The sequence below is a fragment of the Streptomyces sp. NPDC048462 genome (assembly GCF_043200175.1).
In the GTDB taxonomy this organism is placed as follows: domain Bacteria; phylum Actinomycetota; class Actinomycetes; order Streptomycetales; family Streptomycetaceae; genus Streptomyces.
The window spans coordinates 1-40,725 of record NZ_JBICXG010000045.1 but is presented as its reverse complement, the minus strand read 5'-3'; the positions used below and the strand labels follow the sequence as shown (position 1 = coordinate 40,725).

The 40,725-nt window shown below is 71.3% G+C and carries 34 protein-coding genes; 21 read left to right on the top strand and 13 right to left on the bottom strand.

Annotation, left to right across the window (positions count from 1 at the left end):
• Positions 1 to 215: 215 nt before the first annotated feature.
• The 3 genes from ACGFU6_RS37830 to ACGFU6_RS37820 all read left to right on the top strand — a co-directional run bounded on the left by ACGFU6_RS37830 (position 216) and on the right by ACGFU6_RS37820 (position 3,482).
• Positions 216 to 1,058, top strand: coding sequence for a GNAT family N-acetyltransferase (locus ACGFU6_RS37830; protein WP_393617096.1), 843 nt, complete (start codon positions 216 to 218; stop codon positions 1,056 to 1,058).
• Between the two features lie 74 nt (positions 1,059 to 1,132).
• Positions 1,133 to 1,708 carry a GNAT family N-acetyltransferase gene (locus ACGFU6_RS37825; protein ID WP_393617094.1) on the top strand — a complete coding sequence of 192 codons (576 nt, stop codon included), beginning with the start codon at positions 1,133 to 1,135 and terminating at the stop codon, positions 1,706 to 1,708.
• A gap of 73 nt (positions 1,709 to 1,781) precedes the next feature.
• Complete coding sequence (locus ACGFU6_RS37820; protein WP_393617093.1) at positions 1,782 to 3,482, top strand: proline--tRNA ligase; 1,701 nt, start codon at positions 1,782 to 1,784, stop codon at positions 3,480 to 3,482.
• A 99-nt stretch (positions 3,483 to 3,581) separates the two neighbouring features.
• Here the strand turns inward: ACGFU6_RS37820 and ACGFU6_RS37815 are convergent, their stop codons facing one another.
• The 4 genes from ACGFU6_RS37815 to ACGFU6_RS37800 form a co-directional block, all read right to left on the bottom strand.
• On the bottom strand, positions 3,582 to 4,415 hold the full coding sequence (locus ACGFU6_RS37815; protein ID WP_393617092.1) for an NAD(P)H-binding protein: 834 nt from the start codon (positions 4,413 to 4,415) through the stop codon (positions 3,582 to 3,584).
• Between the two features lie 138 nt (positions 4,416 to 4,553).
• Positions 4,554 to 5,480, bottom strand: coding sequence for an aminoglycoside phosphotransferase family protein (locus tag ACGFU6_RS37810; protein ID WP_393617091.1), 927 nt, complete (start codon positions 5,478 to 5,480; stop codon positions 4,554 to 4,556).
• Between the two features lie 29 nt (positions 5,481 to 5,509).
• Complete coding sequence (locus tag ACGFU6_RS37805) at positions 5,510 to 6,049, bottom strand: ferritin-like domain-containing protein (protein ID WP_393617090.1); 540 nt, start codon at positions 6,047 to 6,049, stop codon at positions 5,510 to 5,512.
• Positions 6,046 to 6,585 (bottom strand): hypothetical protein, encoded by a 540-nt coding sequence (locus ACGFU6_RS37800; protein ID WP_393617089.1) that lies wholly within the window; start codon positions 6,583 to 6,585, stop codon positions 6,046 to 6,048. Before ACGFU6_RS37800 ends, ACGFU6_RS37805 begins: the two co-directional genes overlap by 4 nt.
• A gap of 178 nt (positions 6,586 to 6,763) precedes the next feature.
• Here ACGFU6_RS37800 and rimP point away from each other — a divergent pair, with 178 nt between their 5' ends.
• The 10 genes from rimP (at position 6,764) to ACGFU6_RS37750 (ending at position 20,068) form a co-directional block, all read left to right on the top strand.
• Positions 6,764 to 7,261 carry a ribosome maturation factor RimP gene (gene rimP / locus ACGFU6_RS37795; protein WP_123523222.1) on the top strand — a complete coding sequence of 166 codons (498 nt, stop codon included), beginning with the start codon at positions 6,764 to 6,766 and terminating at the stop codon, positions 7,259 to 7,261.
• A 2-nt stretch (positions 7,262 to 7,263) separates the two neighbouring features.
• Positions 7,264 to 8,304, top strand: a complete 1,041-nt coding sequence (gene nusA / locus ACGFU6_RS37790; RefSeq protein ID WP_073739165.1) for a transcription termination factor NusA — start codon at positions 7,264 to 7,266, stop codon at positions 8,302 to 8,304.
• Between the two features lie 159 nt (positions 8,305 to 8,463).
• Complete coding sequence (locus tag ACGFU6_RS37785; RefSeq protein ID WP_072489326.1) at positions 8,464 to 8,742, top strand: YlxR family protein; 279 nt, start codon at positions 8,464 to 8,466, stop codon at positions 8,740 to 8,742.
• 154 nt (positions 8,743 to 8,896) lie between these two features.
• Positions 8,897 to 12,031, top strand: a complete 3,135-nt coding sequence (gene infB / locus ACGFU6_RS37780; RefSeq protein ID WP_393617088.1) for a translation initiation factor IF-2 — start codon at positions 8,897 to 8,899, stop codon at positions 12,029 to 12,031.
• 137 nt (positions 12,032 to 12,168) lie between these two features.
• The gene (locus tag ACGFU6_RS37775) at positions 12,169 to 12,465 is read left to right on the top strand and encodes a DUF503 domain-containing protein (protein ID WP_073739168.1); all 297 of its coding nucleotides are present in this window, start codon (positions 12,169 to 12,171) and stop codon (positions 12,463 to 12,465) included.
• Positions 12,466 to 12,546: 81 nt separating this feature from the next.
• Positions 12,547 to 12,999 (top strand): 30S ribosome-binding factor RbfA, encoded by a 453-nt coding sequence (gene rbfA / locus ACGFU6_RS37770; RefSeq protein ID WP_123523220.1) that lies wholly within the window; start codon positions 12,547 to 12,549, stop codon positions 12,997 to 12,999.
• Positions 12,996 to 13,898 (top strand): tRNA pseudouridine(55) synthase TruB, encoded by a 903-nt coding sequence (gene truB / locus ACGFU6_RS37765; protein WP_393617087.1) that lies wholly within the window; start codon positions 12,996 to 12,998, stop codon positions 13,896 to 13,898. Before rbfA ends, truB begins: the two co-directional genes overlap by 4 nt.
• Positions 13,899 to 14,103: 205 nt before the next feature.
• A complete protein-coding gene (locus ACGFU6_RS37760; RefSeq protein WP_393617086.1) occupies positions 14,104 to 17,892 on the top strand; it encodes a trypsin-like peptidase domain-containing protein in 3,789 nt (1,262 codons plus the stop codon).
• Positions 17,893 to 17,935: 43 nt separating this feature from the next.
• Complete coding sequence (locus tag ACGFU6_RS37755; RefSeq protein WP_393617085.1) at positions 17,936 to 18,889, top strand: bifunctional riboflavin kinase/FAD synthetase; 954 nt, start codon at positions 17,936 to 17,938, stop codon at positions 18,887 to 18,889.
• 81 nt (positions 18,890 to 18,970) lie between these two features.
• Positions 18,971 to 20,068, top strand: coding sequence for an XdhC family protein (locus ACGFU6_RS37750; protein ID WP_393617084.1), 1,098 nt, complete (start codon positions 18,971 to 18,973; stop codon positions 20,066 to 20,068).
• 53 nt (positions 20,069 to 20,121) lie between these two features.
• Here ACGFU6_RS37750 and ACGFU6_RS37745 read toward each other — a convergent pair whose 3' ends face one another.
• The 7 genes from ACGFU6_RS37745 to ACGFU6_RS37715 all read right to left on the bottom strand — a co-directional run bounded on the left by ACGFU6_RS37745 (position 20,122) and on the right by ACGFU6_RS37715 (position 29,813).
• The gene (locus ACGFU6_RS37745; protein WP_393617083.1) at positions 20,122 to 21,120 is read right to left on the bottom strand and encodes an oligopeptide/dipeptide ABC transporter ATP-binding protein; all 999 of its coding nucleotides are present in this window, start codon (positions 21,118 to 21,120) and stop codon (positions 20,122 to 20,124) included.
• A complete protein-coding gene (locus ACGFU6_RS37740; protein ID WP_393617082.1) occupies positions 21,117 to 22,145 on the bottom strand; it encodes an ABC transporter ATP-binding protein in 1,029 nt (342 codons plus the stop codon). The genes ACGFU6_RS37745 and ACGFU6_RS37740 overlap by 4 nt, the downstream gene beginning before the upstream one ends.
• The gene (locus ACGFU6_RS37735) at positions 22,142 to 23,110 is read right to left on the bottom strand and encodes an ABC transporter permease (protein WP_393617081.1); all 969 of its coding nucleotides are present in this window, start codon (positions 23,108 to 23,110) and stop codon (positions 22,142 to 22,144) included. The genes ACGFU6_RS37740 and ACGFU6_RS37735 overlap by 4 nt, the downstream gene beginning before the upstream one ends.
• On the bottom strand, positions 23,107 to 24,189 hold the full coding sequence (locus ACGFU6_RS37730) for an ABC transporter permease (RefSeq protein WP_393617080.1): 1,083 nt from the start codon (positions 24,187 to 24,189) through the stop codon (positions 23,107 to 23,109). The genes ACGFU6_RS37735 and ACGFU6_RS37730 overlap by 4 nt, the downstream gene beginning before the upstream one ends.
• A gap of 121 nt (positions 24,190 to 24,310) precedes the next feature.
• On the bottom strand, positions 24,311 to 26,188 hold the full coding sequence (locus tag ACGFU6_RS37725) for an ABC transporter substrate-binding protein (RefSeq protein WP_393617079.1): 1,878 nt from the start codon (positions 26,186 to 26,188) through the stop codon (positions 24,311 to 24,313).
• Positions 26,189 to 26,385: 197 nt separating this feature from the next.
• The gene (locus ACGFU6_RS37720) at positions 26,386 to 29,169 is read right to left on the bottom strand and encodes an SCO5717 family growth-regulating ATPase (protein WP_393617078.1); all 2,784 of its coding nucleotides are present in this window, start codon (positions 29,167 to 29,169) and stop codon (positions 26,386 to 26,388) included.
• Between the two features lie 410 nt (positions 29,170 to 29,579).
• Positions 29,580 to 29,813, bottom strand: a complete 234-nt coding sequence (locus ACGFU6_RS37715) for a DUF397 domain-containing protein (protein ID WP_073739179.1) — start codon at positions 29,811 to 29,813, stop codon at positions 29,580 to 29,582.
• A 281-nt stretch (positions 29,814 to 30,094) separates the two neighbouring features.
• Here ACGFU6_RS37715 and rpsO point away from each other — a divergent pair, with 281 nt between their 5' ends.
• From rpsO to ACGFU6_RS37690, 5 genes are all read left to right on the top strand, one after another.
• Positions 30,095 to 30,385 (top strand): 30S ribosomal protein S15, encoded by a 291-nt coding sequence (gene rpsO / locus ACGFU6_RS37710; RefSeq protein ID WP_018551846.1) that lies wholly within the window; start codon positions 30,095 to 30,097, stop codon positions 30,383 to 30,385.
• Between the two features lie 272 nt (positions 30,386 to 30,657).
• A complete protein-coding gene (locus tag ACGFU6_RS37705) occupies positions 30,658 to 32,895 on the top strand; it encodes a polyribonucleotide nucleotidyltransferase (protein WP_393617095.1) in 2,238 nt (745 codons plus the stop codon).
• Positions 32,892 to 34,271 (top strand): M16 family metallopeptidase, encoded by a 1,380-nt coding sequence (locus tag ACGFU6_RS37700; protein ID WP_393617077.1) that lies wholly within the window; start codon positions 32,892 to 32,894, stop codon positions 34,269 to 34,271. The genes ACGFU6_RS37705 and ACGFU6_RS37700 overlap by 4 nt, the downstream gene beginning before the upstream one ends.
• Before the next feature lie 41 nt (positions 34,272 to 34,312).
• Positions 34,313 to 35,065, top strand: coding sequence for a 4-hydroxy-tetrahydrodipicolinate reductase (gene dapB, locus ACGFU6_RS37695; protein WP_393617076.1), 753 nt, complete (start codon positions 34,313 to 34,315; stop codon positions 35,063 to 35,065).
• Between the two features lie 14 nt (positions 35,066 to 35,079).
• Positions 35,080 to 35,628 carry a hypothetical protein gene (locus ACGFU6_RS37690; RefSeq protein WP_393617075.1) on the top strand — a complete coding sequence of 183 codons (549 nt, stop codon included), beginning with the start codon at positions 35,080 to 35,082 and terminating at the stop codon, positions 35,626 to 35,628.
• A gap of 66 nt (positions 35,629 to 35,694) precedes the next feature.
• On the opposite strand, the gene ACGFU6_RS37685 is transcribed toward ACGFU6_RS37690, so the two are convergent.
• Entirely contained in the window at positions 35,695 to 36,246 is a 552-nt protein-coding gene (locus ACGFU6_RS37685; protein WP_393617074.1) for a hypothetical protein, read from the bottom strand.
• A gap of 94 nt (positions 36,247 to 36,340) precedes the next feature.
• Entirely contained in the window at positions 36,341 to 36,580 is a 240-nt protein-coding gene (locus ACGFU6_RS37680; RefSeq protein ID WP_123523205.1) for a hypothetical protein, read from the bottom strand.
• 187 nt (positions 36,581 to 36,767) lie between these two features.
• Here ACGFU6_RS37680 and thyX point away from each other — a divergent pair, with 187 nt between their 5' ends.
• From thyX to ACGFU6_RS37665, 3 genes are all read left to right on the top strand, one after another.
• Positions 36,768 to 37,505 (top strand): FAD-dependent thymidylate synthase, encoded by a 738-nt coding sequence (thyX, locus tag ACGFU6_RS37675; protein ID WP_393617073.1) that lies wholly within the window; start codon positions 36,768 to 36,770, stop codon positions 37,503 to 37,505.
• A 152-nt stretch (positions 37,506 to 37,657) separates the two neighbouring features.
• Positions 37,658 to 38,557 (top strand): 4-hydroxy-tetrahydrodipicolinate synthase, encoded by a 900-nt coding sequence (dapA, locus tag ACGFU6_RS37670; RefSeq protein WP_073739187.1) that lies wholly within the window; start codon positions 37,658 to 37,660, stop codon positions 38,555 to 38,557.
• Positions 38,558 to 38,689: 132 nt separating this feature from the next.
• Positions 38,690 to 40,375, top strand: a complete 1,686-nt coding sequence (locus ACGFU6_RS37665) for a ribonuclease J (protein WP_393617072.1) — start codon at positions 38,690 to 38,692, stop codon at positions 40,373 to 40,375.
• Positions 40,376 to 40,725: the final 350 nt, after the last annotated feature.

Here is a 40,725-nt window from a genome sequence, read left to right as displayed (position 1 = left end):
AAAACCCCAGCCGAGCGCCTGCGTGATCTACTGACGGCCACATAAGCCATCAGGTGTTGCGAGGACCCCAAGAATCCGCCCACCGGGCGCGGGGCGTTGCCCGTGAGCGAGGTCACCGCGTTCCGCGCAAGCTGTTCACGGCCACGAGCGGCGCCTCCCGGGCTCTTTGGGTACAGTGCGGAAATACGCAGACCGCATGGTGAGGCCCCCTCGTGTTGACGCAGACCACCACTCGGGTCCTCGAACCCAGCGACCTCGGCGCCGCACTCGCGGTGCTGGAGAGCGAACCAGTAGCCAACGCCTTCGTGACCTCCCGGGTCCAGATCGCGGGCCTGGACCCATGGCGCCTCGGCGGTGAGATGTGGGGCTGGTACGCCAACGGGCGGCTGCGCTCCCTCTGCTACTCCGGGGCCAACCTCGTCCCCATCTGCGCCGGCCCCGAAGCCGTCAGGGCCTTCGCGGACCGGGCCCGCCGGGCCGGCCGCCGCTGCTCCTCGATCGTCGGCCCCGCCGAGCCGACCGCACAGCTGTGGCGGCTCCTCGAACCGGGCTGGGGCCCCGCCCGCGAGGTCCGGGCCAACCAGCCCCTCATGGTCACCGAGAGCCCCGCAGCCGACGTGACACCCGATCCACTGGTCCGCCGCGTCCGCAAGGACGAGATGGACATCCTGATGCCGGCCTGCGTCGCCATGTTCACCGAGGAGGTAGGCATCTCCCCGCTGGCCGGCGACGGCGGACTCCTCTACCAGGCCCGCGTCGCGGAGCTCATCGCCGCCGGCCGCTCCTTCGCCCGCATCGAGGACGGCAAGGTCGTCTTCAAGGCCGAGATCGGCGCCACCACCACACAGGCCTGTCAGATCCAGGGCGTCTGGGTCGCCCCCGAGTTCCGCGGCCGAGGCCTCTCCGAGGCCGGTATGGCGGCCGTCCTGCGTTACGCGCTGGCCGACATCGCCCCGGTCGTCAGCCTCTACGTGAACGACTACAACACCCCCGCGCGCAGGTCCTACAGCCGCATCGGCTTCCGTGAGGTCGGCGCGTTCATGAGCGTGCTGTTCTGACCCGGCCGCTCGTGCCGTACCCGTTCCGCGCCGGCCCGTACCCCGCCCACCGCCACGGACAGTAGGGTCTGTCCATGGCAGCAGCTTCCGGGGGCGGCCCCCACACACCCAGCGTCCGGATCGGACCGATCGATCTCGCCGCACGCGTGGACGAGGCGCTCGCCGTCCAGGCCGTCGCCTTCGGCCTCGGCCCCGACGAGATCGAAGTACGCCGCCACATCGTCCTCAGACACCTCGACCACCCCTGCGCCCGCGCGCTCGGCGCCCTGACCCCGGACGACCGGCTCGTCGGCTTCGTCTACGGCATGCCGAACGAACGCGGCCACTGGTGGTCCACCGTCGTCGAGCCCTGCCTGCGCGCCACCGGCTCCGCACACTGGCTCGACGACTCCTTCGTGATCACCGAACTGCACGTCCACCCGGAGTTCCAGAACCACGGGATCGGCCGCACCCTGATCACCACCATCACCGATGCCGTGGACCAGCCCCGCTCCATCCTCTCCGCGATCGACACGGACAGCCCGGCCCGCGGTCTGTACCGCTCTCTCGGCTACCGGGACCTGGCCCGGCAGGTGCACTTCCCCAGCGCTCCCAAGCCGTACGCGGTCATGGGAGCACCGCTTCCGCTGCTCCGCGCGGAGCGTGGCTGAGCGAATCGATTTCCGCCCGCCCGTGCCGCCCGGCTAACCTCCTGCACACCACCCTTCCGAGCAGGAGTTCACCATGGCCCAGGTCCAGCGCATGTCCCGATTGATGATCAAGACACTGCGCGACGACCCGGCGGACGCCGAGACGCTCAACCACAAGCTGCTCGTCCGGGCCGGATACGTACGTCGCACCGCCGCCGGCATCTGGTCCTGGCTGCCGCTGGGCAAGAAGGTCCTCGAGAACGTCAGCCGCGTCGTCCGCGAGGAGATGGACGCCATCGGCGGCCAGGAGGTCCTCCTCCCCGCGCTGCTGCCCAAGGAGGCGTACCAGGCGAGCGGCCGGTACGACGAGTACGGCGACCTGCTGTTCCGGCTCAAGGACCGCAAGGGCGCCGACTACCTCCTCGGCCCGACCCACGAGGAGATCTTCACCCAGGTCGTCAAGGACATGTGCTCGTCCTACAAGGACCTGCCGGTGATCCTCTACCAGATCCAGACCAAGTACCGCGACGAGGCCCGCCCCCGCGCCGGAGTGCTGCGCGGCCGCGAGTTCCAGATGAAGGACTCGTACTCCTTCGACACCACCGACGAGGGTCTCGCCGAGGCGTACCAGCTGCACCGCGCCGCCTACATCCGGATCTTCGAGCGGCTCGGTCTCGACCACCGCATCGTCTCCGCCGTCTCCGGCGCCATGGGCGGCTCGGCCTCCGAGGAGTTCCTGGCGCCCGCCCCGGCCGGTGAGGACACCTTCGTCGACTGTCCGAACTGCGACTACGCCGCCAACACCGAGGCCGTGACGTTCAACGCCACCCCGGCCGACGGCTCGGCGACCGGTCCCGTCGAGGAGCTGGACACCCCCGACACCCCGACCATCGAGACCCTCGCCGCCCACCTGGGCGTGCCGGCCTCCGCCACCCTGAAGAACCTCCTGGTCAAGGTCGACGGCGAGATCGTGGCCGTGGGCGTGCCCGGCGACCGCGAGGTCGACCTCGGCAAGCTCGGTGAGCACCTGGCCCCCTCCGTCGTCGAGCTCGTCACCGCCGAGGACTTCGCCGGCCGCCCCGACCTGGTGCGCGGCTACGTCGGCCCGCAGGGGCTGGACAAGGTCCGCTACATCGCCGACCCGCGCATCGCCTCGGGCACCGCGTGGATCACGGGTGCCAACAAGGACGGCAAGCACGCGAAGAACGTCGTCGCGGGCCGTGACTTCGAGGTCGACGACTACCTCGACGTCGTCGTCGTCGAGGCCGGAGACCCCTGCCCCAACTGCGGCACCGGCCTCCAGGTGGACCGCGCCATCGAGATCGGCCACATCTTCCAGCTCGGCCGCAAGTACGCCGACATCTTCTCCCTCGACGTCCTCGGCCAGCAGGGCAAGCCCGTCCGCGTCACGATGGGCTCGTACGGCATCGGCGTCTCCCGCGCCGTCGCCGCGCTCGCCGAACAGACCGCCGACGACAAGGGTCTGTGCTGGCCCCGGGAGATCGCCCCGGCCGATGTGCACGTGGTCGCCGCGGGCAAGGCGCTCCAGACCGAGCTGGCCCTCGACGTCTCCGAGAAGCTGAACGCGGCCGGTCTGCGCGTCCTGGTCGACGACCGCGCGGGCGTCTCGCCCGGCGTCAAGTTCACCGACTCCGAGCTGATCGGCGTCCCGCAGATCCTGGTCGCCGGCCGCCGCTCGGCCGAGGGCGTCCTGGAGCTCAAGGACCGCCGCACGGGCGAGCGCGAGGAGCTCACCGTCGACGAGGCGATCGCCCGTCTCACCCAGCAGGGCTGACCACCCCGCAACGCCGTCCGGGGCCCTGTCCCGGCAAGAACTTCGTCCCGCCGGTTCCTCCGGCGGGACGAAGTGCTGTCCGGGGCGGGTCCAGGTGGTTCAGCGGAAGGCGTCGGCGTTCTCCGCAGCCCACTGCCGGAAGGTACGGGCGGGGGCTCCGGTGACCTGCGAGACCGTGTCACGCACCATCAGCAGCTCGTCGTTCACGTCGCCGCCGGTGACGTCGAGCACCGCGTCGGCGGCCTCGGCCCCGAAGACCGCTGCCATCTGCGCGTACGCCTCCTGGCGGCTGATCCCCGCGAAGGGAACCTCCCGGCCCAGCGCGGCGGCTATGGCCTCGGTCTGCTGCCGGGCGGTCACCGGTTCCGGACCGGTCAGGGCGTAGCTCTGACCCCGGTGGCCGGGCTCGGTCAGCGCCACCCGTGCCACCGACGCGATGTCCGCCGGGTGGATCGTCGGCAGCGCCGTGTCGGCGTAGGGCGCGTGAACGGTCTCGTGGTCGCGGACGGAGGCCGCCCACATCAGGGCGTTCGAGGCGAACTGCGTCGGCCGCAGGATCGTCCAGGCCATGCCGCCGGCCCTCAGCAGCTGCTCCACCGCGAGGTTCTCGCCGGCGGGCCCGAGGCGGGGGTGGGTCAGGACGGTGATGGACGACACCAGCACGACGTGCTCCACACCCGCCTGCCGGGCGGCTTCGAGGATGTCGGCGTCCGGGCCCAGCCGCGAGACCAGGAACATCGAGCGCACCCCGTCCAGTGCGGGCTTCAGCGACGCCGGATCCGCGAAGTCGCCCTGCACGGCCTCGACCCCGTCGGGCAGGACGGCCCGCGAGGCGTCGCGGGTGAGCCCCCGGAGCGGCCCGGCACCGTGTGCGTGAAGTTCCTTCAGCAGGGCACTGCCGATGTTCCCGGTGGCTCCGGTCACGAGGATCATGAGTGCGTTCCCGTCGTCAGATGATGAACCTGACGCCACGCTAGAACCTCAATCATGCTTCAGGTCAAGGAGTCCCCGCCGGGCCGCTGCCCCGCCGGACCGCCCGTATCCCGGCGTGCCCCGGCCCCTCGCGTCCGGCTACAGCCAGCCCGCGAACTCCAGCGTCACTTCGCCCTCCTGGCGGCGGCCCGCGGCCAGCGCCCGGGTGCCCGACTCCACCGCGCGGAACAGCGTCCAGCCGTGCAGCCGCTCGCGGTCCACCTCAAGGGCCTCCGCGAGCCGCTTGATCCTGCGCCGGGCGGTCATCGCTCCGCCGGAGGAGGCGATCAGGTCCTCGACCCGGTCGCGCACCAGCCGCGCCAGGTCGTAGGCCCGCTCGCCGACCAGCGGCTCGGGCCCCACCGTCAGCCAGGGCGCGCGCTCTCCGGAGAGCACCTTGCTCTGCCGGAAGTTGCCGTGCAGCAGCAGGGATTCGGGGGAGTGGGCGAGCAGTTCCCCGCGCACCGCCAGAGCCGCGGCGACCAGGGGTCCGAGATCCGGATCGGCCTCGGCGGCGGCCCGCATCGGTGCGGTCCGCCGCGCGGTCCGCACCGCGACCGTCTCGAAGGCGTGAGCGGCGGGCGGCTCGACCCACAGCCGCCGTACCGTGCCCGCCGCCTCCAGCAGGGCCTTGGCCTCCGGCAGCGAGCGCAGCGACACCTCGGGGTGCAGCCGTTCCAGGAGCAGGGCGCCGGCCCCGGCGTGTCCGGGGAGCAGGTCCTCACCCGGCGCGATCAGCTGGGCCGCGCCCCAGCCGTTCCAGTGCGCCAGCGCCGCCCGTTCGAGTTCGGGCGCGGCCCCCGACGGAGAGATCTTCAGCGCCGCCGGGGCGCCGTCGTCGCCCCGCACCAGGAGGACCAGGCTGCTGCGCCCGCCCGGGGCGGCGACCCGGTCCACGGACAGGTCCCGTCCGGCCAGCGCTCGTTCGGTCAGTTCGGGAAGCTCCGCGAGCCATTCCCCGGCGGCCGTACCCCCGTACGACTCGCCGAGCGCTCGCACCAGACGCTGCGGCGGTTCAAAACCCATACGTGCCGTGTTCCCTTTCAGAGCCTGCTTCAGTGCGTCGCGCCGGTCCGGCCCTTCGTGTCCGGGCCGGTCTTCGCGTCGGTACCCGCCGCCTCGTCCTTCTCACCGGCACCGTCCTTGCGGGAACCGTCGGCGGCCCGCTCGACGAGCCCGGGAAAGGGTACGCCGCTGCCCCGCCAGCGGACCGCGCGCACCGCGGCCTCCCGCAGCGCGTCCGCGGCGTCCCGCCGCAGCGGCCCGTCGGCGGCCCGTACGAGGTCGGAGTAGACGTCCGCCACCCGGTCCTCCAGGACGGCGGCGAGCCGCACCGCCTCGGCCGCGCCGGGCACCGCGAACGGCAGAGCGTACGCGGGGTCCGCCGCCACCGGTTCACCGCCCAGGCCGCGCACGGTGCGCACCAGCGCGTCGCGGCGGGCCCGGTGGGCGTGGTGCGCGGCGGTGGCCTCGGCGCGGCGGTCCGCGGCGACCCGGCCGCCCGCCACCCCGTACCCGTACACGGCGGCGTGTTCGGCGGCCAGTGCCGCCTGTGCGGCCTTCAGCGTCGCGTCGCGCGGGTCCTTGTCGCTCACGCCTTCGTCTCCTTGGCCAGTTCGGTCAGCAGGTAGGAGTGCGCCGAAGCGGCCGCAGCGACCGAGGCGAGCAGCCGGGCCAGCTCCGGCGGCGCGTCCAGCAGGGCCGCCGTGTGCGCGGCCGAGGCACGGCGCTCGCCGGCGGCCAGCGCCTTGACGGCCTCCGGGGGGCTGCCTGCGGGCCGGGTCCGGACGAATTCGAGCGAGGCCCCGCCGCCCGGGGCGAGGGCCTGGACGTGGGCACGTACGGCGTCGCGCAGCGGGGTGAGCCCGGCCGCGGTCGCCGGATGGGCGGCGAGCACGTTCTCGTACTGCCCCAGCAGGGACGCGGACACACCGGCGGCCTTCTTCCGGAGCGAGGTCTCCGCACGTACCGCCGACGCGCTGTCGGAGGCGGTACGGGCGTCGGCGGGTGACGAGCCCTTCCGGCCGCCGCTCTCGTCGGCACCGTCTCCGCAGCCGGCCAGCACCGCCCCCATGGCGATCGCCCCCGTCGCGGTGAGCGCGCCCCTGCGCGTCGTCCCCGTGCGCCGCACCTGTTCTCCTTCGGGCCTGGACCTGTCTTGACCGGATGTGTCCGGAAGTGATCACCGCAGGCGAGCGTACCCGCGCTCGCGGGGCCGGCGGACGGCAACACCCCTTGGGACCGGATACCCTTTGACCCAGACACGCGACGATCCCCACAACAGCACACGCGGCCGAGGAGTCACCCGGATGAGCACCACCCAGAGCGAGAGGCTGCGCGGGCTGGTAGAACCGCTCGTCAGCGCCGAGCAGCTGGATCTGGAAGAGATCGAAGTGTCCCGGGCCGGCCGTCGCCGGGTGCTGCGGATCATCGTGGACTCCGAAGAGGGCGTGGAGCTCGACACCTGCGCGGATCTGAGCCGCGCGATCTCCGAGAAGCTCGACGAGACCGACGCGATGGGCGAGGAAGAGTACGTCCTGGAGGTCAGCTCTCCCGGCGCCGACCGCCCGTTGACCGAGCACCGCCACTACGTACGCAACACCGGCCGCCTGGCCAGGCTGACCCTGAACGAGGGCGGCGAGCTGGTGGCCCGCATCCTCGCGGTCGACGAGGAGGGCCTCGATCTCGAGGTCCCGGGTGTCAAGGGCCGCAAGCCCACGTCCCGCCGCATCGCCTTCACGGAGATCGCCAGGGCGCGCGTGGAGCTGGAATTCAACCGCAAGGACAAGAAGGAAGAGGAGGCGTAGCCGTGGACATCGATGTGAAGCTTCTGAAGGGCTTGGCGCAGGACAAGGAGATCCCGTTCGACGTGCTCGTCGAGGCGATCGAGTCGGCCCTCCTCATCGCGTACCACCGCACCGACGGCAGCCACCGCAGGGCGCGCGTGGAGCTGGACGAGCGCGGCCACGTGACGGTGTGGGCAAAGGAGGACCCGGCCGATCTGGAGGAGGGCCAGGAGCCCAAGGAGTTCGACGACACCCCGTCGGGCTTCGGCCGGATCGCCGCGACCACCGCCAAGCAGGTCATCCTGCAGCGGCTGCGCGACGCCGAGGACGACCGCACGTTCGGCGAGTACGCGGGCCACGAGGGCGATGTCGTCACCGGCGTCGTCCAGCAGGGCAAGGACCCGAAGAACGTCCTGGTCGACATCGGCAAGCTGGAGGCCATCCTGCCGGTGCAGGAGCAGGTACCCGGCGAGGAGTACACCCACGGCCTGCGGCTGCGCACCTACGTCGTACGGGTGGCCAAGGGCGTGCGCGGTCCGTCGGTGACGCTGTCGCGGACCCACCCCAACCTGGTGAAGAAGCTCTTCGCGCTGGAGGTCCCGGAGATCGCGGACGGTTCCGTCGAGATCTGCGCGATCGCCCGCGAGGCCGGCCACCGTACCAAGATCGCGGTCCGCTCCACCCGTTCCGGACTCAACGCCAAGGGCGCCTGCATCGGTCCGATGGGCGGCCGTGTGCGCAATGTCATGGCCGAGCTGCTCGGCGAGAAGATCGACATCGTGGACTGGTCGGACGACCCGGCCGAGATGGTCGCCAACGCGCTGTCGCCCGCCCGGGTCAGCGAGGTCGAGGTCGTGGACCTCGGCGCACGCTCCGCCCGGGTCACCGTGCCCGACTACCAGCTGTCGCTGGCGATCGGCAAGGAGGGCCAGAACGCCCGTCTCGCCGCCCGTCTCACCGGCTGGCGCATCGACATCCGCCCGGACACCGAGACCGACGCCGAGCGTGACGTGGCCGACCGCGAGCGGGCCGAGCGGGCCCGGGAGCGCGCCGAGCGCAACTGATCCGGCGACGGGCCGGGGCGCGCGCAGGAGCGCGCCGAGGCCCGGTCCGGAGCGGTCCACAAGGAATAGATCTCGTCGACATGCCGCTGAGATCACGACAACATCCGTTCGATCTCTGCCCCAAACGGGTGAGGTCGGTACGGGGAGGTAGACTTAAACGTGTCTGGCCGGACGCACGCCCGCGCTTGCCCTGAGCGAACCTGTGTGGGTTGCCGGGAGCGAGCGGCCAAGAGCGAGCTGCTGCGCATCGTGGCGGACGGAGACGCTTGCGTCCCCGACCCTCGCGGTACGCTGCCCGGCCGGGGTGCATATGTACACCCCGCATCTGTCTGTCTCGACCTGGCGGTTCGCCGCCGGGCATTCCCCCGGGCCTTCAAGGCCAAGGGGCCGTTCGACCCCGCAGCGGTACAGCGGTTCGTCGAACGGGTGACACCGTAGGAACAGGAAATTGAACGGCACGGGTCCCCGTGCGGTCAGGTACCTCGCGAGTTGGAAGTAGGTCGAGATTGCGATGAGCACTCGATGAGTACGCGATGAGTACGCCCATGAAGTAGCGACGGTCCGGCGGTAACCCGGACCTAAAAGGAGCGAAGTGGCTAAGGTCCGGGTATACGAACTCGCCAAGGAGTTCGGAGTTGAGAGCAAGGTCGTCATGGCCAAGCTCCAGGAACTCGGTGAGTTCGTACGTTCGGCGTCCTCGACGATCGAGGCGCCGGTTGTACGCAAGTTGACTGACGCACTGCAGGGTCCCGGTGGCAGCGCCGCCGGCAAGTCCGCTGCAAAGCCTGGCGCGCCCCGCAAGGCCGCCCCTGTGAAGCCCGCAGCGCCCTCCCCGGCCGCTGCGGAACGTCCCGCTGCCCCGAAGCCCGGCGTACCGGCTGCCAAGCCGGCCGCTGCCGAGGCCCCGAGCAGCACCCCCGCTGCGGCCGCCGCGCCGTCGGCGGGCCCGCGTCCGGGCCCCAAGCCCGCACCCGCGAAGCCCGCCCCGGTCACCCCGGTGCCCGCGGCCGAGTTCTCGGCCCCGGCCCCCGCGCAGCCGGCCGCACCGCAGCAGCAGGCCCCGCGTCCCGCGGGTGCGACGCCGGGTCCCCGCCCCGCCCGTCCGGCTCCGGCCGGCGGTCAGCGTGACGGTGGCCGCGATGGTGGTCAGCGTGACGGCGGCCGTGGCGGCGAGCGCGACGGTGCCCGTGGCGGCGACCGTCCGGCACGTCCCGCAGGCCAGGGCGCCCCGCGTCCCGGCGCACGTCCGGCGGGTCCCCGTCCGGGCAACAACCCGTTCACCTCCGGTGGTTCGACGGGCATGGCCCGTCCGCAGTCGCCCCGTCCCGGCGGCGCCCCGCGTCCCGGTGGCGGCTCGGAGCGCCCCGGCGCCCCGCGTCCGCAGGGCGGCCCCGGTGGCGCCCCGCGTCCCCAGGGTCAGGGCGGCGCACGTCCGTCTCCGGGCGGCATGCCGCGCCCGCAGGCTCCTCGTCCCGGCGGCGCCCCCGGCGCCGGCGGTAACCGTCCCAACCCGGGCATGATGCCGCAGCGTCCCGCTGCCGGCCCGCGTCCCGGTGGTGGCCCCGGCGGTGGCCGCGGTCCTGGTGGCGGCGGCGGTCGTCCCGGCGGCGGTGGCGGCGCAGGCCGTCCCGGTGGCGGCGGCTTCGCAGGCCGTCCGGCCGGTCCCGGTGGTGGTGGCGGCGGCGGTTTCGCCGGCCGTCCCGGTGGCGGCGGTGGCGCTCCCGGTCGTCCGGGTGGCGGCGGCTTCGGCGGTCGTCCCGGCTTCGGCGGGCGTCCCGGTGGCCCCGGTGCCCGTGGTGGCACGCAGGGTGCCTTCGGCCGTCCCGGCGGTCCCGCGCGTCGTGGTCGCAAGTCGAAGCGGCAGAGGCGCCAGGAGTACGAGTCGATGCAGGCCCCGTCGGTGGGCGGCGTCATGCTGCCCCGCGGCAACGGGCAGGCTGTCCGGCTGTCTCGCGGTGCTTCGCTCACGGACTTCGCGGAGAAGATCAACGCGAACCCGGCGTCGCTCGTCGGCGTGATGATGAACCTCGGCGAGATGGTCACTGCCACGCAGTCCGTCCCGGACGAGACGCTGAAGATGCTCGCGGACGAGATGAACTTCGTCCTGGAGATCGTCAGCCCCGAGGAGGAGGACCGCGAGCTGCTCGAGTCCTTCGACATCGAGTTCGGCGAGGACGAGGGCGGCGAAGAGGCCCTGGTCTCCCGTCCGCCGGTCGTGACCGTCATGGGTCACGTCGACCACGGTAAGACCCGACTGCTGGACGCGATCCGCAAGACGAACGTCGTCGCGGGCGAGGCCGGTGGCATCACCCAGCACATCGGTGCCTACCAGGTCGGCGCCGAGGTCAACGGCGAGGACCGCCGCATCACCTTCATCGACACCCCGGGTCACGAGGCGTTCACCGCCATGCGTGCACGTGGTGCGAAGTCCACCGACATCGCGATCCTCGTGGTGGCGGCGAACGACGGTGTGATGCCCCAGACGATCGAGGCGCTGAACCACGCGAAGGCGGCCGAGGTGCCGATCGTGGTCGCGGTCAACAAGATCGACGTCGAGGGTGCCGACCCGGTCAAGGTGCGCGGTCAGCTCACCGAGTTCGGTCTGGTGGCCGAGGAGTACGGCGGCGACACGATGTTCGTCGACATCTCCGCCAAGCAGGGCCTCAACATCGAGGCTCTTCTGGAGGCCGTCGTCCTCACCGCCGACGCCTCGCTCGACCTGCGGGCCAACCCGGAGCAGGACGCGCAGGGTATTGCGATCGAGTCCCACCTCGACCGAGGCCGAGGTGCCGTCTCGACCGTCCTGGTCCAGCGCGGAACGCTGCGCATCGGCGACACCGTGGTGGTCGGCGACGCGTACGGCCGTGTCCGGGCGATGCTCGACGACAACGGTCAGAACGTCCAGGAAGCGGGTCCCTCGACCCCCGTCCTGGTCCTGGGTCTCACCAACGTCCCGGGTGCCGGCGACAACCTCCTGGTGGTCGACGAGGACCGTACGGCCCGTCAGATCGCCGAGAAGCGTGCCGCTCGTGAGCGCAACGCCAACTTCGCCCGCAAGGGTGTCCGGTTCTCCCTGGAGAACCTGGACGAGGCGCTCAAGGCCGGTCTGGTCCAGGAGCTCAACCTCATCATCAAGGGCGACGCGTCCGGTTCGGTGGAGGCTCTCGAGTCCTCGCTGCTCCAGCTCGACGTCGGTGAAGAGGTCGACATCCGGATCCTGCACCGCGGTGTGGGTGCGGTCACCGAGTCGGACATCAACCTGGCGACCGGCTCCGACGCCATCGTGATCGGCTTCAACGTGCGCGCCGCAGGGCGTGCCGAGCAGATGGCCGACCGCGAGGGTGTGGACGTCCGGTACTACTCGGTCATCTACCAGGCGATCGAAGAGATCGAAGCGGCCCTCAAGGGCATGCTCAAGCCGGAGTACGAAGAGGTCGAGCTCGGTACGGCGGAGATCCGCGAGATCTTCCGCTCGTCCAAGCTGGGCAACATCGCCGGTGTGCTGGTCCGGTCCGGCGAGGTCAAGCGCAACACCAAGGCGCGCCTGCTCCGCGACGGCAAGGTCATCGCGGAGAGCCTCAACATCTCCGGGCTGCGCCGCTTCAAGGACGACGTCACCGAGATCCGCGAAGGCTTCGAGGGCGGTATCAACCTCGGAAACTTCAACGACATCAAGATCGACGACGTCATCGCGACGTACGAGATGCGCGAGAAGCCGCGAGGCTGACCCGTACCTCAACAGTCGGGGCCGGTCGACGGGTCGTATTTCCGTCGATCGGCCCCGGCCGTTCCGTGTACGGTTCTTGTGTCCCTGCCAAACACTGGCGGGGCACGAACCCGAACCGGCGGGACATCCGGACATACATGTATGTGGGGACACTGTCCTTCGATCTGCTTCTCGGCGACGTACGGTCGCTGAAGGAGAAGCGCTCCGTGGTCCGTCCGATCGTCGCCGAGCTCCAGCGCAAATACGCGGTGAGCGTGGCGGAGACGGGCGGCCAGGACCTCCATCGCAGGGCCGAGATCGGCCTCGCCGTGGTCTCCGGGGACACCGGGCACCTCACGGACGTACTGGACCGGTGCGAGCGGCTGATCGCCGGCCGGCCGGAAGTGGAGCTGCTGTCCGTACGGCGGCGGCTGCACAGCGACGAAGACGATTGAGCAGGACCGGCCGGGAACCGGAGGGCGGGCGACGCCGCCCCCGGTTCCCGGCCGGGTCCAAAGCGAGAAGGAGACGGACCAGTGGCCGACAACGCGCGGGCTAAGAAGCTGGCGGACCTCATCCAGGAGGTGGTCGCCGAGAAACTGCAGCGCGGAATCAAGGACCCGCGCCTGGGTACGCACGTGACCATCACGGACACCCGCGTCACCGGCGACCTGCGGGAGGCCACGGTCTTCTACACGGTCTACGGCGACGACGAGGACCGGGCGAGCGCGGCAGCCGGTCTGGAGAGCGCGAAGGGCATCCTGCGTTCGGCGGTCGGTGCGGCGGCGGGAACGAAGTTCACCCCCACGCTCGCCTTCATGGCGGACGCGCTCCCCGAGAACGCCAAGGCGATCGAGGACCTCCTCGACCGGGCACGGGCCTCGGACGCCAAGGTGCGCGAGGCGTCCTCGGGCGCCGCGTACGCGGGCGACGCCGACCCGTACCGCAAGCCGGAGGACGAGACCGACGAGGACACCGCCTCCGAATGACAGCGCAGAACAACAGGACGCCGGACGGCCTTGTCATCGTCGACAAGCCGTCCGGCTTCACTTCGCACGACGTCGTCGCCAAGATGCGCGGCATCGCCAGGACCCGCCGCGTCGGCCACGCCGGCACGCTGGACCCGATGGCGACGGGCGTGCTCGTGCTCGGCGTCGAGAAGGCCACCAAGCTCCTCGGCCATCTCGCGCTGACCGAGAAGGAGTACCTCGGTACGATCCGGCTCGGCCAGGACACCGTCACCGACGACGCGGAGGGCGAGATCACCTCGTCCACCGACGCCTCCGGAGTGACCCGCGAGGGGATCGACGCCGGGGTCGCCGCGCTGACCGGTGCCATCATGCAGGTGCCGTCCAAGGTCAGCGCCATCAAGATCGACGGCAAGCGGTCCTACGCGCGGGTGCGCGGCGGCGAGGAGTTCGAGATCCCGGCCAGGCCGGTGACCATCTCGTCCTTCAACGTCTACGACGTCCGCGAGGCCGTCGCCGAGGACGGCACCCCGGTGGTCGACCTGGTCGTCTCGGTGGTCTGTTCCTCCGGCACCTACATCCGGGCCATCGCCCGCGACCTCGGCGCCGGACTCGGCGTGGGCGGGCACCTCACCGCGCTGCGGCGCACCCGCGTCGGCCCGTACGGTCTCGACGGGGCGAGGACCCTGGACCAGCACCAGGAGGAGCTGACCGTGATGCCGGTGGCCGAGGCCGCCGCCTCGGCGTTCCCGCGCTGGGACGTCGACGAGAATCGGGCCAGGCTGCTGCTGAACGGGATGCGGATCGACATGCCCGCCTACCCGCCGGGGCCGGTCGCGGTCTTCGGGCCCGACGGGCGGTTCCTGGTGCTCGTCGAGGAGCAGAAGGGCAAGGCCAAGAGCCTCGCCGTCTTCGGCTGAACGTTTCCGGCTGAACGTCTTCGGCGTCCGCGCTGTGGAGCGGGCAGGGCCCGACGCCCGCTCCACAGGTACCCATCGCCTCCTGTCCGCCGAACGCTCCTGATTCACCCCATTGAGCAGGCGCTCGGAGTGAATCAAGGGTGCGAACGGGGGCGCTTTTACTCCAACGGCCTCTTGTCGATCACGGCGGACCTAACGTCGGATCATGGGATGCGGGGACCGGGCGACGCTGGTACGACTGTGCGATCCGGCCGGCCGGCCGAGGGGGACCGGGTTCGTCGCTGACGACCGGGGCACGGTCGTGACGAGTCACGAGGCGGTCGACGGGGTCGGCCACCTCGTCCTGCACGGTACGGACGGGCGCAGCTGCCGCGTCGACGCCGATGACATCACCGCCCTGCCCGAGCTGGATCTCGCGCTGCTGTCCACCGGCGGACCGGAAGCGCTGGGCGCGCAGCCGCTGCCGATCGTGGGGCGGGAGCGGATCGAGGCCGGCACCTACGTGACGATCGCCGCGCACGGCTGGCGCGAGGCCCGTGTCCTGGGCCCGGTCCCGGTGACGTACACGGCCGGCGGCGCCGCCCACCGGATCGGCCGGGCGCTGGAGCTGGCCCTCGGCACGGACGGCAGCGACGCGCTCCGGCTCGGCGGCGCGGCTGTGGGCGGGCCGGTCCTCGACCCGGACACCGGCGCGGTCATCGCGGTGCTCGGCACCTCCCTGCGGGCCGGACACGCCGCCGCCGGATGCGCGGTGCCGCTGGCCGGGGCGGGCGACGGGGGGCCCCTGGGCGAGCTGCTGCGGCGCAACGCCATGAGCGTCCCCGGCTACGGCCGCGACCTGAACCTGGCCGGAGCCCTCCAGCTCACCGCCATGTCCGTCGGCTCGGCCGGCGGCCACGGCGTCCGGCCCGATCCGGTGGAACGGCCCGAGGCCACCGCGGAGTTCAGCGCGTTCGCCGCCGGACCGGCGGCGGCCGGGCGGGCGGGCGCGGTCGTTCTCGGCCTCGTGGGGGAGCCGGGCACCGGCCGCACCACCGAGCTCGCCGCGCTCGCCGCCCGTCGGGTCCGGGGCCAGGTGCCCGCGCTCACCCTGTGGCTGCGCGGCGCCGACCTGCTGGCCGACGACACCTGCGTGGCCGACGCGATCGCCCGCACGCTGGGGCAGGCCGGCCGCATCGTCACCGCCGCCGGAGCCCTCGGCGACATGGCCGCCGCCACCGCGGAACGGGTGGCCCGGCTGGCGGCGGACTCCGGCAGCCCGCTGCTCGTCCTGCTGGACGGTCCCGAGGAGATGCCGCCCGTCCTGGCGCACCGGCTGGCCCGGTGGAGCACGGGCACGGTCGACTGGCTCCGGGAGAACGGCGCGCGGCTCGTCGTCGCCTGCCGCCCCGAGCACTGGGAGACCGCGGGCGCACTCTGCCCGCCGGACGCACTGCACCGCCCGGCCAGGCCCGCCCGGCGGCTGCCGTCCGCCCTGCGCGTCGACGACCTCACCGTCGGGCAGGCCGAGCTGGCCCGGCAGCGGTACGGTCTCCCGCCCGACGCGCTCGCCGCCGGCCACGACCGGCACCCGCTCACCCTGCGGCTGCTGGCGGAGGTGCGCGAGGCACTGCCGCCGGACACACCGGGGCGGCCGGACACCGAGGAGGTCTTCGGCGCCCGCCTGGACCTGATGTGCCTGCGCATCGCGGTCCGGATCGCCGCCGAGTGCCGGCCGGCCCCGCGGGGCAGCGCGGTGCGGCGGCTGGCGGCGCAGGTGGCGGGCCAGGTCCACGAGGCGGCCCGGCGCTGCCTCGGGCCGGGGCAGGGGGAGCTGGACCGGACCGGGTTCGAGCAGGTCTTCCCGTGGCGCACCGGCTGGGCGTCGGCCGTGCTCACCGAGGGCCTGCTGGTCCCGGCGGGAGCCGGCTACCGCTTCGCGCACGAGGAGCTGGGGGACTGGGTCCAGGGCGCGCATCTGGACCTGGACGCGGCGCTGCGGGCGCTGGTGCACCGCTGGCACGCACCCGGTGCCCCGGCGGCGGAGAGCGCCGGGCGGGTTCCGCACCCCCGCCGCCCGGACACGGCCGAAGGCCCCGGCGCCGCCCCCGCGGACCCGGCCGGGGGAGCCGAGGACGCCGAGCCGCGCACCCTCCCGGTGCCGCGCCACCGGATCGGCCCGGTGATCCAGGCCCTCCTGGTCCTGGGCCGCCGCCAAGGCCCCGCCGCGCTGGCCCACCGGCTGGCCGACCTGATCGAGGCGCTGGACCGGCTGCCGGCCGGAGGGGAGGGGACGCCGGCGAGTACCGGCGGACCGGGCCCGTCACCGGATGCCCCGGGCGCGTCCGGGGCCGGGGCCGCCACCTCGGCGCGGCAGGACGACGATCCCGCCGAGCCGCCCTCCGCCGAGGCCCCGTCCGCCGGGCCGCCCTCCGCCGATGGCTGTCCGCCCCCCGACGCCCGCTGGTGGGCCGCGCATCTCCTCGCCGAGACGCTCCTGCGGGTGCCCGACGCCCGACCGCACCTCGGCGTGCTCCGGCTGCTCACCGGGCGCATCGTCCGCAGTTCCGCCGAGGCGGGCGGGGCCGGTCCGCAGGGGGTGTACGCGGAGTTCGGGCCGTGGTTCTGGCGGCGGCTGCGGCTGCCCGAGGCGGACCGGATGGACCTGTTCCGTCGGCTCGTCCCCGCCGACGGACCGCCACGCGGCGAGGACGACGCCGACGGCGGGCGCTTCCTGGACGCGGTGGCACGCCGGCTCGCCGCCCATCCGCGTGCCCTCCAGCCGCTCCTGTGCACCTGGTTCACCGACGAACAGCCCATCGCGGCCGCCCGGGGAGCCGCCCCGCGCCCCACCGTCGCGGCGGCCGCGCAGTACCTCCTCTACGCCCGCCGCGACCTCGCCGTGGACGACCTGGCCGACGCGCTGGTCTCCACCGACCACCCCCGGGCCGTCGAGCTGCTCGCGGCCCTGGCCGAGGACGATCCCGCCGCACTCTGCCGGGCCGTCGAGCGCTGGTCCCGCGACGACGAACGCCGCGCCCGGCGGATCGCGGCCGCCTCCTACGGGGCGGTCGTCGCACCGAACCTCACCCGAGAGGCCGACCGCGAGCTGTTGCGCCGCTCCGCCCTCGCCCTGCTGGCCCGCCCCGGCGACACCGACCTGCACGGGCCGGCGCTGACCCGGCTGGTGGCCGACCCGCAGACCAGGGAGCGCTGCCTGCCGCAGGCCCTGCGCACCTTCGCCGCGGGCGGCCCCCGGCTGTCCCCGGCCGCGCTCGCGGTCGCCCTGCCCACCCACCCCGGCCAGGTGCTGGCCGCGTACCGCGAGCGCCTCCGGCGATCCGGCGACAGCGCGGGCGAGGTGCTGCGCGCCCTCGCCGGGATCGACGCCCCCGCGCTCGCCCTGCACGCCGCCGGGCTCGTACGGGCCTACGTCGACAGCCACCCCGAGGACACCGTCCACACCGCCGCCTACCTCGACCGCAGGCTGGAGCACGGGCCCGCCGCCCGCGCCCTGCTGCTGCCCCTGCTGACCGGGCTGCTCCGGGACCGGCCGGCGGCAGCGCCGGTGCGCGGTTCGCTCGCCGGGGTGCTGGCCTCGCCCGGCAGCCCGGCCTCGCAGCCGCTGCGGGACGAGCTGCTGGAAGTGCTGCTGGAGTTCGAACAGGGCGGTGCGCACCGGGACCCGGTCGTGCTCGACGCGCTGCTGCGGGCCGCCGCGACCGGCAGCGCCCGGCGCGGCCGGGCCCGCACCAGGGCCCTGGTCCACCGCACCGGGATGCTGCTCGTCCGGACCCCCGAGGGCGCCGCACGGTTCGACCGGCGACTGGTCGAACTCGCCCGTGAGGTGGCCGGATTCGCCGCCATGGTTACCGGGTGGCTGGCGGACGCCCCGCAGGAGTGGGCGGTGGTCGTCGGTCCCGGCGCGTGGCGGACCGTGGAGGCACTCGGGGCCCCGATGCCCATGCCGATGCAGGCCGCAGAGCGTGAGCATGGCAGTCTTAGACCTGCGTAAGAGACAAACCCACGTACACAGGTTCGGGCGAGGAGCGGTCAGAGTGCAGCGCTGGCGTGGCTTGGAGGACATCCCCCAGGACTGGGGACGCAGCGTCGTCACCATCGGCTCCTACGACGGGGTGCACCGCGGACACCAGCTGATCATCGGCCGAGCCGTCGAGCGGGCCCGTGAACTGGGGGTGCCGTCGGTCGTGGTGACGTTCGACCCGCACCCCAGCGAGGTCGTGCGGCCCGGCAGCCACCCGCCGCTGCTCGCCCCCCACCACCGGCGCGCCGAACTGATGGCGGAGCTCGGCGTGGACGCGCTGCTGATCCTGCCGTTCACCACCGACTTCTCGAAGCTCGCACCGGCCGACTTCATCGTGAAGGTGCTCGTCGACAAGCTCCACGCGCAGCTGGTCATCGAGGGCCCCAACTTCCGCTTCGGCCACAAGGCGGCGGGGAACGTGCGGCTGCTCACCGAGTTCGGCGGCACGTACGACTACCAGGTCGAGGTCATCGACCTGCGGGTGCGCGGCGAGGCAGGCGGCGGCGAGCCGTTCTCCTCCACCCTCACCCGGCGCCTGGTCGCCGAGGGCGACATGACCGGCGCCGCCGAGATCCTGGGCCGCCCGCACCGCGTCGAGGGCGTGGTCGTCCGCGGTGCCCAGCGCGGCCGCGAACTCGGCTTCCCCACCGCGAACGTGGAGACCCTGCCGCACACCGCGATCCCCGCCGACGGGGTGTACGCGGGCTGGCTGAACGTGAACGGCGAGGCGATGCCCGCCGCGATCTCGGTCGGCACCAACCCGCAGTTCGACGCCACCGAGCGGACGGTGGAGGCGTACGCGATCGACCGCGTCGGCCTCGACCTGTACGGGCTGCACGTCGCCGTGGACTTCCTCGCCTACGTGCGGGGGATGCTGAAGTTCGACTCGATCGACGAGCTGCTCGTGGCGATGGCCGCCGATGTGAAGCGGTGCAGCGAGCTGATCGCCGCCTACGACCGGGACTGAGCCACCGGGCCGGGGCGCCGGGGCTCGCCTAGGGTGGGCCGCGTCCCGGCCGGGTGAGCCGGGCCCGAGGAGGTCGCTACCGTGCGTGAACTGCTCTCCGAGCTCCGTGCCTGGCACGAGGCCGGCACCCCGTTCGCCCTGGCCACGGTTGTCTCCGTCCGAGGCAGCGCCCCGCGCGCCCCGGGCGCCGCGATGGCGGTGACCGCCGACGGAGCGGTGGCGGGAAGCGTGTCCGGCGGCTGTGTCGAGGGCGCGGTGTACGAGCTGGCCGGCGAGGTGCTCGCCTCGGGCACCCCGCAACTCCAGTCGTACGGGATCAGCGACGACGAGGCGTTCGGCGTCGGACTGACCTGCGGCGGCACGATCGACGTCCTGGTCGCGCCCTTCGCCGCCGAGGCCGACCGCGCATGGCTCCGGGGTGTCACGGACTCGATCGCGGACGGCGAACCCGTCGCCGTGGCCACCGTCCTGCCGGGCTCCGCCGCTGCCGGGGCCCGGCTGGTGGTCAGGGCCGGCGGCGCACAGGGCTCGCTCGGCAACGAGGGGCTCGACGCGGCGGTCACCGACGACGCCCGGGGCCTGCTCGCCCAGGGGGCCACCGGCCTTCAGTGGTACGGGGTGCGCGGGGAGCGCCGGATGCAGGACGTGTCCGTGTTCGTCCAGACGTACGCGCCACCGCCCCGGATGCTCGTCTTCGGCGCGATCGACCACGCGGCCGCGACGGCGCGCATCGGCTCCTTCCTCGGGTACCGGGTCACCGTGTGCGACGCCCGTCCGGCCTTCGCTACCCGCGAGCGGTTCCCCACCGCGGACGAGGTCGTCTGCGCCTGGCCGCACACCTACCTGTCGGACACCGAGATCGACGGGCGCACGGTGGTCTGCGTCCTGACGCACGATCCGAAGTTCGATGTCCCGCTGCTGGTCGCGGCCTTGCGCACGCCGGCCGCGTACATCGGTGTGATGGGGAGCAGGCGCACCCATCTCGACCGGCTCGCCCGGCTGCGCGAAGAAGGGGTGCGGGAATCCGACCTGGTCCGGCTCGCCTCACCCGTCGGGCTCGACCTCGGCGCCCGTACGCCGGAGGAGACGGCGGTCTCGATCGCCGCGGAGATCATCCAGCACCGCTGGGGCGGCACGGGGCGGCCGCTCGGCGAACTGTCCGGCGCGATCCACCACTGAACAGCGGCGGGCGGGCCCGCTGTCCCGGACCCGCCCGCCACCGCACGTCACGCCTACGACGACGGCGCCGCCACCACCGCGTTCGCCCAGTGGCACGCCACCTGCGTCTCGCCGCCGCCCGCGAGCACCGGCAGATCCTTCGTACGGCAGGCGTCCGCGACCCCCGCCCGCTCCGCCTCACCGGAGGCCAGCACCTGGCAGCGGACATGGAAGCGGCAGCCGGACGGGACCTTGGACGGGTCCGGCGGCTCGCCGGTCAGCACCACCGGGTCGCCCTCCGCCTCCGGCAGCACCGACAGCAGCGCCTGGGTGTACGGATGCCGGGGAGCCGTCAGGATCTGCTCGACGTCACCGGTCTCCACGATCCGGCCGAGGTACATCACGGCCACCCGGTCCGCGATGTTCCACGCCAGTCCGAGGTCGTGCGTGACCACGAGGGCGGACAGGCCCAGCTCGTCCCGCAGCCGCAGCAGCAGCGCCAGGATCTCGCCGCGCACCGAGGCGTCCAGCGAGGCCACCGGCTCGTCGGCCACGATGAGTTCCGGTTCCAGGACCAGGGCCCCCGCGATCACGACGCGCTGGCGCTGGCCGCCCGACAGCTCGTGCGGGTAGCGCAGGAAGAACCGCTCCGGCGGCCGGAGCCCGGCCCGGGACAGGGCGCTGGTCACCGCCTCCCGCTCGTCGCCGCCGTACCGGTGGATCCGCAGCCCCTCGGCCACCGCGTCGTACACCGTATGGCGCGGGTTCAGCGAGCCACTCGGGTCCTGGAGCACCAGCTGGACCCGCTTGCGGTACGCCTTGAGCGCGCGGCTCCCGTAGCCGAGCGGCTTGCCGCCGAACGTGATCTGCCCGGAGGTCGGCGGGACCAGGCCCAGCAGCGAACGCGCCAGGGTCGTCTTGCCGCAGCCGGACTCCCCGACCAGGGCGACGATCTCGCCCGGCCTGATGTCCAGGTCGACGCCGTCGACGGCCCGCGCCGGCTCGGCGCCGTGCCTGCCGGGGAAGGCGACCCGCAGCGCCTGGGCGCTGAGCAGGTCCGTCGTGGTGGTCATGTGGTGCTCCTTGCTTCCTCGGCGCCCGGCAGGACCGGCGCTGCGGCCCCCTGCGGACCCACCAGCACACAGGCGGCCTGCCGTCCGGGCCCGGCGTCCCGCAGCTCCTGGTCCAGCGTGGTGCAGGAGTCCAGGGCCACCGGGCAGCGCGGGTGGAACGTGCAGCCGGCCGGCAGCGCCGACGGGTCGGGCGGATCGCCCGGCAGCCCCCGGGGAGCGAACCGGGAGGCCGGGTCCCCGATGCGCGGGAAGGCGCCGGACAGGGCCTTGCTGTACGGGTGTGTGGCGTTCTCGTAGACCTCGGAGGCGGGCCCCTGCTCGACGACGCGTCCCGCGTACATCACCGCGAGCCGGTCGCAGGTGTCCGAGAGCACCGCCAGGTCATGGCTGATCATGATCAGCCCGAGGTCCTGCTCGGAGACCAGCTGTTCGATCAGGCGCAGGATCTGCGCCTGGATCATCACGTCGAGGGCCGTCGTCGGCTCGTCGGCGATGATCAGCCCGGGGTCGCAGGCGAGCGCCATCGCGATCATCACGCGCTGGCGCTGCCCGCCGGACAGCTCGTGCGGATAGGCGTCGACCCGGGCGGCGGGCAGTCCCACCTGCTCCAGCAGTTCGCCGGCCCGTTTGCGGGCGGCGGTCTGGGAGGCCTTGCTGTGCAGCACGATCGGCTCGGCGATCTGGTCCCCGATGCGGTGCACCGCGTTGAGCGAGTGCATGGCGCCCTGGAAGACGATCGAGGCACCGGCCCAGCGCACGGCCCGGACCCGGCCCCACTTCATGGTGAGGACGTCCTCGCCGTTCAGCAGGATCTCGCCGGTGACCTTCGTGCCCGCAGGGAGCAGCCGCAGCAGCGCGAGCGCCAGCGTCGACTTCCCGCACCCCGACTCCCCGGCGATGCCGAGCTTCTGGCCCGCGGCCACCTCCAGGTTCACCCCTCGGACGGCCTGGGCCCCGCCGGCGTACGTCACCTTCAGGTCGCGGACCTGGAGAAGAGGCGTCTTGACGATGCTCGTCGTGCTCAACGGGCCACCCCCAGCTTGGGATTGAGGACGGTCTCGATGGCGCGGCCGCACAGCGTGAACGCCAGTGCCACCAGGGCGATGGCGATACCGGGCGGTGCCAGGTACCACCAGTCGCCCGAGCTGACGGCGCCGGCCTCGCGGGCGTCCTGGAGCATGCCGCCCCAGGAGGTGATGGTCGGGTCGCCGAGGCCGAGGAAGGCCAGGGTGGCCTCGGTCAGGATCGCGCTGGAGATCACCAGCGTGGTCTGGGCGAGGACCAGCGGCATCACGTTCGGCAGCACGTGCCGGGTCATGATGTGGCCGTGTCCGCCGCCCAGCGCGCGGGCCCGCTCGATGTAGGGGCGGGATTCCACGGCGAGCGTCTGCGCCCGCACCAGCCGGGCCGTCGTCGGCCAGGTGGTGACGCCGATCGCGATGATGACCGTCCAGATCGAGCGGTCCATCACGGTGGCCAGCGCGATCGCGAGGACCAGGGTCGGCATGACCAGGAACCAGTCGGTGACCCGCATCAGGACCGTCGAGTACCAGCCGCGGAAGTGGCCCGCGAGGATGCCGACGACCGTACCGATGGCGACGCACAGGAAGGCGGCGAGCAGCCCCACGGTCAGCGAGACACGCGCGCCCCACACCAGCAGGGCGAGCACACTGCGGCCGAACTGGTCGGTGCCGAGCGGGAACTCGCCGCTCGGGGACTCCAGCGCCCCGCCGGGGGCGGCGGTGACGCTCTGCGAGTCGTCGCCGACCAGCACCGGCGCGAACAGGGCGATCAGCCCGATCAGGATCAGCCCGGCCAGCCCCCACAGGCCACTCGGGTGCCTGCGGTACTCGCGCCAGAAGCGGGCCATGGAGCGGCGCTTGCGGGCCCGTGCCAGTGCGCGCGGGCTCTTGGACACCCCGGTCCCCGGCCCCTCGGGCGCGGGCTTCCCGGCTTCGGGGGTCGCGGCGGGCATGGAATCGGCAGTCATCGGCCCACCCGGGGATCGAGCAGCGGATACAGCACATCGGCCAGGGTGTTCGCCAGGATCACCGCGGTGGCGAAGACGAAGAACAGCCCTTGGACGAGTGGCAGGTCAGGGACGCTGAGCCCCTGGTAGAAGAGGCCGCCGAGACCCGGCCAGGAGAACACCGTCTCGACCAGGATCTGTCCGGCGACCACATGGCCCAGGTTGACGAACATCAGCGTGAAGGTCGGCAGCATCGCGTTGGGCACGGCGTGCTTGCGGCGTACCGCGTCGTCGCGCAGCCCCTTCGCGCGGGCCGTCGTCAGGTAGTCGCTGCCCATCTCGTCGAGCAGCGAGGAGCGCATCACCAGCAGCGTCTGCGCGTAGCCGACGGCGACCAGGGTGATCACCGGAAGCACCATGTGGTGCGCGACGTCCAGGACGTACGCGAGGCCCGTCTCGTCGCCCGACTCCAGACCGCCGGTCGGGAACATGCCCGGGATCGGTCCGACACCCACCGCGAAGACGATGATCAGGAGGAGGCCGAGCCAGAACGACGGCACCGAGTAGAGCGTGAGCGCCAGCGCGGTGTTGAACCGGTCGCTGGTGGAGCCGTTGCGCCAGGCGGTACGGGTGCCCAGCCAGATGCCGAGCGCGCTGTAGAGGACGTACGCCGTGCCGGTGAGCAGCAGCGTCGCCGGAAGCGCCTCGACGATCTTGTCCATCACCGGGGCGTGGAACTGGTACGAGGTGCCGAAGTCACCGGTGAGCGCGTCGCCGACGTAGCTGGTGAACTGCTGCCACATCGGCTGGTCGAGGCCGAACTGACGGCGCAGTGACTCGAGCTGCTCGGCCGAGACCCGGCGGCCGCCCGTCATCTGCTTCACCGGGTCGCTGGGGATGAGCCGGAAGAGGAAGAAGCTGGTGACCAGAACGGCGAACAGCGAGACGGCCGCGCCGAGGATCTTGGCGGCCACGTACCTGAGGTAGGCCTTGGTGTCGCGCGCCCGTGGAGCGCGGGCGGCCGACGGACCGGCCGGGGCCGGACCGTCGGTATCCGCATCCGCCTGTTTCACGAGCGCCGGAGTGCTGTCAGCTGTCATGAGGGAACTCTCGTTACTCGTGCTGCACTTAGAGAGAGGGGCCGGCGGGGCCGCGGTGGTCCGGGGCCCCGCCGCCGCTCGCTCTCATCCGGTCCGCGGAAACTGCCCGCGGTCCATGGAACTACTCGCGGTCCTCCGCGGTGGTGCGACGCCGCCTCATGAGGAGGAATCCGCCACCCGCCAGGACCACGACGACGACCACGATGCCGATGACGATCCCGGTGGAACCCGAGCCGCTGTCGCTGTCCGTGCCGTCGCCGCTGCCCGCCGGTACGGCCGACCACCAGCTCCAGTACCCGTCCTGGCCGTAGATGTTGCCGGCCGCCTCGGGCATGGTGGAGATCGACTTGATCTGGTCGGTGCGGTAGGCCTCGACCGCGTTCGGGTACGCGATGACGTTCATGTACCCGGAGTCGTAGAGCCAGGACTGCATCTGCTTGACGATGTCCGCCCGCTTGGCGGGGTCGTACTCGGCGAGCTGCTTCTTGTACAGCTCGTCGTACGTCTTGTCGCAGATGAAGTTGTCCGTGGCCGCGCTCGCCTTTGCCTTGACCGGCAGGGCGGCGCAGGTGTGGATGCCGAGGACGAAGTCCGGGTCGGGGTTGACGGACCAGCCGTCGAAGGCGAGGTCGTACTCACCGGCGTACCAGGGCACCGAGACGTCGTCGAGGCAGTCGACCTTGAGGCCGATGCCGAGCTTGCCCCACCACTCCTTGAGGTACTTGCCGATCGCCTTGTCGTTCGGGTCCGTGGCATGGCACAGGATGCGCAGGTCGAGCGGCTTGCCGTCCTTGCCGACGCGCTGGTCGCCCTTGAGCTTGTAGCCCGCCTGGTCGAGCAGCTTGGCGGCCTTGGCCGGGTCGTAGCCCAGCTTCTGACTCGCCGACGGCTCCCACTTGTACGCGGGGAAGCGCGGCGGGATGTAGCCCGCGCCGTTGACGGCATGGCCCTGGAAGACCTTGTCGATGAGGGTGTCGCGGTCGATCGACAGGAACAGCGCCTGGCGGACCTTCTGGTCGAGCAGCGCCTTGTTGCCGTTGCCGAACTTCTTGCCGTCCTTGGTCTGCGCGCCGGGGTTGGTGGCCAGCGCGAAGAACCGGCGGCCCGGACCCTCGTTCACCTTGATGCTCTTCTCGCCCTTGAGCGAGGCGGCCTGAGCGGGCGTCAGCGCGGGCGAACCGGCGACGAAGGAGACCTCGCCCTTGCGGAGGGCGGCGACCGCGGCGTCCTGGTCCTTGTAGGTCTTGAAGACCACCTCGTCGAACTTGGGCGAGCCGCGCCAGAAGTCCTTGTTGGCCTTGAGCTTCACATACTGGTCGACCTTGTAGTCGGTCAGGATGAAGGGCCCGTTGCCCACGATCGGGAACTTCGTGTCGTTGTTGAACTTCGAGAAGTCCCCGACCTTCTCCCAGACGTGCTTGGGGACGATCGGCACATCGAGCGCGGCCATCGTGGCCTGCGGCTCCTTCAGCTCGATGACGAGCTTCGTGGGACTCGGAGCCGTCACCTTCTTGAAGTTGGTGACGAAGCTGCCGTTGGACTGGGCGGCGGCCTCGTCGGTCATGATCTTGTTGAAGGTCCAGGCCGCGTCCTCGGCGGTGGCCTGCTGACCGTCGGACCACTTGGAGTTGGACCGAATGGTGTACGTCCACGTCAGCTTGTCCGCGGACGGCTCCCACTTGGTGGCGAGGCCCGGGATCGCGTGGTTGTCCTTGACGTCATAGTTCGTCAGGAAGTCGTACATGAGCCGGGAGACGCTGGTGCTCAGCAGCTTCTGGGCGAGGAACGGACTCAGTGAGTCGACGCTCTGCGCCACCGCGACGGTCAGTGTCGATTTGCCGCTGTCGGCGGCCTGTGCCTGCTGGGGCGAGGCGGCGCCGAGCGGTACCCCCGGCACGACGGACGCGGCGGCGAGCCCGAGGGCGGCGGCGCCGGAGGCCAGGAGGATACGCAGACGTGAGCGTGGCTGGGCGGCGTGTGGTGGAACTCTTTCGACCATGGTCAGGGACCTCGCGTCATGACTCGCACGGAGAAGGCGGGTTGATCTGTGGATCGCCAACTGGTGAAGCGAAGGTTTATCAGCGGTGGTCGAGCCGCGTCAACGGTCATCGAAACGGCGTGTGGGCTGCGGGAATGCGCAGAGGGCCCGCATCGTGGAGACGATGCGGACCCTCATTGGTTTAGACCTCTGACGCCTTACTGTTGAGGCGCTGGCGGCGGCTGCTGCTGCCATCCCGCAGGCGGCACGGGACCCTGCAGTCCGGGGTGGGCGGGCTGTCCCGGTTGCCCCGGCTGACCGGGCTGAACGGCCTGTCCGCCGTACTGCTGTTGCTGTGGGTGGCCGGCCGGGTCGGCGGGCGGCTGGGCCTGCGGGGGCTGCTGCCAGCCCTGACCGGCGCCGGGGGCCGGCTGCTGCGGATAGGGCTGCTGACCGCCGTACGGCTGCTGCGGCTGCTGGCCGCCGTAGGGCTGCTGGGGCGGATACGGCTGGCCCGGCTGCTGCGGCGGGTAGGGCTGCTGGCCCGGAGCCTGCTGCTGGCCGGGCATCGGCGGGGCGTACTGCGGCGGCTGGTTGCCGCCGTTCGCCGTCCACAGCCCCTGCTGCTGCTGGGCGCGCGAGAAGTCCTCGGCGACGAGCGCGGAGAGGTTGAAGTACGCCTCCCGCGTCTTCGGGCGCATCATGTCGAGGTCCACCTCGGCGCCGGCCGACAGGTGCTCGTCGAACGGCACGACGACAACGCCGCGGCAGCGCGTCTCGAAGTGCTGCACGATGTCGTCGACCTTGATCATCTTGCCGGTCTCGCGGACCCCGGAGATCACCGTGAGGGAACGCTGCACCAGATCGGCGTAACCGTGCGCCGACAGCCAGTCCAGCGTGGTGGAGGCACTTGACGCACCGTCGACCGACGGCGTGGAGATGATGATCAGCTGGTCGGCGAGGTCCAGCACGCCGCGCATGGCGCTGTAGAGGAGACCGGTGCCGGAGTCGGTGAGGATGATCGGGTACTGCTTGCCCAGCACCTCGATCGCGCGCCGGTAGTCCTCGTCGTTGAACGTGGTCGAGACGGCCGGGTCCACGTCGTTGGCGATGATCTCAAGGCCGGAGGACGCCTGCGAGGTGAACCGCCTGATGTCCATGTACGAGTGCAGGTGCGGGATCGCGTGGACCAGGTCGCGGATGGTCGCCCCGGTCTCGCGGCGGACCCGTCGGCCCAGCGTGCCGGCGTCCGGGTTGGCGTCGATGGCCAGGATCTTGTCCTGCCGTTCGGTGGCCAGGGTGGAGCCGAGCGCGGTGGTCGTCGTGGTCTTGCCGACGCCGCCCTTGAGGCTGATCACCGCGATCCGGTAGCAGGAGAGGACCGGGGTGCGGATCAGTTCGAGCTTGCGCTGACGCTCGATCTCCTCCTTCTTGCCGCCGATCTTGAAGCGCGAGGCCGCGGACGGGCCCCGGCTGCTCTTCGTCTTCTGCTTGCCCCGGACCAGCCGGTCCGACGAGAGCTCCACCGCCGCCGTGTACCCCAGCGGTGCGCCCTGCACCGAACGCTCGCGCTGGTCGTGGGTGACGGGAGTGGGCCAGGCGGCTCCGGCGCGCGGGTCGACGGGTGCCCCCTGCTGCGGCGGAAGCTGCTGACCTTGCTGTACCGGCTGACCTTGCTGTACCGGCTGGCCCTGTTGTACCGGCTGCCCCTGTTGCTGGAGCTGGTGCGGGGGGATCTGGGCGGGCAGGTTCGGGCCGCCTTGAGCCTGCGGGAAGCCGTAACCGCCCTGCTGCTGCGGCTGGGGTCCGGGCGGCGGCTGCGGAGCGCCCTGCTGCTGCGCGGGCCACTGAGGTGTCTGCGGCGGCTGGGGCGCCTGCGGTGCATAGGGAGAGGCCTGCGGCGAGTGCGGCATCGGGAGCGGGGCCCCGGGCTGCGGCTGCTGTGCCTGGTGTGGTGCGGGAGGCTGCTGGGGGAAGCCGTAGCCCGCCTGCGGCGCGGGCGCTCCGGGCTGGGGCTGCTGAGGGAACCCGGGCTGCTGAGGGTTCTGGGGCGCCTGGGCCGCCGGGGTCTGCGGGAACCCGTAGCCGCCCGGAGCCTCGTTCGCCGAGGGCTGTCCCGGCCACTGCGACGCGGGCTGGGGCGCGGCGGGCTGCGGCGCGGCCGGCTCGAAGGAGGGCGGCAGCGGCGGCAGTCCGCCCTGCGGCGGTGCGGGTGCCCAGGGGACGGGGGCGTTCTGCGGTGCGTCGGGGGACGGCACGCCGGCGGACGGCGCTTCGTCCGGTGCGCCGTCGGCCTGCGGGGTGCTGTCGTCGGTGCCGGTGCCGGTGCCGGTGCCGTTCGTCGCGTCGGGCGAGGGCTCGTCGGGCTCGGACGACGCGGTGTCGGAGGGCGCCGGCGAGTCGGGCCCGCCCGCAGTCTCCGCGGCGGTCCGGTCCGGTGCGGCGTCCGTGTCCGTACCGGCGTCGGCGCCGGCGTCGGCCGCGTCCGCGCCGGGGCTCGGCGATGCGGCGGGCGTCTCGCGCTCCGCGATCTCCCGCCGCAGCGCGGCGGACGAGAACCGCACGGTCGAGCCGCTCTCCACGTCACCGTTCCCGGACGGATCGGCCGCACCGCCGCCGTCCACCGCTGCGGGCGCCGGGACGGGTGCTGCCGGGGCCGGCGCTGCCGGGCCGGGCTGAGCCGGAGCGGGCTGAGCCGGAGCGGGCGCCGGGGCCTGCGGTGCGGGCTGCGCCGGCGAGGGCGCGGCCGGAGTCCAGCCGGGTTCGTAACCGCCGCCGGCCGACAGCCCGGGCGCGGACACCGGTGCGCCGTTGGGCGGCGGGGGCGGAGCCAGGTGTGTTCCTGCGCCGCCTGCGGAGTCGCCCGGCGTATTCTGCGTGTACCAGGCGGGCGGGGTGTAGTCGATGGTGAACTCACCCGTCGTCTCGGCGGGCTCCGCGTCGGTCGACTCGTCGACGGGCCTGTCCCAGCTCCCGCGCATCTCGTCCCGATCGCCGTTCACTTTGCCTCCTGGTGTGGTCGAGCACCCTCTGTGCCGTGGTGGGTGGGGGCGACCGTTCCCACACAGTGCGAACCGCCCGGCTCTCCCCCTGGGACGCGCATTGCCTGCCCGCAGGTTCTTCTGCCGCGTCCGGACCCACCCTAATCGTCATCGGGCCCGCTACGGCAGGCCGTACGGGACCGCGTGCGCTGCCCCGTACGTCACGTACTGCCCCCAAGTGAACTGAGTACGGCAGAGAGTGAAGGGGGATGCGATCAAACGGGCACATCTACGCAGAGAAACCTGAACATTTCGCACACGACAGTGGGCACGTCCGCCTGAACGTGCCCACTGTGCTTGCCGCCTGTGCCTGCCGGGGCCGAGTCCGCCGCACCTCGTAACCCCGTGAACCGTGACGTCGCCCAGGCCCGCTACTTGAGGTCGAACTCGCCGTCCCGGGCGCCCAGCACGAAGGCGCGCCACTCGGCCTCTGTGTAGCGCAGCACGGTCTCCGGATCCAGCGAGGACCTCATCGCCACCGCCCCGCCGGGCAGATGCGCGATCTCGACGCGCTCCTCGGCGTCCTCGGTGCCGGGCGCGCTCAGCCATTCCACCCCCGAGATGTCGAGTGCGTACAGCTCGTCCTTCTCCGCCTGCGTGCCCATCGTCAAGGGTTCCTCTCCGTACGGTGGCTCTGCACGGCACCGTACAGGTCCCGCGACGGCGGGGGACCGGGTCGGGAATTCCGCAGCGCGCGGCCCTGATCTGTGCTCCCGTCGGACCCGCTCCGGGCGGCTGGTAGTCTGGGCGTGGCCGTTTGTGTACGCGTTCCCGGTTCGTTCTGGGAGCTGCGCTCATCGGACCTTCGCTCCCGAGTCACGCAAGCCCCCCTGAGATCAAGACCAGGGGCACTCGTGGGCGCATCGAACACCTAGAGGAGTACCGCGTGCCGCTCGACGCCGCTACGAAGAAGCAGATCATGACCGAGTTCGCGCAGAAGGAGGGCGACACCGGTTCCCCCGAGGTTCAGGTGGCCATGCTCTCCCGCCGCATCTCGGACCTGACGGAGCACCTCAAGACGCACAAGCACGACCACCACTCCCGTCGTGGTCTGCTGATCCTGGTCGGCCAGCGTCGCCGCCTTCTGCAGTACCTGGCCAAGAAGGACATCCAGCGCTTCCGTGCGCTCGTCGACCGCCTCGGCATCCGCCGCGGTGCGGCCGGCGGCGCCAAGTAAAGACGCTGTGAGAGGGAGCGGTGCCCGTATCCAGGGGGCCGCTCCCTTTGCCGTACGTGCGGGACTGGGGTCAAGCTCAGTAACCTGGACGTACAACACCAGACGAGGAGAGGCGCGCCCCACGGCCGCCGCCGGTCCTCGGTAGTGGCCCCCGGGACAACGCCCGGGAGCTTCGATCGAAGACCGGCCCCGCACACACGGTGCGCCTCTCCGCACCGTCCTGCGCCACACGGGCGACAGGACGAAAGACGACGAGTATGGAGAAAACACTAGTGGAGAACGAGACCCACTACGCCGAGGCCGTTATTGACAACGGAACCTTCGGCACCCGCACCATCCGCTTCGAGACGGGCCGCCTGGCCAAGCAGGCCGCCGGCTCCGCCGTCGCGTACCTGGACGACGACACCATGGTGCTGTCGGCCACCACCGCTTCCAAGCGGCCCAAGGACCAGCTCGACTTCTTCCCCCTCACGGTGGACGTCGAGGAGCGGCAGTACGCCGCAGGCAAGATCCCCGGCTCCTTCTTCCGCCGGGAGGGCCGCCCCTCCGAGGACGCGATCCTCACCTGCCGCCTGATCGACCGGCCGCTGCGCCCCTCCTTCAAGAAGGGCCTGCGCAACGAGATCCAGATCGTCGAGACGATCATGGCGCTCAACCCCGACCACCTGTACGACGTGGTCGCGATCAACGCCGCCTCCGCCTCGACGATCCTGGCGGGCCTGCCCTTCTCCGGCCCCATCGGCGCCACCCGCGTCGCCCTGATCAAGGGCCAGTGGGTCGCGTTCCCGACGCACACCGAGCTCGAGGACGCCGTCTTCGACATGGTCGTCGCCGGTCGCGTCCTTGAGGACGGCGACGTCGCGATCATGATGGTCGAGGCCGAGGCCACCGAGAAGACCATCCAGCTGGTCAAGGACGGCGCCGAGGCCCCGACCGAAGAGGTCGTCGCCGCCGGTCTGGAAGCCGCGAAGCCCTTCATCAAGTCGCTCTGCAAGGCCCAGTCGGACCTCGCCGCCAAGGCTGCCAAGCCCACCGGCGAGTTCCCGGTCTTCCTCGACTACCAGGACGACGTCCTGGAGGCGCTCACCAAGGCCGTCCGCACCGAGCTCGCCAAGGCACTCACCATCGCCGGCAAGCAGGAGCGCGAGGCGGAGCTCGACCGCATCAAGGAGATCGCGGGCGAGAAGCTCCTCCCGGCCTTCGAGGGCCGCGAGAAGGAGATCTCCGGTGCCTACCGCGCGCTGACCAAGAAGCTGGTCCGCGAGCGCGTCATCAAGGACAAGGTCCGTATCGACGGCCGGGGCGTCACGGACATCCGTACGCTCGCCGCCGAGGTCGAGGCCATCCCGCGCGTGCACGGCTCGGCGCTGTTCGAGCGTGGCGAGACCCAGATCCTGGGCGTCACCACCCTCAACATGCTCCGCATGGAGCAGCAGCTGGACACCCTCTCCCCGGTGACCCGCAAGCGCTACATGCACAACTACAACTTCCCGCCGTACTCCGTCGGTGAGACCGGCCGCGTGGGCTCGCCCAAGCGCCGCGAGATCGGCCACGGAGCGCTCGCCGAGCGCGCCATCGTGCCGGTGCTGCCGTCGCGCGAGGAGTTCCCCTACGCGATCCGCCAGGTCTCCGAGGCGCTGGGCTCCAACGGCTCGACGTCCATGGGCTCGGTCTGCGCCTCCACCATGTCCCTGCTGAACGCCGGTGTGCCCCTCAAGGCCGCCGTCGCCGGTATCGCCATGGGCCTGATCTCGCAGGAGATCGACGGCAAGACCCACTACGTCGCCCTCACCGACATCCTCGGTGCCGAGGACGCGTTCGGTGACATGGACTTCAAGGTCGCCGGTACGAAGCAGTTCGTGACCGCGCTCCAGCTCGACACCAAGCTCGACGGCATCCCCGCCTCGGTCCTGGCCGCCGCGCTGAAGCAGGCCCGTGACGCCCGCCTCCACATCCTCGATGTGATGAACGAGGCCATCGACGTCCCGGACGAGATGTCTCCCAACGCCCCGCGGATCATCACCGTCAAGATCCCGGTGGACAAGATCGGTGAGGTCATCGGCCCCAAGGGCAAGATGATCAACCAGATCCAGGAGGACACCGGCGCCGACATCACGATCGAGGACGACGGCACCATCTACATCGGTGCCCAGCAGGGCTCGCAGGCCGAGGCCGCGCGCGCCACGATCAACGCGATCGCCAACCCGACCATGCCGGAGGTCGGCGAGCGCTACCTGGGTACGGTCGTCAAGACCACCACCTTCGGTGCGTTCGTCTCCCTGATGCCCGGCAAGGACGGTCTGCTGCACATCTCGCAGATCCGCAAGCTCGCCGGTGGCAAGCGCGTGGAGAACGTCGAGGACGTGCTCGCCGTCGGCGCCAAGGTCCAGGTCGAGATCGCCGAGATCGACTCCCGCGGCAAGCTCTCGCTGATCCCGGTCGTCGAGGGTGCTGAGTCCGATGGCGGCTCCGCCGCAGGGTCCGAGAAGAAGGACGACGCCGACAAGTGACGTCCCGTAGTTCCGTGACGACGGCCCGCACCTCTTCGGAGGCGCGGGCCGTCGCCCGTACCCAAACGCTTCTCAAGGGCAGCAACGGCATCGGCACGGTCCGCCGCACGGTCCTCCCCGGCGGCCTGCGCGTCGTCACCGAGACCCTGCCCTCCGTACGCTCCGCCACCTTCGGTATCTGGGCCAACGTCGGATCACGCGACGAGACCCCGGCCCTGAACGGCGCGACGCACTACCTCGAACACCTCCTCTTCAAGGGCACCGGCAAGCGCAGCGCCCTGGACATCTCCTCCGCCATCGACGCGGTCGGCGGCGAGATGAACGCCTTCACGGCGAAGGAGTACACCTGCTACTACGCGCGGGTCCTCGACACGGACCTGCCGCTGGCCATCGATGTCGTCTGCGACATGCTGACCGGCTCCCTGATCGCCCCCGAGGACGTCGACGCCGAGCGCGGCGTCATCCTCGAGGAGATCGCCATGACGGAGGACGACCCGGGCGACTGCGTGCACGACCTGTTCGCGCACACCATGCTCGGCGACACCCCCCTGGGACGCCCGGTCCTCGGCACGGTCGACACGGTCAACGCACTGAGCCGCGGCCAGATCTCCCGCTTCTACAAGAAGCACTACGACCCCACGCACCTCGTCGTCGCCGCCGCCGGCAACGTCGATCACGCCACGGTCGTACGACAGGTCCGCAAGGCCTTCGAACGGGCCGGCGCGCTCTCGCGCACCGACGCCGCCCCGGTGGCGCCCCGCGAGGGCTCCCGCACGCTGCGCACCGCGGGCCGGGTCGAACTGCTGGGCCGCAAGACCGAGCAGGCCCACATCGTCCTCGGCATGCCGGGACTGGCCCGCACCGACGAGCGCCGCTGGGCGCTCGGCGTACTCAACGCCGCCCTCGGCGGCGGCATGAGCTCCCGCCTCTTCCAGGAGGTGCGGGAAAAGCGCGGCCTCGCCTACAGCGTGTACTCGTACACCTCGGGCTTCGCGGACTGCGGCCTCTTCGGGGTGTACGCGGGCTGCCGCCCCAGCCAGGTGCACGACGTCCTCAAGATCTGCCGCGACGAGCTCGACCGCGTCGCGTCGGACGGACTGGACGACGAGGAGATCAGCCGCGCCATCGGCCAGCTCTCCGGGTCCACGGTCCTCGGCCTGGAGGACACCGGCGCCCTGATGAACCGCATCGGCAAGAGCGAACTGTGCTGGGGCGAACAGATGTCGGTCGACGACATGCTGGGCCGCATCGCGCAGGTCACCCCGGACGACGTCCGCGCCGTGGCGGGCGAGGTCCTCGGACACCGCCCCTCGCTGTCGGTCATCGGCCCGCTCAAGGACAAGCAGGCGGACCGTCTGCAAGAGACAGTCGCCTAGTCACCTCGTCACCCGTCACCCGTCACCCGAAAGAAGCAAGCATGAGCAAGCTGCGCGTGGCCGTTCTCGGTGCCCGGGGCCGTATCGGCTCCGAGGCGGTACGAGCGGTCGAGGCCGCCGACGACCTGGAGCTGGTGGCCGCACTCGGCCGAGGCGACAAGCTGGAGACCCTGACGGACACCGGCGCCCAGGTCGTCGTCGAACTCACCACCCCCACGTCGGTGATGGAGAACCTCGACTTCTGCGTCCGGCACGGCATCCACGCCGTGGTCGGCACCACCGGCTGGACCGACGAACGGCTCGCGCAGCTGAACACCTGGCTCTCCGGCTCGCCGGGGACCGGTGTGCTCATCGCACCGAACTTCTCCATCGGCGCGGTCCTCACGATGAAGTTCGCGCAGCAGGCCGCGCGCTACTTCGAGTCGGTCGAGGTGATCGAGCTCCACCACCCGAACAAGGCCGACGCACCCTCCGGCACCGCCGCCCGCACCGCCCAGCTCATCGCGGCCGCCCGCCGGGAAGCGGGCAGCGCACCGCAGCCCGACGCGACCAGCACGGCGCTGGACGGGGCGCGTGGAGCGGACGTCGACGGGATCCCGGTCCACTCGGTCCGGCTCCGCGGTCTCCTGGCGCATCAGGAGGTGCTGCTCGGCAGCGAGGGCGAGACCCTCACCATCCGGCACGACTCGCTGCACCACAGCAGCTTCATGCCGGGCATCCTGCTCGGTACCCGCCGCGTGGTGTCCACTCCCGGCCTCACGTTCGGCCTGGAAAACTTCCTCGACCTGAACTGACTGAGCCCACCGCCATGCGCGCAAAGATCACGTACACCGTCACCGCTGCCGTCCTGGTCTTCTACTTCGTCCTGGCCGGCAGCCGGGGCATCCTGCTCATCCGGCACGGCACGCTCCTCACGGTGACCTTCGGGGTCGCGGTGCTGATCCTGCCGTTGATCGGCATCTGGTTCCTCTGGAAGAACACCCAGTTCGTCCGGCGGGCCAACGCCTTGGCCGCCGAGCTCGACGCCGAGGGCGGGCTGCCGGTCGACGACCTGGCCCGCACCCCCAGCGGACGCATCGACCGCGACTCCGCCGACGCGGCGTTCGTCCGCAGGCAGGCGGAGACTGAGGACGCGCCGGACGACTGGCGCTGCTGGTTCCGCCTGGCGGTCGCCTACCAGGACGCCAGGGACACCCCAAGGGCCCGTAAGGCCATGCAACGCGCGATCACCCTGCACAAGGCCACCTCGGGCCCCTCAGCCCCTTCAAGCCCTTCCGGTCCCTCAGACTCGCCGGGCATCTCAGCCCCGACGGGCACGTCGAGCCCGTCCGGCACTTCAAGCCCGTCCGGCGTTTGAGGACACAAAAAAGCCGCCCGGCGACTGAGGACCACCCCAGTCGCCGGACGGCAAGGCCACAAGGCCTCAGCGCTGCCGGTACTCGTCCCCCCAGGCCTCAATCGTGTCGGCGGCCCGGTCGAACGCCTCACTCCGCGTCAGGAAGTCCGCGTTGGAGTCGGTGAGCAGCGGCGGCACCGCGTCGCCACCCCTGCGCATGACGATCAGGGCCTGTCCCTGAACCGTCCGGGGGAAGCCGAGCCACTTCACCGGCTGCTGCACCGTACGGACCGCGGTGGCGCGGTTCCACGGCACGGTCGTCGTCCGGAAGAAACCGACGCGGCGCACGCCGTGCCGGCTCACCCAGGCGCCCACCCGCAGCATCCGCAGGGCGCAGATGATCACCGCGAGAGCGAGCGCCAGACAGGCACCCGCCCCGGGCACGGCTCCGGCGAACGCGATGATCATCCCCGCGAAGAGGACGAACGAGGCGAGCAGCAGCAGGGTGGCCGCGGCCGCGACCCGCCACGGGCCGGGGCGGTAGGGACGCCGCCAGCTGTCGTGGTCGTCGAACGGCAGCGCGACATCCTCGGCGCTGGCGTCAAACGCGCGGTCGGCCGTCAGGAAGGGCAGGGGCACGACTGATCCTCACTCACAAGCACGCTCGATTGCTGTGCCCGGTGAGGCTACCGAGGGGGTGGCAGGCCCTACCACCCCAGGGGGCCCGTACGAGTCAGTGCCCCGGTGCTGCCTCGGTCTGCTGGCTGTGCGACGACGACTGATCGGGCGCCAGGGCGGGAAGGCCGAGCAGCAGTGATCCGGCGAGGCCTGCGACCACAGCGAACCCGATGAGGCTGCGGGCCGCCAGCTCGGAGACGGTGCTGCGCTGCCGGGGCGGCGGTGTGACGTTACTGCGGAATCGGTCGGCCTCGGCCACGAATGAGAACGGGACGGCTTCACGCCGGCGGAACATGAGGAAACTCTCCTTGCACTCTGTTTCGGGTGGTGCTAATGAGTCAGACGCATGGCGGGCCCGATCGGTGCCCCGAATCGCCGAATTGGTCGAAAGAATCCTCGAAAGGGCGGTGCCGACCGCGTTGTCAGTGGCGGCCCGTAGAGTGGGCGCCGCCCGAGCGACGCCATTGGAAGGACCCCCGCCGGTGACCGAGACCCCCGAGCCCGCAAAGCCCAGCTTCCGCAGCGATGTCACCGTTGAGCTGGTGAAACATGCCGCAGGCGACTCCGACGTGCTCTTCGCCGCCCGTGTCTCCACGGCCGGTGAGCAGTCCCTGGAGGAGGTCACCAAGGATCCTGAGCGCTCCAAGGGGCTCATCAATTACCTCATGCGGGACCGGCACGGAAGTCCGTTCGAGCATAACTCGATGACCTTCTTCATCAGCGCCCCGATCTTCGTCTTCCGCGAGTTCATGCGGCACCGCGTCGGTTGGTCGTACAACGAGGAATCGGGCCGCTACAGGGAGCTGGAGCCGGTCTTCTACGTACCGGGGGAGTCCCGCAAGCTCGTCCAGCAGGGCCGGCCCGGCAAGTACGAGTTCGTCGAGGGCACCGAGGCCCAGCAGGAGCTCACCGGCCGCGTCATGGAGGACTCGTACCGCCAGGCGTACGGGGCGTACCAGGAGATGCTCGCCGCCGGCGTGGCCCGCGAGGTGGCCCGCGCGGTGCTTCCCGTCGGGCTGTTCTCGTCGATGTACGCCACGTGCAACGCCCGCTCGCTGATGCACTTCCTCGGCCTGCGCACCCAGCACGAGCTGGCGAAGGTCCCGTCCTTCCCGCAGCGCGAGATCGAGATGGTCGGCCAGCAGATGGAGGCGCACTGGGCGGAGCTCATGCCGCTCACCCATGCAGCCTTCAACAAAAATGGACGCGTCGCTCCATAGGCGGTGTCCGTATTGCGGCGTTTCGTGAAGTTCATCTAGGCTGATCAAACGGACCCGGCACTGCTTGAACCCCCGAGCAGGCAGTGCCGGGCTCCTATCGCTTGTCCCCCCGAGGGGACACCGGGCGCCGAGCAACGAGTAGCGTGTTACCCATGGCTCCGATCTCCACTCCGCAGACCCCCTTCGGGCGGGTCCTCACCGCTATGGTCACGCCCTTCACGGCGGACGGCGCGCTCGACCTCGACGGCGCCCAGCGGCTCGCCACCCATCTGGTGGACGCAGGCAACGACGGCCTGATCATCAACGGCACCACCGGCGAGTCCCCGACCACCAGCGACGCGGAGAAAGACCAGCTCGTAAGGGCTGTGCTCGAAGCAGTGGGAGACCGGGCGCACGTCGTCGCCGGCATCGGGACGAACGACACCCGCCACAGCGTCGAGCTCGCCCGCACGGCCGAGCGCACCGGCGCACACGGCCTGCTCGCCGTGACGCCGTACTACAACAAGCCGCCGCAGGAGGGCCTGCTGCGGCACTTCACGGCGATCGCGGACACCACCGGCCTGCCGGTGATGCTGTACGACATTCCCGGCCGCAGCGGTGTGCCGATCGACACAGAGACCCTCGTCAGGCTCGCGGAGCACCCGCGCATCGTGGCCAACAAGGACGCCAAGGGCGACCTCGGCCGGGCCAGCTGGGCCATCGCCCAGTCGGGTCTCGCCTGGTACTCCGGCGACGACATGCTGAACCTCCCGCTGCTCTCGGTGGGCGCGGTCGGCCTCGTCTCCGTCGTCGGCCACGTCGTCACCCCCGACCTGCGGGCCCTCGTGGAGGCCTTCCTCGGCGGAGACGTCCAGAAGGCCACCGAGATCCACCAGAAGCTGCTGCCTGTCTTCACCGGCATGTTCCGAACCCAGGGCGTGATCACCACCAAGGCGGCACTGACCCTCCAGGGCCTCCCCGCAGGTCCGCTGCGCCTTCCCCTGGTGGAACTCTCCGCACACGAAACGGCACAGCTCAAGATCGATCTCGCCGCCGGTGGGGTACAGCTGTAACCACAGACTTCACAACTGAATACGCGAAGAAACCTCGCAAGAGGGCAACACCCCAAGACAACAGCAAGTGCACGATTGACATGCGCGCCACGTGCCCAAGCGGTACGTGGCGCGTGTGGTAAGGAGAGTCTTTTGAGTCATCCGCATCCTGAACTCGGCACCCCGCCGAAGCTCCCGAAGGGCGGCCTGCGGGTCACCCCGCTCGGCGGCCTCGGTGAAATCGGCCGCAACATGACGGTCTTCGAGTACGGCGGCCGCCTGCTCATCGTCGACTGCGGCGTTCTCTTCCCCGAGGAGGAGCAGCCCGGGATCGACCTGATCCTTCCGGACTTCACGACGATCCGGGACCGCCTCGACGACATCGAGGGCATCGTCCTCACGCACGGCCACGAGGACCACATCGGTGGTGTCCCGTATCTGCTGCGCCTGAAGCCGGACATCCCGCTGATCGGCTCCAAGCTGACCCTCGCGCTCATCGAGGCGAAGCTCCAGGAGCACCGCATCCGTCCGTACACCCTTGAGGTCACGGAGGGCCAGCGCGAGCGCATCGGCGTCTTCGACTGCGAGTTCATCGCGGTCAACCACTCCATCCCGGACGCCCTCGCGGTCGCCATCCGCACCCCGGCCGGCATGGCCGTCGCCACCGGCGACTTCAAGATGGACCAGCTCCCGCTGGACGGGCGCCTCACCGACCTGCACGCCTTCGCGCGGCTGAGCGAGGAGGGCATCGATCTGCTGCTCTCCGACTCGACGAACGCGGAGGTGCCCGGCTTCGTACCGCCGGAGCGGGACATCTCGAACGTCCTGCGCACGGTCTTCGCCAACGCCCAGAAGCGCATCATCGTGGCGAGCTTCGCCAGCCACGTGCACCGCATCCAGCAGATCCTGGACACGGCCCACGAGTACGGCCGCAGGGTCGCCTTCGTCGGCCGGTCGATGGTCCGGAACATGGGCATCGCCCGTGACCTCGGCTATCTGAAGGTTCCCGCGGGTCTGGTCGTCGACGTCAAGACCCTCGACGACCTGCCGGACGACGAGGTCGTGCTGGTCTGCACGGGTTCTCAGGGCGAGCCGATGGCGGCCCTGTCCCGGATGGCCAACCGTGATCACCAGATCAGGATCGTCCAGGGCGACACGGTCATCCTGGCGTCGTCGCTGATCCCGGGTAACGAGAACGCGGTCTACCGCGTGATCAACGGCCTGACCCGCTGGGGCGCCAACGTCGTCCACAAGGGCAACGCCAAGGTCCACGTCTCGGGCCACGCCTCGGCCGGCGAGCTGCTGTACTTCTACAACATCTGCAAGCCGAAGAACCTGATGCCGGTCCACGGTGAATGGCGCCACCTCAGGGCCAACGCCGAACTGGGTGCCCTCACCGGCGTCCCGAAGGACCACATCGTCATCGCCGAGGACGGCGTGGTCGTCGACCTGATCGACGGCAAGGCCAAGATCGTCGGCAAGGTCCAGGCCGGTTACGTGTACGTCGACGGCCTCTCGGTCGGGGATGTCACCGAGACCTCTCTCAAGGACCGCCGCATCCTGGGCGACGAGGGCATCATTTCCGTCTTCATCGTGGTCGACAGTTCCTCGGGCAAGATCGTGGGCGGCCCCCACATCCAGGCCCGGGGCTCCGGCATCGACGACGCGGCGTTCAGCGCGGTCGTCCCGAAGGTGCAGGACGCGCTCAACAAGTCCGCCCAGGACGGCGTGATGGAGCCGCACCAGCTCCAGCAGCTGGTCCGCCGCACGGTGGGCAAGTGGGTCTCCGACACCTACCGCCGGCGCCCGATGATCCTTCCCGTCGTCGTCGAGGTCTGACCCCGACAGGCGCGAACTCCGGAGCGGGGCCCCCGATTTGCATCGGGGAGCCCCGCTCCAGTACGTTTACGGCTCCGCCTCACCGGGAAGCACCGCGCGTACTCGTGCGCCGTGTGACTCCCACAGAGGATGGAAATTCCGACTCAGAAGTTCTGATAAAGTCGGAACCGCCGAAAGGCAAGGCCACTTCAACGGCCACCGGAAATCAAATTCGAACCGGAAACGGAACGAAATCGAGTCTGGTAAGGTTGAAACCGCCGGAAAGGGAAACGCGAAAGCGAAGAACTGGAAAGCGAAAATGCGAGGCCCGCTTCGACCGGGAATCGGACACGAAAGAGTCTGATAGAGTC

Excerpts from the sequence above, each read along its gene's own strand:
- ACGFU6_RS37825 (WP_393617094.1), top strand. The coding sequence starts at position 1,133 with ATGGCAGCAGCTTCCGGGGGCGGCCCCCACACACCCAGCGTCCGGATC.
- ACGFU6_RS37745 (WP_393617083.1), bottom strand. The coding sequence starts at position 21,120 with ATGACCACCACGACGGACCTGCTCAGCGCCCAGGCGCTGCGGGTCGCC.
- ACGFU6_RS37730 (WP_393617080.1), bottom strand. The coding sequence starts at position 24,189 with ATGACAGCTGACAGCACTCCGGCGCTCGTGAAACAGGCGGATGCGGAT.
- truB (WP_393617087.1), top strand. The coding sequence starts at position 12,996 with ATGACAGCGCAGAACAACAGGACGCCGGACGGCCTTGTCATCGTCGAC.
- ACGFU6_RS37715 (WP_073739179.1), bottom strand. The coding sequence starts at position 29,813 with ATGGGCACGCAGGCGGAGAAGGACGAGCTGTACGCACTCGACATCTCG.
- ACGFU6_RS37760 (WP_393617086.1), top strand. The coding sequence starts at position 14,104 with ATGGGATGCGGGGACCGGGCGACGCTGGTACGACTGTGCGATCCGGCC.
- ACGFU6_RS37820 (WP_393617093.1), top strand. The coding sequence starts at position 1,782 with ATGGCCCAGGTCCAGCGCATGTCCCGATTGATGATCAAGACACTGCGC.
- dapA (WP_073739187.1), top strand. The coding sequence starts at position 37,658 with ATGGCTCCGATCTCCACTCCGCAGACCCCCTTCGGGCGGGTCCTCACC.
- dapB (WP_393617076.1), top strand. The coding sequence starts at position 34,313 with ATGAGCAAGCTGCGCGTGGCCGTTCTCGGTGCCCGGGGCCGTATCGGC.
- rimP (WP_123523222.1), top strand. The coding sequence starts at position 6,764 with ATGAGCACCACCCAGAGCGAGAGGCTGCGCGGGCTGGTAGAACCGCTC.
- ACGFU6_RS37680 (WP_123523205.1), bottom strand. The coding sequence starts at position 36,580 with ATGTTCCGCCGGCGTGAAGCCGTCCCGTTCTCATTCGTGGCCGAGGCC.
- ACGFU6_RS37815 (WP_393617092.1), bottom strand. The coding sequence starts at position 4,415 with ATGATCCTCGTGACCGGAGCCACCGGGAACATCGGCAGTGCCCTGCTG.
- ACGFU6_RS37735 (WP_393617081.1), bottom strand. The coding sequence starts at position 23,110 with ATGACTGCCGATTCCATGCCCGCCGCGACCCCCGAAGCCGGGAAGCCC.
- ACGFU6_RS37775 (WP_073739168.1), top strand. The coding sequence starts at position 12,169 with ATGTATGTGGGGACACTGTCCTTCGATCTGCTTCTCGGCGACGTACGG.
- ACGFU6_RS37725 (WP_393617079.1), bottom strand. The coding sequence starts at position 26,188 with ATGGTCGAAAGAGTTCCACCACACGCCGCCCAGCCACGCTCACGTCTG.
- ACGFU6_RS37810 (WP_393617091.1), bottom strand. The coding sequence starts at position 5,480 with ATGGGTTTTGAACCGCCGCAGCGTCTGGTGCGAGCGCTCGGCGAGTCG.
- ACGFU6_RS37690 (WP_393617075.1), top strand. The coding sequence starts at position 35,080 with ATGCGCGCAAAGATCACGTACACCGTCACCGCTGCCGTCCTGGTCTTC.